The sequence below is a fragment of the Streptomyces sp. NPDC001750 genome, from assembly GCF_042892615.1.
Lineage (GTDB): Bacteria > Actinomycetota > Actinomycetes > Streptomycetales > Streptomycetaceae > Streptomyces.
This window is the reverse complement of the sequence record NZ_JBIAUE010000003.1, coordinates 1-57,671: the sequence shown is the minus strand read 5'-3', so window position 1 is coordinate 57,671 and position 57,671 is coordinate 1. Positions and strand designations below refer to the sequence as shown.

Genomic DNA, 57,671 nt, shown 5'->3' with positions numbered 1-57,671 from the left:
TTCTCCAGCCTCGGCACGTACACCGCCCTCACCATCGCCATCGGCTCGCTGCTCTGCATCGCGGTCGCCTTCTGCTACTCGGAGCTGGGCACCCTGATCCCGAGCGCGGGAGGCGAGTACGCGATGGTGTCGACCATGGCGGGGCGGCTGGCCGGCTGGCTCGTCTTCGTGCTGTCCCTGCTGGTCGTGATGATCGTGCCTCCCGTCATCGCCATGGGAACGGCCGACTACCTCGCCCCCGTCGTGCACATCCCGGCCCCCGTCGCGGGCGCCGGTGTCATGCTGCTCGCCACCCTCGCCGGTCTGCTGGACCTGCGGGCCAACGCCTGGATCACCGGGATCTTCCTCGTCCTCGAGGTGATCGCCGCGGCCGTCGTCGCCGTACTCGGATTCGCGCACTCCGAGCGCGGGGCGTCCGCCCTCGTGCACGGCCAGGTCGCCTCGTCGGACGGCACGACCTCCACGGTCACCGCGATGATGGTGGTCTCGGGGCTCGCGATCGCACTCTTCATCACGCAGGGCTTCTCCACCGCCGTCTACCTCTCCGAGGAACTGGAGAACCCCCGCCGCAACGTGGCCCGCACCGTGCTCGCCACCCTCGCCATCTCCTCGGCGGTCATCCTCGTCCCCGTCATCGCCATCACGCTCGGCGCCCCGGACCTCGCGGCGCTCACCTCGGGCGACCTCAACACGATGGTCGCCGCCTGGTCCAACTCGGCCGTCGGCACGTTCGTCAGCCTCTGCGTGGCCCTCGCCATCATCAACGCGGGCATCGTGATGGTCATCCAGAACTCACGGGTCCTGTTCGCGTCCGCCCGGGACAAGGCATGGCCCCAGCCGGTCAACAACGCGCTGTCCCGGCTCGGCCGGTTCGGCTCCCCGTGGGTGGCGACCCTGCTCGTCGGCGTCCCCGGCGCGGCACTCTGCTTCGTCAACCTGGACACGCTGTACGGCGTCACCGGCGTCTCCGTCACGGGCATGTACCTGCTGGTCGCCGTGGCCGCCCTGCTCTGCCGCCGCGGCGCGCACCGCGATGTCCAGGCCTGGCGCATGCCGCTGTGGCCGGCGATCCCTGTGCTGCTCATCGTCGTGCTCGCGTACATCCTGACCCGGCAGGAGACCGAGTACCTGCTGTGGACCGGCGGGATCGTCGCGGTCGCCACCCTCTACTGGGCCTTGTACCTGCGGCCCCGCGCGCAGACCCGCTGGCTGGTCAGCATCCCGGAGGACGCCCACGTCTGACCGGCCCGCCGCCCGACGGCCGGACATCCCCGAGCGGCCCGGCCGGAGGGCGCGGACGGCCCGCACCTGCGCGCGACGGGAAGCGGCCGCCGGCCCGGACGGATGTCCCGGCGGCGGCCGCGTCGTGTCCGGAAGCGGTGGACGTCCCCGGGTGCCGCGCACCATGATGGGCGGCCGGACACGGGCCGCGGACCGGGCTTCCCGGTGCCCGGCTCGTGCCTGGACCCGCCGCCCATGAGCCGTCCATGAAAGGTCGCACAGTGCCGGTCGTCCTCGTGCTGCTGCTGGCCGGCACCTGGCTGCTCTCCGGCGCCCTGGTCGCCGGGACCGACCCGCTGGTCGTCGCCGTGGGACGCACCGCGGTGTGCTGCGCGGCGCTCACCGCCGTCGCTGCGTCCCGTCCGGCAGGCAGGGACGCCCTGCGCCGGGCCGCAGCGGCTCCGGGCACCATATGGCTGCTGGGCCTGCTCGGATTCGCCGGATACGCGGCCGGCACCCTGCTCGCCATCCCGCGCATCGGCACCTCGCTCACCAACCTCGTCGTCGCGTTGATGCCCTGCGCCTCGGTGGCGGTGGGCACGGTGTTCTTCGGCGAACGGCCCGGGGCGCGCGGCGCGGTCGGGGCGCTCCTGGCGTGTGCGGCAGCGGCCGGGTACGCGGCACTCGGCGCGGACGCGGGGGACCTGGACGGGCCGGGCCTGCTGCTGGTGGGCGCCGCGACCACGGCCTTCGCGGTGTACGGCTTCCTGTACCGGCGACGGCTGCCGGGACTGCCGCCGCTCGCCGTGCTTCCGGTACTGCTCGCCGCCGCCACGTGTCTGCTGCTGCCGATGTCCCTGCCCGCGCTGATCGGCCGCCCACCGACGATCACGGCGACCGTCGGCATCGTGCTGCTGGGCGCGGCCGTCTACGCCCCCGCCTACGTCGTGCAGCACCGGCTCATCCTGCGGCGCGGGCCCGTCTTCACGGCCGCGGTCCAATTGGCCGTGCCGTTCACCGTGCGCCTGGGCGACTGGGCCCTGCGCACCGCGCCCGCGCCGTCGGCCGCCGAACTGCTGCTCCTCGCCGTGTGCTGCGCGGGCATCGCCCTCGTCACCGTCCGGCCGGCCGGACGGGCAGCCGCGGCCGAACGACCACCCGGCCGCCTTTCCGGCACCTGACGTACGGGTCCGCCTCCGTCGGGCGCGTACCCCGGCTCCGGGGCCGGAGCGGCGCCCGGCGCACCGGCCCGCGCGTGACGAGGTGCGGGCCGGTGCGTGTGTGCGGCCGCGCTCGGGCTCAGAAGCTCACGTCCGAGCAGGCGTAGAAGGCGTTGCCGGTGTCGGCGATCGTCCAGACACCGAGGATGAGGTGCTTGCCCGACTTCTGCGGCAGAACCCCGGAGTGGCTCACCGTGGAGCCCGGCAGACGGCCGCCGAAGGGCACCGTCAGGAAGGGCTGCGGGTCCAGGTCGGCCCGGGTGAGGGGCTTGGTGGGGTCGTAGCCGTCCTTGGTGATGTAGTAACGGAAGTCGGTCGTGGCGTGTCGGGCCGTGATCCGCCAGCGGAAGGTGTACTCCTGCCCGCCGGTGACCTCGGTCGCCGGCCAGTTGCCGCCGCGCGGGTCGTCGAGCTCGGAGAAGCGGCCGATGCCGCCGGCGCAGATCGTGCCGTCGACCGGACCCCGGGCGGGGAAGCCCTTCGGTCCCTCGACGCTCGGCGGCTCCCACTGGATCTGGCCGCAGTTGCGCACGGTGCCGTTGCCGCAGAGCTGCTGACGGCTGATGGGGGCGTCGGTGTATCCGTGGCTCTGGGCGGTGCCGGTGGTGGTGACGAGAGAGGCTCCGGCGACACCGAGCCCGAGCAGTAACGAGGTGATCCTTCTGCGCATGCTTCGCTCCTGAGGAGGTGGGGGGCGCTGCGAGACGGGCAGGGGAGACAGATCTCCTCCACCGAGGCCGCGACCGGGACATGACCACGAGGGTTACCCAGTGCCGCTCCCGGCAACGTTTGCCCCGTCGCACCGTCCGGCACGCACTCCCCCAAGGCCTCAAGGGCCAGGGGGACCCCCTTCGGCGTTGGCCGAAAGCCCACGTAGCCCTTCCCCGAGCTCTCGACTTCGTTCGAGCAGGGGAGACCCCGTCCGAGGGCTTTCGGCCGCCTTGCGATCAATGGGGTCTCCCCTGCTCGAACAAGGCTGAGAGCTTGGGGAAGCACCGGACGACGCTCCTTCCGGGCAAACCTTTCCGGCCACAGCATTAGGTCTAGACCAAGTTCGAGACTAGCCGGAGAGATTGGTCATGTCCATACCAGACGCCCCGTCGTGGTGGAGCGGCGGGCCGCACCCGAATGCGGCGCCAGGGCGCGGTGGGTGAGGCTCCGACGGATCCCCGGAGATCCGGCCTCGTCCGCACCCGGAGGAGGCCCCCGCCGTCCTTCCCGCCCTGATACCCCTGGCCGACGACCCCGACCCGGTCGTCGCCGCCACCGCCCTGGTCGCCGTCGGCCTGCTGGCCACGCCCGGGACGGGGAGCGTGGTGCCCCTGCTGGAGGCTGTGCTCGACGACCCCAGGGAGCTGGTGCGCTGGGGCGCCGCCACGGCTCTGGTCCGGCTGAACGGGCCGGCGGCGGGACACCGGGCGGCCGAGGAGCTGCGGTCCCGGCTTGCGGGGCTCGCGGAACGGGGCGAGGAGATCCCGTTCTTCGACGGCGACGTACGGGGATACGCGGCGCTGTCGCTGTGTCTGCTCGACGACGCGTACACGGAGGACACGTTCACCGCGCTGCTGGCCGCGTTGCCGGAGGTGTCCGGTACCGAGGCGCTGCCCGTCGCCCAGGCCGCACTGCGACTGGCGTTTCCCGAACGCGCCCTGTCCGAGGAGACCCCGTTCGCCGCCCTCGACGACCGTCGGCGACGTCTGGTCCGCGTGCTCGCGGAGTCGCCCGGGACCTGGCTGCTGGGCGGCAGACGCTTCGGCAACTTCAGTATGCTCGTGCGGAGTTACGGTCTGCCGGGCGACGTGGAAGCGATGACCGCGTACATGGCCGGCACCCCGTAGTCCCGCGGGGCACGGTGACGTACACGTGAAGCACGCGACGCGCGCGGTGCTCGACGACCGGCGGGGCGGTGCGGCGCCCCGCACGGACCGTCTCGTCCGGCCCTCTCCCGAGCGGTCCCGCCACCCGTCGCACGGGCCCGGCGGGGCCTGGCAGACTCCGCGTCGTGAGACCTGATCTGACTCAACTTCGGGACATGATCGACGGGGCGCCGGAATCCGTCCGCGGGCGGGCCGTCGCCACACCGGAGGCGCTGATCCGGCGGGCCGAGGCGCGCGTCGGCCCGCTACCGCCGTCGTACCGGTGGTGGCTGGCGCGGTTCGGCCACGGCCGCGCCGGGCGCGCGGAGATCGCGACCGTGCCACCGGACGACTGCGCCGACGACATGTACGAGTCCATCACCGCCGACTGGCGGCTGGACGACACCCGGCTGTGCTTCGCCGTCGAGCCCGACTGCGGCGACAGCTACTGCTTCGCCCTCGACCGGAACAGCGAGGCGGGGGACGGGGAGCGTCCGGTGGTGTGCCGCGACGGAACGGACGGCGAGGAGTACCCCGTCGCGGAGTCCTTCGCCGGTTTCCTCACCGTCCAGGAAGCGCTCGCACGAGGACTGCGGGACGGCCCCAACCCCGCGGTCGCCCGCCTGTGGCGGTCGACGCCGGGTGTCCTGCTCGACAACGGCGTCCAGATCTACGGACCGCACAGCTTCACGGAACGCAACGAGACCTTCGAGGTCGCCCGGTACGCGCCCCACTGGGTACTGATCGGCGACGACAGCGGGGGCCAAGGGCTGTTCACGCGCCGTCACGGCCGGGACCGCACCCGTGTGTTCCGCCTGGATCTCGGGGCGATCGACGAGCACATCGAGACGAACGGCGACCTGATGACGGACGACCTGCTCGGCTGGCTTCGGGCGGGCGGCCCGTCGGCCTGACGGGACGGCCGATGCGACCACGCGCGGCGACCGGCCCCCGCGACCGGCGCTCGCGCGGTCGGCACATCACCGCCCGGTGACCACGGGGGAGCCCGACCGGTCGGCTCGACACCGTGAAGGTAGCCTCTCCCGATGCGCATTGGGATCGTCGGAACCGAGAACAGCCACGTCGACCACATCGTCGACCACCTCAACGTCCGCCGCGCGGGCGGCGACGCCCGGGTCGTGGCCCTCAGCGGCGGACGCAGCCCACGCAACGAGGCACTCGCGGCCACCGGCGGGACGACGAGGATCGTCGACGCCCCCTCCGACCTGCTCGGCCTGGTGGACGCCGTCGTCGTCGCGGACCGCGACGGCGCGCACCATCGCGACCACGCGATCCCCTTCCTCGCCGAGGGACTGCCGGTCTTCGTCGACAAGCCGCTGGCCCGCACCGTCGAGGACGCCCAGGCCATGATCGACACCGCGCTCACCCACGACGCGCCGCTCACCTCGTCCTCGGCCCTCCGCTGGATACCCGACGCCGAGGCATTGGCGGCCCGGTCCGCGCGCGGCGGCCGACCGCACCTGGTCGTCGTGTCCGGCCCCGCCGACCCCGAAGGCGAACACGGAGGGATCTTCTTCTACGGAATCCATCCGGTGGATCTCGCGCTCAGGCTCGCCCCCGGTGAGATCTCCGACGTGCGCACGGACACCACTGACACCACCGTCACCGCCACGTTCACGGCGGGTGGTACCCGTGTCGTCGTGAACCTCGTCAAGCCCACCGGCACCCACCAGATCCCCTTCCACGGAATGACGTTCACTCAGGACACCATGGCCGAGCAGACCCTCGTCCTCGACGCGCACTACTGCGTGCCGGGCCTCGAGGCGTTTCTCGGAATGGTCCGCACGGGCAGGCCCCCGATCGCCTACGCGGACCTGCTGCGCCCCGTCCAGGTCCTGGAATCCGTGGCCACCGCCCTGGGCACGCGGCGGGACGCGCCCCGGTGAGGTGACGCATGTCGGGGCGTCACCTCCCACCACGCCCCGGCCACCCCGCCGCGGCTGTCGCACGGTCGGGCGAACGAGCTGCCGCCCGCCTCGACGTGCGTCAGCGAAGCCGTGATGCGTACGGGCTCTCGCACGCCACCCCCTCGGCGCCGCCGCGCTCGCCCGCTGCGCGTCGTCGGTCATGTCCACGAACGCTCGCGGCAGACGCGCGGCGAGTTCGTCGAGCAGCCTCCGCCTGCCGCTCTCGTAGTCCCGTCAGGGTCCGCGCGCGGGCGTGCTGCCGACGACGACGTCCCCCGTCTCGTCCGCGCTCACCGTGCCGGCGTGGAGGTCGGCGAGGGCGATCAGCCCTTCGAGGCCGTGGGTGTCGACCGCTCCGTCGGCATGGAGGTTGCCGAGGACGACACTCCGTTGATCGTCGACGCCCGAAGGCCCGGCGAAAGGGCGAGAGGGTTCACCGACTCCGGCCGACGGCAGGGGCATCGGAACGGGTCGACACCACAGAACGTCCGTACGCCGCCGCGGGTGTCCCCCGGCGACGCGAACCGGGAACGACCGACGCTCAGCATCCGACGTTAATGAGCCATCCCGGAACGCGTTGGTGCCCGGCGCGTCGCCCCGCCTGTGCCAGCGGTCGAGGTGTTGCCCGGAAGGTGCCGACACCGCCTGTCGCGTGGTGGATTCCGGTGACGAACCGCGCGTCCGCCCCGGTTTGCACGGACGAGAGCCCGGTAGGCGCACGGATTTTGCGTTCCGGCGCGGCCTGTTCCGGGATATCTGTCGCTGATCTGTCATGGACAGCGATGCGCATGAGGTATTGGAAAATATGAAAGCCAATAAGTAATCGATATGATTAGCAGTTCATTTGAGGTGGGGTGGATTGTTCCCATTCCGCCCGGCTGGTCCGTCTGGTTCATTGAAAAGCAGACAGTTGACGGGGTGTCCGGTGTCCGGGCATCCCGCCGATACGCGGCTGGAATCCGACGGTTGGCGGCGTCGGGAGGGGAAAAGAAAAGGAGCGGGTTCGCTCGGTGACCCCGCCCGGCGGTGCGGGGGGCGTGAAGCGGTCCGTACAGGTCCCCGTACGTCAATGACTCATGCGCGAATATCGGCGTCCTTTCGCCGGTCTCGCGTGCCCGCAGGAAAGTCGTCAGTCCTCTGTTCGCGGTCTGCGCATTTTCTGTGCCGTAATTCATGAAGGTGCTGCGGATGGAAAATTGCGAACCCGTGCCGGGTGGTGGTCCGGAACCGGGCGCCGGCCCGGCGGAGGGGAAAGGTTCCCCCGCGTCCCGGGCGCGTGGCCTGCTCAGGGTGTCGGCGTACCCGGTCCTGCTGCTCGCCGCGATATCGGTGGCGACCGCGGCACTGCGGTTCGACTGGGAACCGGGCAGCGTGAGCCCGCTCTTCCTGCTCGGCACCATCGCCTACCTCGCCATCCTCGAAAGGTTGATTCCCCATCAGCGTTCCTGGCATCCGAGCCCCAGTGAATGGCGCTGGTACGGCGTCTATTTCCTGCTCACGACGGCGGCCAGCGGAATGGCCCAGTACATGGTCACCGCGACCGTCTCCGTGCTGACACCCGAAGAACCCGTGCTCGAACTCTGGGAAGAAATCCCGGCGGCACTTCTTACGGGCTCACTGGCGAGTTATCTCGTGCACCGGATCGGTCACACCAACCCGATATTGTGGCGATTCCACGGCGTGCACCACGTACCGGACAAGGTCAACGTCGCCAACAACGGCGTCAACCACGTCATGGACATCGTGCTCGCCCAGGGGTTCGTCCAGCTGGCTCTGGCACTGATCGGGTTCTCGCGCGAATCCGTGCTCGTCGTGGGAATTTTCGCGGCCGCCCAGGGATATTTCGTCCACGCCAACATCGACGTGCGCATCGGTCGGCTCAACCATGTGCTCGCCAGCCCCGAACAGCACCGTCTGCACCACAGCACCGACCTGTCCGAGGCGGGCCACTACGGCTCGGACCTGTCGATCTGGGACCACCTCTTCGACAGTTACACCTGGCGGCCCGGCCGGGAACCGGTCGCGATCGGACTCGTCGACCCCGCGTCGTTCCCGCCGACAGGTGAGATCACCTCCACCCTTCTCCACCCCTGGCGTCGCGCGAAGAGAGCCGGGCCCGGTCCCGCCTGACCGTTCCCGATCGTCCGGACGACCCGGACAGCCCTCCCGATTCCTGCCGTGACCCGGCGCCACGACTTGAGGAGTACGAACCTTGCCCGACGTGAACAGTGCCTCTGTGAGCGACAAAGTAGCGATCATCGGCATGGGCTGCCGACTGCCCGGCGGTGCGTCCGACCACCGCACGTACTGGCAGAACCTCATGGAGGGCAAGGACTGCATCACACCGACGCCGGCCGACCGCTACGACGTCACGACGCTGGGCAGCCGGCACAAGGACAAGCCGGGGCGCCTCGTCGGCGGCCGGGGCGGATACATCGACGGGCTCGACGAGTTCGACCCCGGGTTCTTCGGCATCAGCCCGCGCGAGGCCGACCACATGGATCCGCAGCAGCGCAAGCTGCTGGAGGTGGCCTGGGAGGCACTGGAGGACGGCGGTCAGCGGCCCGCGGAGCTCGCCGGGAGCAACACCGCCGTGTTCGTCGGCGCGTTCACGCTCGACTACAAGATCCTCCAGTTCTCCGACCTGGGCTTCGGTTCACTGGCCGCCCACACCGCCACCGGCACCATGATGACGATGGTCTCGAACCGTCTCTCGTACTGCTTCGACTTCCGTGGACCCAGCCTGTCGATCGACACCGCCTGCAGTTCCTCCCTGGTCGCGGTGCACCTCGCCTGCCGGAGCCTGCACCACCGCGAGACCGACCTCGCGCTGGCCGGCGGCGTACTGCTGCACATGGCGCCGCAGTACACCATCGCCGAGACGAAGGGCGGCTTCCTGTCGCCCGACGGCCGCTCGCGCACGTTCGACGCCGCCGCCGACGGCTACGTACGCGCGGAGGGCGTGGGCATGGTCGCCCTCAAGCGCCTCGACGACGCCCTGCGGGACGGCGACCCGATCCACGCGGTGATCCTCGGCACGGGCGTCAACCAGGACGGCCGCACCAACGGCATCACCGTGCCCAGCGCGGACGCCCAGGTCCGGCTCATCCGCAGCGTCTGCGCCGGAGCCGGGATCACGCCCGGCGCGCTGCAGTACGTGGAGGCGCACGGCACCTCGACCCCGGTCGGCGACCCGATCGAGGCGAACGCGCTGAGCCGGGCGCTCGCCGAGGGCCGCAGTCCGGGCAACCCGTGCTACGTGGGGTCGGTCAAGACCAACATCGGGCACACCGAATCGGCGGCGGGCGTCGCCGGACTCATCAAGACCGTGCTCTGCCTCAAGCACCGCCGGATCCCGCCCCACATCAATCTGGACCGGATCAATCCGGCCGTCGACGCCGCGTCCGCCCCGTACCGGATCCCGACCGAGCCGACCGCCTGGCCCGCGCACGAGGGGCCCGCCCGGGCCGGTGTGAACTCCTTCGGATTCGGCGGCACCAACGCGCACGTCGTTCTGGAAGAGGCACCCGAACGGGAGACCTCGCGCACCGCGCACGAGGAGCGGTCCTGGAACGTCCTCCCGCTCAGCGCCAGGACCCCGGAATCCCTGCCGGACGTGGCGGAGGGCATCCGCCGCGAACTGGCCGGCGCACATGGGCCGACGGCACCGCTGCCCGACCTCGCCTACACGCTCGCCCGCCGTCGCCAGCACCTCGAATCCCGGCTGGGCGTCGTGTACTCCTCACCGACCGAACTGGACGAGGGGCTCGCGGCCTTCCTCCGCGGCGAACCCCACCCCCGGGTCGTCCAGGGCCGAAGGCTCGACCCGGAACAGCGCGGCCTGGTCTGGGTCTTCACCGGAATGGGACCCCAGTGGTGGGGCATGGGACGCCAACTGCTGGAGGGCGACGCGGTGTTCCGGGACGCCGTCACCCGCTGCGACCGGGCGATCCGCGAGCTCGCGGGCTGGTCCCTGATCCACGAGATGACGGCCGACGAGGCCGATTCGCGCATGGCCGAGACCTGGCTGGCACAACCGGCCAACTTCGCCCTCCAGGTCGGACTCGCGGCGATGTGGCGCCGTCACGGAGTGCGGCCCGACGCCCTGGTCGGTCACAGCACCGGCGAGATCGCCGCCTTCTACGAGGCGGGCGTCTACACACTGGACGACGCCGTGAGGATCGTGGTGCACCGCAGCCGGCTCCAGCAGATGCTGACCGGCACCGGCACCATGCTCGCGGTGAGCCTGCCCGAGCAGGAGGCACAGACCCGGGCGGCCGCGTACGGGGACCGGGTGTCCGTGGCCGCGGTGAACAGCCCCTCGGCCGTCACTCTGGCCGGCGAGCGCGACGCCCTCGCCGAACTGGCCGAGGAGCTGCGGGCGGAGCAGGTCTTCGCCAAGTTCCTGACCGTGGAGGTGCCTTACCACAGCGCGGGCATGGAGGCCATCAAGGACGAGCTGCTCGCCTCGCTGGACGGACTCGACCCGCGGCCGGCGACCGTACCGCTGTATCTGACCGGCCAGGAGGGCACGGCACACGGCCCCGAACTGGACGCGGGGTACTGGTGGAAGAACGTCCGCGACCGCGTGCGGTTCCGGTCGGCGGTGGACCGGCTGGCCGACGACGGATACGGCCTGTTCCTGGAGATCGGCCCGCACCCGGTGCTCGGCCACTCCATCCGCGAATGCCTCGACGGCCGGGGAACCACCGCACGCACCCTGCCCTCCATCCGCCGCCAGGAGAACGAGCCGGAACGCTTCGCTGCCTCGCTGGCGCACCTGCACACCCTCGGTGTCCCCATCGCCTGGGACACCCTGCACCCGGCGGGCACTCCCGTGACCCTGCCCCGCTACCCCTGGAAGCGCGACCGGTACTGGACGGAGCCCGGACCCGTCGCACAGGTCCGCCTCGGCCGCACCGACCACCCACTGCTCGGCCGCCGCACCACACACACCGAACCGACCTGGCACACCGCACTCGACACCGAGCGGCTGCCCTACCTCGACGACCACCGCATCCAGTCCACCGTGGTCTTCCCGGCGGCCGGGTATCTGGAGATGGCCATCCAGGCGGTCCGTGCCCTGACCGGCGGCACCCACGCCGTGCTCACGGACATCGAACTCCGCAAGGCACTCTTCCTGCCCGAGGGCGAGGACCGCGCCGTGCGCCTGACGCTCTCGTCGCGGAACGCCTCGTTCACGATCGCCTCGGCGGGAGAGGACGAGAACGACCGCGCGGTGCACGCGAGCGGAGTCGTGCGCTCCGGCCAGCCACGTCCGTCCGGCCCCCCGGCCGACATCGAAGCCGTCCGCGCCCGCATGCGGCGCCGGCTGGACGGCGAGGGCTGCTACGCGGAACTGGCGGCCCTCGGGTACCACTACGGTCCCGCGTTCCGTGCCGTCGAGGAGGTCCGGATCGGCCACGGCGAGGTGCTCGCCCGGCTCCGCCCGCCCGCGGTGATCGGTGACGACGCGGCCGGCCACCACATCCACCCCGTACTGCTCGACGGCTGCTTCCAGTCGCTGCTGACGACGCGGCTCCTCGACGACGGCACCGACCGCCAGGGCTCCGGCATCCGCCTGCCGCTGTCGATCGACGAGGTGTGCCTCGCCCCGGTCGGGGACCGGCCGGTCTGGGTGCACGCCACGGTGACCCGTGAGGACGCGGACGAACTCGTCGGGAACATCGCCGTCTACACGGACGACGGCGAACCGCTCGGGAGCATCCGGGGATTCCGCGCCGCCGACGTGGAGAAGGCGTCGACGGCGGTCGGCCTCGGAACGATCGACTCCTGGCTCGCCGAGACCGTGTGGACCGAACTGCCACCCCTCGGCGAGAGCGAGAACACGGACGAGAACCGGAAGCCGAACGCGGACGAGGCGCGTACCGGAGCCGACCGAGCCACCGGGGGCGGCTGGCTGGTATTCGCCGACGGCCGCGGCGTCGGCGACGCCCTGAGCGCCCTGCTCGCCGCGCGCGGCGAGCGGTGCCACCTCGTACGACCGGGGGAGACGTACCGGAGATCGGACGACGGCCGGGAGTTCACGATCGCCCCCGGCTCCGTCGTGGACCTGGAACGGCTCCTCACCGACCTGGCCGGGGCCGGACCCGGCGAGAGCGGCCTTGGGACGGAAACGCGCGGAAAGGACGGAAGACACGCGGCGGACGGACGCGACGGCGCGGCGCCGCTTCCCACCACCGTCGTGCACCTGTGGAACCTCGACCTGCCGCGCCTCGCGGAGGCGACCCGACGCGACCTCGCACGCCACCGCGACACCGGCGCGTACTCGCTGATCACGCTCGCCCGGACACTGCTGCGCCGCGGAGCGAGCGGACAGCTGCACATCGCGACCCGCGGCGCACAGCACGTCGAGCCCGGCGAGACGGTCGAACCGCTGGGAGCACCCGCGTGGGGCGTCGGCCGGGTACTGCGGCACCAGGAACTGCTCAGCCACCCCGGCAAGCTGATCGACCTGGACCCCCGACGCGGGGCGGGAGAGGGCGCCCCGGACGAGGCCGCCGCGCTCCTGCGGGAGATCCTCACCGAGGACGAGGAGGAGATCGCGCTGCGCGGTACGCGCCGCCTCACCAGCAGGGCCCGGCGCGCCGAGGGACTGACCCGCCCCCTGCCGCTGCGCCTGCGCGCCGACGCCGACTACGTGGTCACCGGCGCCTTCGGAGCGCTCGGCCGACTGCTCTGCCGGACCCTGGTACGGCGCGGAGCGCGCGGCCTCGTCCTCATCGGACGCACCACGCTGCCGGACCGCACCGCCTGGCGCGATCTCGCCCCCGACACCGCCGAGGGCCGCGCCGCCGCCTTCGTCAAGGAACTGGAGGCGCTCGGCGCCCGCGTCGTCCTGGCACCGCTCGACATCACCGACGAGGAGGCGTTCACGGCCTGGCTCGACGCCCACCGGCGCACCGACCCGCTGCCGGTCCGCGGGGTGTTCCACCTGGCCGGGCAGGTCCGCGACACCCTCGTCGCGGACATGGACCATCGCACGTTCACCGACGCCCACGACCCCAAAGCCGTCGGTGCGTACCTCCTGCACCGGCACCTGCGCGACGAACCACTGGAACACTTCGTCCTGTTCGCCTCGATCGCCTCCCTGCTGACCACCGCTGGCCAGACCAACTACGCCGCGGGAAACGCCTTCCTGGACGCACTGGCCCACCACCGCAGGTCACTCGGCCTGCCCGCCCTGAGCGTGGACTGGGGACCGTGGGCCACCGGCATGATCGAGGAGCTGGGCCTCGTCGGCCACTACCTCCACAGCCGGGGGATGAGTTCCCTCGCACCGGACGTCGGCATGGCCGTGCTGGAACGCGTCATCGGCCAGGACCGGGCGCAGTTGCTCGTCGCGACCGTCGTCGACTGGCCGGTGTTCCTGGCCTGGTACGCCTCACCGCCCGCGCTGGTGGGCGAACTGGCCGCGACCGCGCGCGCGGCCACGGCCGACGCGGGGGAGGGCGACGGCCTCCTGGACACCTTCCGCGACGCGGACGCGGCCGAGCGCCTGGCCCTGGTGACCCGGCGGTTCACCGCCGTCGCCGCCTCCGTGCTCCGGGTGGGCCCCGAGCAGATCGATCCACAGGCAGGTCTCAACGCGCTCGGCCTCGACTCGCTCCTGGCGATGGAGCTCCGCGCCCGGCTCGGCGCCGAACTCGGGGTGGCCCCGCCCGTGGTGGCGCTGCTCAGCGGCACGACGGTCGGAGAACTGGTCGCACAGCTCCACGACAGCCTCACCGAGGCGGTGGCTCTGGAGGCCGGAGGCGGCGACAAGGCGGCGGTGGAGGTGTTCGAGGACGAGTTCCGCCACCCGCTGACGCAGAACCAGAAGGCGCTCTGGTTCCTCCGTCAGCTCAACCCCGAGGGCTACGCGTACAACATCGGCGGCGCGGTCGAGGTCAGGGTCGTCCTCGACCCCGACCTGATGTTCGAGGCCGTCCGCCACCTCGTCGCACGCCACCCCGCGCTGCGGACCAATTTCCTCACGGTGGACGGGCTGCCGATGCAGCAGGTCTCGCCCGACCCGAGCCCGGACCTCGCGCTGTTCGACGTCCAGGACCAGGCGTGGGAGGACATCCACCGCACGATCGTGGCCGAGTACCGCAAACCGTACGACCTCGCGCACGACCCGCTGTTCCGCTTCCGCCTCTTCAAGCGCGGCCCCGACCGCTGGGTGATCATGAAGGCGGTCCATCACATCATCTCCGACGCGATCTCGACGTTCACCTTCATCGAGGAACTCCTCGCGGTGTACGAAGGCCTGCGCCAGGGCCGCGCACCCTCACTGCCCCCCGTCACCGCACGCTACCTGGACTTCCTCAACGCGCAGAACCGGTTCCTGGCCGGACCCGCGGCGCAGCGCATGCTCGACTACTGGCGGTCGCACCTGCCGGACGAGGTACCCGTCCTGGAACTGCCCACCGACCGGCCCCGCCCCGCCGTCCAGACCCACAACGGCGCCTCGGAGTTCTTCGTCCTGGACACGGCACTCACCGCCCGTGTGCACGCCCTGGCCCGCCGGCACGACGTGACCCCCTTCATGGTGCTGCTCGGCGCCTACTACGTGCTGCTCCAGCGCTACTCCGGACAGGACCACGTCATCGTGGGCAGTCCGGTCACCGGCCGGACCGAGCAGGAGTTCGCCTCCGTCTACGGCTACTTCGTCAACCCCCTGCCGCTGCACGGTGACCTCTCCGGCGAGCCGTCGGTCGCCGAACTCCTGCAACAGGTCCGCACGACCGTACTGGGCGGCCTGGACAACCAGGAGTACCCGTTCGTCCTGCTGGTCGACCAACTGGGCCTGCAGCACGACCCCAGCCGGTCGGCCGTGTTCCAGGCCATGTTCATCCTGCTCACGCACAAGGTAGCCACCGAGAAATACGGCTACCGGCTCGAGTACATCGAACTACCCGAGGAAGAAGGGCAGTTCGAGGTCACCCTGTCCGTCTACGAGGACGAGGCGGACCACCGATTCCACTGCGTCCTCAAGTACAACACCGACCTGTTCGAGGCGGAGACCATGCGGCGGATGGCGTCGCACTACACGAGGATCCTCGACAGCATGACCCGGGCGGCGGCCGAGCACCCCGTCACCCGGCTGGAGATGCTCGGCGCCAGGGAACGCGAACGCCTGGTCGGCGAGTGGAGCGGCGCCGGACGCCTCACCGCGTCCCCGGAACCGGAGAAGCCCGGCCCCGGCGGGGTCCGGCCGGTGCACGAACTGGTCGTCGAGGCCGCCGCCCGGTGCCCCGACACGGTCGCCGTCACCGTACCGGCGCCCCGCGGCCCGGCCCTCCGGCTGACGTACGCGGAGCTGGACCACCGCTCCGACCACCTGGCGTCACGGCTGCGGGCACAGGGAGCCGGGGGCGGTTCGACCGTGGCCCTGTGCCTGGACAAGTCGCCCGACCTCGTCGTGGCGCTCCTGGCGGTGCTCAAGGCCGGCGGTGCCTACCTCCCGGTCCCGCCCGACCACCCCGCTGACCGCGTCGCCCGCACCCTGCGGACGGCCGGTGCCACCCTCGCCCTGGTCGAGGACGACGCCGCCCGCGACCGGTTCACCGGACTGCCGGCCCGGACGCTGACCCTGCGCGAACTGTACGAGGCACCGCCCGCGCCGCAGGACCGGCAGGCGCCCGAGTCCGGCTCCGGACAGCCGCCGGCTCCCGACACGCCCGCACCCGCCGCGGCACCGCCGGTGGACCTCGACGCGCCCGCCTACATCATCCACACCTCCGGCTCGACCGGACTCCCCAAGGCCGTCCAGGTCAGCCACCGCAACCTGGCCTCCGCGTACCGCGCGTGGCTGGACGAGTACCGGCTCGACCGGGACGTGCGCGTGCACCTCCAGACGGCGGCCCCCTCCTTCGACGTCTTCACCGGCGACCTGGTGCGCGCGCTGTGCTCGGGCGGCACCCTCGTACTCGTCGACCGGGACCTCCTCTTCGACACCGAACGCCTCCACCGCACCATGCGCGAGGAACACGTCGACTGCGCCGAGTTCGTCCCCGCCGTCGTGCGCGGACTCATGGACCACTGCGAACGAGAGGGCCACAGGCTGGACTTCATGCGCCTGCTCGTCGTCGGCTCCGACGCCTGGAAGGTGGGGGAGTACCGGCGGCTGCGCGATCTCTGCGGCCCGCACACCCGCGTGCTCAACTCCTACGGGCTCACCGAGGCCACCATCGACAGCGCCTGCTTCGAGGGACCCGCCGACGACCTCGAACCCGGCCGGACCGTGCCCATCGGACGCCCCCTGGGCAACAGCACGCTCCACGTCCTCGACCGGCACGGCGAACCGGTCCCGCCCGGCGTCCCGGGCGAACTGTGGATCGGCGGCGAAGGCGTCGCCCTGGGCTACGCCGGCGATCCGCGGCAGACGGCGGAACGCTTCGTGACCCGGACGTTCGGCCGGGGACCCGAGGCCCGACCCGTGCGCCTCTACCGCACCGGGGACGCCGCGCACTGGGACACGCACGGCGTCGTCCACCTGCTCGGACGCGTCGACGGCCAGATCAAACTCCGCGGCCACCGCATCGAGATCGGCGAGATCGAGACCCACCTCGCCGGGTGGCCGCAACTGGCCCGCACGGTCGTCACCGTCCGCCCCGACGCCCGGGGCGAGGACGCGCTCTGCGCGTACTGCGTGCCGGTGCCGGGAGCGGAACTCGACCGGCGCGCGCTGCGCCGTCACCTCGCCGACCTGCTGCCGGCCCACATGATCCCCGCGCACTTCGTCACCCTGGCGCAGCTGCCGCTGACCCCCAACGGAAAGATCGACCTCGCCGGCCTGCCCGAGCCCCGGCCCGAGACCGCCGAGGAGCCCGAGGAGACGCCCGGCACACCGTTCGAGGTCAGCATGGCCCGGCACTGGAAGGAACTGCTCGGGCTTGAACGGGTCGGCGCCACGTACGAGTTCTTCGAGGCGGGCGGCAGCTCCATCAAACTGATCGAACTGATCCACCGCCTGCGGCAGGAGTTCGGCGTGGGCATCCCCGTCAGCCTGCTGTACCGGGTCACCACCCTGCAGGGCATGGCCGCGACCGTGGAACGCCTCGCCACCGGCGGCCTCGCGGACGACCTGCCCTGCCTGGACTTCAACACCGACCGGGAACAGACCCTGTTCTGCTTCCCCCCGGCCGGCGGCCACGGTCTCGTCTACCGGACCTTCGCCGCCGGGCTCACCGAGCACCGCCTCGTCGCCTTCAACTACGTCCCCGGCGAGGACAAGACGGCCCGCTACGCCGACCTCGTCGAGTCCATGCAGCCCGAGGGCGGCATCCGGCTGCTCGGCTACTCCCTCGGCGGCAACCTCGCGTTCGAGGTGGCCAAGGAACTCGAAGGCCGCGGACGCGACATCGCCCACGTGATCGTCCTGGACTCCCACCGCATCACCGAGCCCTACGTCCCCGGCCCCGAACACTTCGAGATCTTCGAGGCGGAACTGGCCGAACACCTGCTCAAGCACACGGGATCGGAGATCGTCGCCCGAGAGACCCTCGAACACGCCGCGGAATACCTGGCCTTCTGCGGCCGTCACCCCAACCTCGGCACGGTGTCCGCGACCGTCAGCGTCGTCACGGACGAGGAGAAGACCGCCCTCTACTCCGCCGACGCGCGCGGCACCTGGCACGGCAGCTCCGCCACCGCGACCGCCGTGCTCCGCGGTTCCGGGATCCACGCCGACATGCTCGACCCCAAGCACGCGGCCCACAACGCCGACCTCGTGCGCGGCATCCTCCAGGAGGGCGGCGGCCATGACCGATGACACGGACGAGACGTGGGGCCGCGACGGACGCACGGCGGACGGCGCGCCCCGGGTCATCGTCATCGGCGCGGGAATCGCCGGACTGTCCACCGGGTGCTATGCGCAGATGAACGGCATGCGGTCGCGCATCTTCGAGAAGCACGTACTGCCCGGGGGCTGCTGCACCGCCTGGTCGCGCGACGGCTACATCTTCGACTACTGCATCGAATGGCTGATCGGCACGGCCGCCGGCAACGAGGCCCACCAGATCTGGCGCGAGCTCGGAGCGCTCGACGGCAAGACCGTTACCAACTTCGAGATGTTCAACCGGGTCGTCGACGAGACCGGCCGGTCGGTGGTCTTCTACAACGATCCGGACCGGCTGGAGGAGCACCTGCTCGAACTGTCGCCCGCCGACGCCCGCCTCATCCGCTCGTTCTGCCGCGACCTGCGGCGGTTCACCGGCATCGAGCTGTACCCGTTCCTGACCGCGCCCGCCCTGCGCACCCTGCGCGAGAGAGCCGCGACGCTGCGCACCGTGCTGCCCGCGTTCCGGCTGTTCTGGCGCACCGCCTCCACCCCGATGCACGAATTCGCCGACCGATTCCAGGACCCGTTGCTGCGCCGGGCGTTCCGCAACATCTTCTTCCAGGACCCCGAGGGCTTCCCCCTCCTCCCGTACCTGTTCAACATGGCCAGCGCCCATCACCGCAACGCGGGCTTCCCACAAGGGGGTTCGCTGGGCCTGGCCCGGTCGATCGAGGAGCGTTACACGGCGCTGGGCGGCCGGATCGGCTACCGGGCACGGGCCGAGAGGATCCTGGTCGAGGACGGGCGCGCCGTCGGCGTCGAACTGCGCAACGGCAGGCGGTACTACGCCGACCACGTCGTCTCCGCCTGCGACGGCCACACCACCATCCACGGCCTCCTCCAGGGCCGGTACACCGGACCCCGCGTCGACAAGCTCTACAACGACCTGCTGCACCGCCGCGGCGCCCTCTTCCCCGCCGTCGTCTCCGCCTTCGTCGGGATCCGCGGCGACCTGGGAAACGACCGGGCACACAGCACCACCTACCTGCTCACCCCCGAGGACGCCGCACGCCTGCCCGGAGCGCTCCAGAGCAGTCTGGTGGTCCAGCTGCGCTCCGACTACTCGGACGGATTCGCCCCGCCCGGCCGCTCGGTGATCCACTGCACCTACTTCAGCGACTTCGCCCACTGGAAGGAACTGCGCGCCGCCGACCGCAAGGCGTACCGTGCGCAGAAGCACGAAGTGGCCGAATTCGTCAGGGGCTTCCTGGAACGCCGCATGCCCGGCACGGCCGAACGTATCGAACTCGTCGACATCGCCACCCCGGCGACGACCCGCCGCTACACCGGCAACCACGACGGCTCGATCCTCGCCTGGAAGGCGTTCTCCGAGGCCGACGACGTCGCGACCAAGCTCGTCGGCAAGGACCGCATGCGCCTGCCCGGACTGAGTGGCTTCTCCATGGCCGGGCAGTGGGTGGGCCTGGGCGGCCTCATCCGCGCCGCGTCGACCGGCCGCTTCGTCGTCCAGTACCTCTGCGACGAACTGGGACGCCCCTTCACGGCGCACGAGAGCCGGGGCGACGAACCCTGGCATCCCGGGAAGCTGGGCCGGCTGCCCCAGCTCGACCGATGGTCCACCCGCGGGGACACCCGCACATGAGTACCGAGGAGACCATGCGCGTGTCGCGTTCCCGACGAGAATCGATGATCATCATCGGAGCCGGGCTCGGCGGCCTGTCCACCGGCTGCTACGCCCGGATGAACGGCTACCGCACCCACATCCTGGAGATGCACGAACTGCCGGGCGGCTGCTGCACGGCCTGGGACCGCGGCGACTTCACCCTGGATCCCTGCGTCAGCTGGCTCCTCGGCAGCGGACCGGGCAACGAGATGCATCAGATCTGGCTGGAACTGGGCGCGTTGCAGGGCAAGGAGATACGGCATTTCGACGTCTTCAACGTGGTACGAGGCCGGTGCGGCCGGGCCGTGTACTTCTACTCGGATCCCGACCGCCTGCAGGCCCACCTCACGGACCTCTCGCCCGTCGACGCACCCCTGATCCGCGGCTTCTGCAAGCAGCTGCGCGCCTTTCGCAAGTGTCTCGCCGTCTACCCGTTCCTCAAGCCGGTCGGGCTGATGTCGACGCCGGAGCGCTGGCGCATGCTGGCCGGCTTCATTCCCCACTTCAACGCCGTGCGCAAATCCATGGGCATCCTCATGAGCGACTTCTCGGCAAGGTTCAAGGACCCCCTGCTGCGCGAGGCGTTCAACTTCATCCTGTACGAGAAGCACCCGGCCTTCCCGGTGCTGCCGTTCCACTTCCAGCTCGCCTCGCACGCCAATCTCTCCGCGGGCGTCCCCGAGGGCGGATCGCTCGGTCTCGCCGAGTCCATCGAGCGCCGCTACCGCGCGCTCGGTGGTGAAGTCACCTACAACACCAAGGTCGAGGAGGTCATGGTCGAGGACGACCGGGCGGTGGGGGTGCGGCTGAGCGACGGCGAGGAATTGCGCGCCGACATCGTCGTCTCGGCCTGCGACGGCCGCACCACGATGATGGACCTGCTCGGCGGGCGCTACCTCGACGACGCGTACCGCCGGCTCTACACCCGCACCATCCTCGAACCCGGCATGGTCTTTCCCGGGTACTTCATCCTCTTCCTCGGCCTGCGCCGGGACTTCCCCGACGCCGATCCCTGCACGACCCACCTGCTCGACGACGAGGTTGCCTCCGAGCTCACCGGGATCCGCCACCCGAGCATCAACGTCCAGTTCCGCAGCAGGCACTTCCCGGAACTCTCCCCGCAGGGGACGAGCATCGCCTACGTCACCTACTTCTGCGACATCGCACCCTGGCGGGCTCTGGACGAAGGACCGGAGCAGGTGACCCGCAGCCGCGGCGGCCTGAGGCTCCACACCCTGCCGGTCCGTCACGGACGCGGCTACTACGCCGCCAAGCGCCGGGCCCGCGAGGCGCTGATCACGTTCCTGGAGCGGCACCACCCCGGGATCAGGGACGCGATCGCCGTCCGTGACGTGTCGAGCCCGCTCACCCAGGTCCGCTACACCGGCAACTACGACGGCACGGTGCTCGGCTGGCAGCCGTTCGTGGAGAGCGGGGAGACGCTGGAGACGCTCATCAAGAAGCACGGCCCCGGCCTTCCGGGACTGCGCAACTTCTACCAGTCCGGTGTCTGGGCGACGACGGGCGGCCTGATCCGGGCGGCCGCGGCGGGCAGACACGTCATGCAGTTCATCTGCCGGGACGACGGGCGGAGGTTCACCGCCTCCGTCGACGAGAGCGGGCCGCCGCCGACTCATCGCGTCATCCCGGTGGGACCCCGGCCGGACGCCCCGTCCGGCACGACGGGCCGTTCATCCCTCGTCGAGAGGAAGGGAATGCGATGAGGACCAGGAAGTGGGTCGTGCAGGAGCACATCGAGGGCGTGCCGGACGTCGACCGGGTGTACGGGATGGTCGAGGAGGACCTCGACACCGACCTCGCCCCCGACGAGATGCTGCTGAGGACGCGGTACGTGTCGGTGGACCCCTACCTCCAGGGCATCGCGCTGGACACCCCGATCGGCGCTCACATGGGGGCCGACTCGATCATGGAGGTGCTGGACGCGGGTCCGCTGGCGGCCCACCGCCCCGGCGACCTGGTGCAGGGATTCGGCGGCTGGCGCACCCACCTCGTCAGCGACGGCAGGGCGACGCCCTGGCAGACCGGCACGTTCCCGATGGTCTTCCCCGCCTTCCGGCGCCTGGACCCGCACTGGTACGACGACGCGCTCCCGCTGACCACCGCGCTGAGCGTCATGGGCGGCCCCGGCATGACGGCCTGGGGCACCCTGACCAAGTTCATGTCGGTGCGTCCCGGCGACACCGTCGTGGTCAGCGGCGCCTCCGGCTCGGTGGGTTCGCTGGTCGGGCAGCTGGCCAAGCTCGCGGGCGCCCGCGTGGTGGGCACGACGTCGACGGCGGAGAAGGCGGACTACCTGGACGAGCTGGGGTTCGACGCGGTCATCGTCTACCGCCACGGGGACAGCTGGGAGGCGGTCCGGGAGGCCCTCGGCTGGGTGGCGCCCGACGGGATCGACAAGTACTTCGACAACCTCGGGGGCACGGTCACGGACGCCGTGTTCTCCATGCTCAACGTGGACAGCCAGGTGGCCGTGTGCTGGCAGTGGGCCACCCAGGTCGGCCGGGAGGCGACCGGCCCGAGGCTGCTGCCGTACATCATGTTCCCGCGCACCTGCGTGCGCGGGATCTTCTCGCTGGAGTGGTTCACGGAGCAGAACTGGCGCGCGCTCCATCACGAGCTCGGCGGCAGGGTCCGGCGGGGCGAGGTCCGCTTCGGCCACACCGTCCACCGCGGCTTCGAGAGCATTCCGGACGCCTACCGGAGCCTCTACGAGGACACGGGGGGCCACCGCGGCAAGGTGCTGGTGGAACTCTGACCCCCGGTCGTCCGCACCCGGGCCGGGCATCCGTCGCCGCGCCCCGCCGGGCGCCCGTGACCCGTATCCGCACCCGGGCCGGCCGTCCGCCGCGCCCGCGCCCGGGCTGCGGGGCCGGACCGGGCCCGGCCCCGCGGACCCGCCCGGTCTCCGAGTCCGCGTGCACCCGCGCCCCCGTCCGCCTGCCCGTACCCGTGTCCGTGAGCCACCGACCCGCACCCGTGGAGGACCCGTGCCCCGCCCCGACGACAACGACGCGATCAACGGCCCGCCGACACTCCCGCTGCACCGAATGGAATTCGACCCGCCCGGTCCGCCCCGGCCCGTCGTACTGCCGGACGGCACCCGGGCCTGGCAGGTGACCCGCTACGACGACGTGCGCAAGGTCCTCACCGATCCCCGGTTCGGACGCGCACGGCTCGGCATATCCGACGCCGCACCCCTGGCGGGGCAGGCGGGCCTCGTCGCCAGCACGGACCTGATGTTCAATCAGGACGGCGAGGACCACGTGCGCCTGCGCCGCACCCTGCGCGGCGCGTTCACCCCGAGGGCCGTCGCCCGCTGGCGGCCCTGGATCGCCTCGATCGTGGAACAGCGACTGGACACGCTCGCGGACGGCGGGCCTCCGGCGGACCTGGTCGCCGGTTTCACCCTGCCCCTCCCGGTCGAGGTGGTCAGCCGGCTCATGGGTCTCGGCGCCGCCGCGCGGGAACGGCTGAGCCACTGGAGCCGGTACGCGTTCTCCGACGGCTCCCACGCGGAGGAGGACATGGAACCGGTGCTGACAGAGTTCGCCGGGTTCGGAGCGGCACTCCTGGCGGAGCGGCGCAAGGACCCCGGCGAGGACCTGACCAGCATGCTCGTCCGCGCGGCGGACGACGAGGGCGGCATCCCCGAGGGACAACTGGTCGACCTCGTGTGCGGACTGGTGGTGGGCGGTCACGACAGCACCATGACGATGCTCAGCAACTCCCTGCTCTACCTGCTCGGTGAACGCCCGGAGTGCTGGCCCCGCATCGGGGCGGACGAGAACGCCGCGGGAGCGGTCGCCGAGCGGTTGCTGCACCTCGTTCCGCTCGGCGACGACCGGGGGACCGCACGGCACGCAGCCAAGGACACCGAGGTCGGCGGCGTCGTCATCCCGGAGGGAGCGGTGGTGCTGGCCGACTGCGGCGCGGCCAATCGTGACCCCGACGTGTTCCCGGCCCGGCAACTGGACGATCTGTTCAGCCCGTTGGAAGCCCCCACCCTGGCGTTCGGTGCCGGTCCGCACTACTGCCTCGGCGCATGGCTGGCCCGGCTCGAACTCCAGCTGTCCCTGCACCGGCTGGCCGCACGTTTCCCCGGCCTCCGCCTCGCGCGTCCGGACGACGGTGTGGAGTGGCGTCGCGGCAGCACCTCCCGCAGCCCTCAACGCATCGCCGTCACCTGGTAGCCGGCCGTTCCGGGCGACGAGGCGTGCCCGTTCGGCGTGCACGCGCGCTCAGCCCAGGTGCACCGGCAGCGTCTCGACGCCGTACACGATCGACAGCTTGCGGAAGGACAGCTCCTGGGGCGACACGGCGAGCCGCATCCGAGGGAACCGCCGGGTCAGGGCCGGGTAGGCGGTGCGCAGTTCCATGCGGGCCAGTTCGGCGCCGACGCAGCGGTGGAATCCGTGACCGAAGGCGAGGTGCGCGGTGGGACTGCGGCGCGGGTCGAAACGTCCGTCGTCCCCGACGTACGAGGCGTCGCGGTTGGCGCCGCTGAGCGAGCAGAGCACCATGTCGCCCTCGGGGATGACCACCCCGGCTATCTCTATGTCCCGCCGGGCGAACCGCGGGAACGCTATCTGCACCGCGGAGGTGTACCGCAGCACCTCCTCGACGAACGGGGAGGCCGCCGCGTCGTCCGTCCGTATTCGCTCGAACACGTCCTCGTTCCGCAGCAGCACGAGCGAACCCAGGGCGATCGTGCTGGCGGTCGTCTCGAATCCACCGGTGAGCACACCGTCGGCGAGGCCGGCGAGTTCCTCGTCGTCGATGTCGTCGCCGTGCTCCTTGACGATCATGCCGAGCAGCCCGTCGCCGGGCTTCCGGCGCTGCTTCGCGACCACGTCCCTGAAGTACGCCAAGGACTCCGACATGGCGCCGAAGGGCGCGGTCGTCCCGGCGAAGAGATCGAACCGGTCCATGGCCAGCTGCTGGAAGTCGTGGCGGTCCTCGTAGGGCACCCCGAGCAGTTCGCAGATGGTGAGGGAGGGGATCGGCAGCGCGAATTCCTTGACCAGGTCGACCGGGCCGCTTCGGGCCTGCATCGCGTCGAGACGTTCCGCGGTGATGGCCTCGATCCGGGGCGCGAGCCTGCGCAGCCGTCGCATCGTGAACTCGGGGGTCAGGATCCGGCGCAGCCGCGTGTGCACCGGGGGATCACTGAATCCGAGTCCGCCCGGGCTCTGTTCCGCCGCGACTCCGGCATTCGTGGCCAGGTGGGCGAAATCGGTGCTGAAGCCGTCGGGCGAACCGAGAACGGCTTTCGACTCCTCGTATCCGCTGACCACCCAGGCGTCCATCCCGAACGGCAACGAGACCTTGTGCACGGGTGAGTTCGCGCGGAGCGAGGCCAGCCTGTCCACCGGGTCCAGACCGTCCCTGCGCAACAGCGCCAGCAGATCGTCGGGCAGGAGGCGGATCGTGGAGGAGCCGATGCCGTACTTCTGGATCCTGGACAGGTAGGTGCGCCCAAGCCGGGCGGTGATACGAGAACGGAACCTCGTCCTCAACGTGTTCTCCATGGGTCGTCGTGCGGTCCGCACCGCCGGGGTGCGGAGATGAGAGAAGGGATGCAGCGGGCTCGGAAACGGACATGGGCAGGCGCTGCGACGCCTCGTCCCCCGGATGACGTGCCGTCACCCGGGGGACGAGCCGGAGGAGCGCTGATGGCACACGGTAGCGTGAGTGGGCCCGACGGTTGTTCGACAGTGTTCGATACCGGTCGGATGTGCCGGAGGCGACGCCGACCCGACGTGTGCGTGGTGGCACCCTCCCGTGCCGTGCGTGATGACGGCGCGGGCCGCGTCCGAATCCCGATCGACGGGTCCGGTGCGGAGAATTATCCTGGTCGCCGTGGTCGAGACCGAGCGCCTGTCACCGCGGCCTCTCCGGCTCTCCGACACCGACGCCTTCGTCGAACCCCACGCCGACCCGAGAGCAACCACGGAAACGATCCGTCCGTGAGAGTCGCCGGGCCGCTCGGCTCCACGCCGCGCCGAGAGGACACCGTCAAGGTCACGCCGTCACGGTGTACGCGGTGGACCGACCGGACGCCCCCGCGTCCCCGCCCCGGATCGGGGACGGCAGAGACCGTTCGTGCGGCGTAGTCCCGCTGCGCCTCGGGCAGTCCGTCCACCGGGGAGATCGCGTCGACCGGACAGGCGTCGGCGCAGGCACCGCAGTCGGTGCAGAGCAGCTCCGTGCTGCCGAACGCCCGCGTCGGAGGGATGCGGGTGACAGGGCACGCGCCGACGCGGGTGGCGTCGCCGCAGCAGTTCTGGGTGATCGCGTGAGTCATCTCGGCGGCTCGGCGCGCCGCACCACCGTCCCCACCGCATCGTGCTCGAACTCGGCCCGGCGTTCAAGATCCTCGCGTCCGGCGAGGCGGCCTGCGCCTGGATCCTCAGTCCCAGAGGGTGTGGTACGTGACGCGGTGCGCCTGCGCCGGTACGCCGTCGGTGTAGACGAGCCGCAGCCGGGCGAACCGCTGGATCCCCGGATCCTTCTGCCAGCTCGTCGGGCGGTCGAGCCGCACCTCGACGGGGTACGTGTGGAACGTGCCCGCGGCGCAGTAGGGCCGGCAGTCGTTCACCGCGTCGAGCCCCGTGCCCACGGCAGAGGACGGTCCCCAGTGGGTCCAACGCAGTGAGACGAGGCGGTTGTTGCCGTCCCCGCAGGCGAGCAGGAAGTCGCCGGGACGGACGCGCGCCTGCGAGAAGCAGTCGACGGCCACCGCGCGGGCCGTGGGGGACTGGGAGGAGGACCGTACGGGTGACGCGGCGGGCGCGGCCGTCGGTACCGCCGCCACCGCGAGCGCCGAGGCCGCGTACAGCGCGAGCTTGCTCCTGAGTCCGTGTCCGCGCATGCCGTCTCCCCAACTGCTCCTCGGGCTCCGCGGGCGGCCCCGGCCGGTCCGCTCGCGGAACCCGCGCCGTGTGCCGTACGGGCGCGCCGCGTCCTGGTACGGGTGTGCCGGAAGCGGTCACCGGCGCCGCCTCCCGCCGATCCCCGGCACCGCTCTCGGCCGGTCCGTCGCGGGAGCCCCGGCAACCGTCTCCTCAGTCGACGGTACGACCGGGCGCGTGCGCGCACCACCTGTGCCTGCCGCGGCACCGCGGCGCGGCCACTGCCGAACGGCGGCCGGACCGGTGCCCGTGGGGCGGGGCCGGACGCTTCCACGGCGCCCCACGCCGGGCGGCGCGCCGTCTCCGCGTCCCGTGCGCGGTGCGCAGCAGCGCTGCCGGATGCCCGCGATCGACGATCCGCACCGAAACCCCGCCGGGCGGGAACTCCAGCAGCAGGGCCGTGACGAACAGCTCCTCGTCCCCGGCCGAACGGCCTGAATCGCGGGCGACGCTGAGCTCCAGGTGTTCCGCCAGACGGACCGGATCCGGCCACTCGTGGGCCCAGGTGCGCCTCGGCCCGGAGCCGTTTCCGGACAGCCAGGCGCCGACGAGGCCGATCACGGCGGTGGAGGTGTAGAGCGCCACGTGGTGCGGTTCCCCGATGTGCCCCGGCGCCGGGAGGCCGGCCAGATCTCCGGCGTCAGGGACAGGACGGCGATCCCGGCGGTGTGCCGGGGCCCGCGCGTGGTCGCCGCCACCGGAGGGACGCCGATCAGCAGGAAGCTCAGCGGCTCACGGCTCACGGCTCACGGCTCACGGCTGCGGGCCGCGAGGTCCGCGGCCACGTCCAGGGCGATCAGCGGCAGCGGAAGCCACCAGGCCCATGTACGTCCGCCGAGGCGGGAGCACCACCGCCACAGCGGTCCGACCGCTTCGCCGTCCGCTTCACCCACATGTGACATAGAGGGACTTTATGCGGATACCCGCTTTCTCCGGAGCTGCCGTCGGCCGCTTCCGCTGTCGCCGCCGACCGCCTTGTCCCGGGGTGGGGAGCATGGCCGCACGGGCGTCGGGGACGCCCGGTTCCGCGCCGGGCACGGGCGCGGGACCCCCTCCCTGCCACCCGAACGGCACCCCGTGAAGGGCCGAAACGCGGTCGGGTTAGCATATGAGCGCCGCCTAGCTCGAAAGATAAATCTGTGACTGTCAACGAGGACTCGTTCACTAACTGGAAGAACCGTGAGGAAATCGCGGAGTCGATGATCCCGATCATCGGGAAGCTGCAGCGGGAGCGGGACGTCACCGTCCTGGTCCACAGCCGCTCCCTGGTGAACAAGTCGGTGGTCAGCATCCTCAAGACCCACCGATTCGCGCGCCAGATCGCGGGCGAGGAACTCTCGGTCACCGAGACGCTGCCGTTCCTGCAGGCACTGACCACCCTCGATCTCGGCCCGTCCCAGATCGACATCGGCATGCTCGCCGCGACGTACAGGAACGACGGCCGCGGCCTCTCCGTGGCGGAGTTCACCGCCGAGGCCGTCGCCGGCGCCACGGGCGAGAACAAGATCGACCGTCGTGAGCCGCGCGACGTCGTTCTGTACGGCTTCGGCCGCATCGGCCGTCTCGTAGCCCGCCTGCTCATCGAGAAGACGGGCTCCGGCAACGGCCTGCGGCTGCGCGCCATCGTCGTCCGCCGGGGTGGTGACCAGGACATCATCAAGCGTGCCTCGTTGCTGCGCCGCGACTCGATCCACGGCCAGTTCCACGGCACCATCACCGTCGACGAGGCGAACAGCACGATCGTCGCCAACGGCAACGCCATCAAGGTGATCTACGCCAACGACCCGTCGGAGGTCGACTACACGGCGTACGGCATCGACGGCGCCATTCTCATCGACAACACCGGCAGGTGGCGCGACCGCGAGGGCCTGTCCCAGCACCTGCGGCCCGGTATCGCCAAGGTCGTCCTGACCGCTCCCGGCAAGGGCGACGTCCCCAACATCGTCCATGGCGTCAACCACGACACCATCAAGCAGGACGAGCAGATCCTGTCCTGCGCGTCCTGCACCACCAACGCGATCGTCCCGCCGCTGAAGGCGATGGAGGACGAGTACGGCGTGCTGCGCGGCCACGTGGAGACCGTCCACTCGTTCACCAACGACCAGAACCTGCTGGACAACTACCACAAGGCGGACCGGCGTGGCCGTTCGGCGCCGCTCAACATGGTCATCACCGAGACCGGCGCGGCCTCGGCGGTCGCCAAGGCGCTGCCCGACCTGAAGGCGCCGATCACCGGCAGTTCGATCCGCGTCCCGGTCCCGGACGTCTCGATCGCGATCCTCAGCCTGCGACTCGGCCGCGAGACCACCCGCGAAGAGGTCCTCGACTATCTTCGCAATGTGTCGCTGACCTCCCCGCTCAAGCGCCAGATCGACTTCATCACGGCGCCCGACGCGGTCTCCAGCGACTTCATCGGCTCGCGCCACGCCTCGATCGTCGACGCGGGCGCCACCAAGGTCGACGGCGACAACGCGATCCTCTACCTGTGGTACGACAACGAGTTCGGCTACTCCTGCCAGGTCATCCGGGTCGTCCAGCACGTCTCCGGGGTGGAGTACCCGACCTACCCCGCCCCGGCGGTCTGATTCCCGGCCCGTCCCGCACCGCCCCCGTCCGTCCGGCGTCCCGGCCGGCGAGGGCGGTGCGTGGCCGGGACCCCGGGGCGGGTGCCGGAAGGCGCGGAACCCGGTACCGGGCCTCCCACGAGCCCCCGCCCGTCGTCCGACGGGCGGGGGCTCCGTCGTGACGACGCGCGCCGGGACACCGGCGGCCGGGGCGGACCGGACGGCACGGCCTGTCGGCAACTCGGCCCGTACCGCGCGGAACCCCGACCACGTTTCGACCGTCGTCGAAGACGGAACAAGTCGTTGATCCGGGGAAGCCGCCCCGCCGCCGTCCTGAAGGAGCGCACCCATGCCGATCCCGCTCGGTCTCGGTCTCCCGCAGATGAAGCAGTACGACATCGGCCGCGATGTCGCCACCGTCGCACGTGCCGCGGAGCAGACCGGATACGAGAGTCTGTGGGTCTTCGAACGCATCCTGTTCCCCGAGCCCGCGACCCAGGGGCTCTACGGCGTCCCCGGACTGCCGTGGCCCGACCAGTACCGCGGTGTCGCCGACCCGCTGGTCACGCTCACGCTGGCAGCCGCGGCCACGGAACGGCCCCGGCTCGGCACCAGCGTCCTGGTCGCGCCCCTGCACGTACCCTTCCAACTGGCCCGCTCCCTCGCCTCGTTGGACGTGGCGAGCGGCGGCCGGGTGATCGCGGGAATCGGCACGGGATGGTCACTGGACGAGTACGCGGCGGCGTCCGTCGCCCCCTTCGAGAGGCGCGGAGCGGTCCTGGACGAACTCCTCGACGTGTGCGCGGCCGTCTGGGGCCCGGACCCCGTGGTGTACGAGGGTGAACTGACCACGATCGCCCCGTCCGCGGTCGGTCCCAAGCCGGTGAGTCCCATTCCGGTGTACCTGCCCGCGAACAGTCCGCGCGCCACCCGCCGTCTCGTGGACCGGGCGGACGGCTGGATGCCCGTGGCGGCGGGCCCCGCCCAACTGGCCGAGCAGTGGCGGCGGGTGCGGGACACGGCCGCCGAACGCGGCAGGGAACGCCCGCTCGACGTCTGCGTCCGCGTCAACGCGCGCCACACCGCCGAGCCGGTCCGGAGCGAGGGACGGCAACCCTTCCACGGCAGCGTGGCGCAGATCGTCGAGGACCTCGCGGCGCACGCCGGACCGTACGTGACCACGTTCGTCCTGGAACTCCAGGGCACACCGCGCGACGCCGCGGAACTCGTCGACGTTGCGGCCGAGGTCTACGAGGCGGCGCGAGCGGCGGGCATCTGAAGTCCCTGCCCGGGACCGGGTGGCGGACGAGCGTACGAGCAGCGGCACCCGCCGAAGGGTGCCGGGGGAGAGCACCCCTCCGCCTCGCCCGGCGCCTCCCCGCTCGCCCGGGCCGGGCATGTACGCGACCGCGACCCGGTTTTGCCCCCGGCGGGACACCGGCTGGCGACCGGGCTCGTCCGCATGGAGCAGCGGCTCGGAGGAACCACGCGGAGGTTCACGCTCCGCTCTGTGGTTTTTCAGGACGGGAACGGCAATCTCTCGAAGGAGGGCCGGACGTCCCCGGACCATCCACCGAGAAAGGCATGGAGACACCATGAGTGAATCGATCGCGGATGTACGGATCCCGGACAGTGCCTTGGCGAGGGAGGCCACCGAACTGGTCCGCGAGGCGGCCTCTCAGCTCTTGTTCGATCACTCACGGAGGGTCTTCCTCTGGGGCGCGCTGCGGGGGCGCGAGGAGGGGCTGCGGTACGACCCGGAGTTGCTGTACGTGGGCGCGATGTTCCACGACCTGGGCCTGACGGAGCGCTACCGCCGCACCGACCAGCGGTTCGAGATCGACGGCGCCGACGAGGCACGCAGGTTCCTGCACGCCCACGGCATCACCGACGAGGAGGCCGACCGGGTCTGGACGGCCATCGCCCTGCACACCACACCGGAGATCCCCCTCCACATGGCCCCCGAGATCGCCCTGGTCACCCGGGGAGTGGAACTCGACGTGCTGGGCATCGGCTACCACGCGGTCTCCGACGGACAGCGTGCGGCCGTCGTCGCCGCCCACCCCCGCCCCGACTTCAAGAAGCAGATCCTGGCCGCGTTCACCGAGGGCATCAAGGACCGCCCCGAAACGGCGTTCGGCAACGTCAAGGCAGACGTCCTCGCCCGCTTCGTGCCCGGATTCGAACGGGGAGACTTCGTCGACGTCATCCTGGACTCCGACTGGCCGGAATGACCCTCGGGCCCACGGCTTCGACACCGCCGATACACCGCTCGTTGCGCCGGGTGGCAGCGCGCCACCCGGCGGCCGTCCGCTCGCCGCCCGCGCGGAAGGGACGGCCGCGCGGAGACCGCGCGCCCGTTGACGGTCCGGCGTCCGACCGGCCCGTCCGGACCGCCCACCACGTGCGGGTGAATTCGCTCGTGGTCCACGACCACCTGAACAGCACGGCCATCACCATGGCCGAGGATCTGCACAGGTTCCCGCAAGGGTCCGGAGGACGGACTCCGGCCCGAGCGCGTCAGCCGCGGTCGCACGAGACCGCGCGAACCGACCACCATCCCCTGCCCCGATACGGGCGCGGGGGCATCCGCGCACGTGGATGCCTGCTGTGGGCCCGCCCCTCGGACCCACGGCGAGCCCCACCCAGCACCCAGCCGAGTCGATGCCGCAGCCCATCGCTCCGGATCGGCGGGCAGGAGGATCATGCCCATCACTGACGAACGCGTCCCTCTGCACCGTCTGACGTTCGCCCCGCCCGGTCCGCCCCGGCGTACCGACCTGCCCGACGGCCGCCCCGCCTGGCTGTTCACCCGTTACGCCGACGTCCATCAGGTCATCAACGACAGCAGGTTCAGGCGGACCCTGCTCCGCACGCCGGAGGACAGCGCCTCCGCCCTCGTGGACTCGCCCGATGCCATGGGCAAGCTGGACGACGTCCAGCACCTCCGCCTGCGGCGCACCGTCCAGCGCGCGTTCGGCCCGCGCGCCGTCGCGCGCATGACGCCCTGGGTGGCCGACGTGGTCGACGAACTGGCCGACGCGCTCGCCGACCACGGCTCCCCGATGGACCTGGTCGCCCACTACACCCGCCCGCTGCCCATCGCGGTCATGAGCAGGCTGACGGGCGTGCACGACGTCAGCGACACGCGCCTCCTGCGCTGGACCGAGCACGCCTTCGCCACCGATGCGAAGGATCCTGCGGAAGTCGCCGAGGTCACAAGGGAGTTCACCGAATTCACCACGGGCCTGCTGGCCGACCGGCGGCGCACCCCCGGCCCGGACCTGATCAGCTCGCTCGTCCAGGCGGCCGACGGGGAGGGCGGCGTCCCCGAACCGCAACTCGTCAACCTGGTCAGCACCCTCGTGGTGGGCGGCTACGACACCGCGATGACCATGCTGGGCAACTCCCTCCTCTACCTGCTCCACGAGCGTCCCGAGGTCTGGGCCCGACTCGCCGCGTCCGACGAGGACGCGGCCGGCCGGCTGACCGAGCGCCTGCTGCACCTGATCCCGCTCGGCGATCCCGCCGCCCACTCCAACCCCCTCCAGGCCATGGAGGACGTCGAGGTCGGCGGTGTCACCGTGCGGACCGGCGAGATCGCCACAGTCGACCGTGGTGCGGCGGGCCGGGATCCGGCAGCGTTCTCCGACGCCCCGTTCGGCGATCTGTTCGCACCACTGGAACACCCGACCCTCGCCTTCGGCGGAGGACGGCACTACTGCCTGGGCACCTGGCTCGCCCGCGCCGAACTGCGCCTGGGACTGCACGGACTGGCCGTCCGCTTCCCGCACCTGCGCCTCTCCACGCCCGTGGACACGGTCGCATGGCGCCACGGCACCATCACCCGCAGCCCGCTGCACCTCCCGGCCGCCTGGTGACCCGCCGAGGAGGCTGAACCACCGCGGACCGCCGCGGGCGGTCCTGCCGTCGGCCCGGGCGGCAGCGGTGCCTTCGGCCCGGAACATCCGAGCTCAGGCATGAGTCCGTCCGGAACGGCGGCTCCGGACCCCCGCCCCGGTCCACTCGGCCGGGCGACGCCGGAAGGTCGTGCCGGAGCCCACCCCGATTCCCTGGAGCAGGTGTTCCCGGCCGGTCACCGGCACCGGACGTACGCCGTGAGCGCCGGGAGCGCCGACGGCGCAGAACCTCAACGGCGCCCGTAGTAGAGCGCATTGTGCGCGGTGTCCGGGAGGTACAGCACGTCGTTCCCGTCCGAGTCCCGCCGCACCGCGAGCCGGTCCGCGCTCACACCCGGCGCGGCGGACTGCGCGGTCCACGTGCCGCCCGACTCGGTCGCGGCGAAGACGCGGTCGGTGCCGGAGCCGGTCACGTAGTAGACCCGCTTGGTGTCCGTCTCGTCCCAGGTGATGCCGAGGGCAGCGGCGGTCTGGCCGCCGGCGTACACGGTCTGGTGGGCCCAGCCGCCGCCGCTCGGATACGCGTAGTACACGCGGAAGTTGCCGCTGCTGTCGGCAGAGCGGTAGCGGTAGGCGACCTTCGGGGTGGAGCCGTCGAGGGTGAGTTTGGCGCTCTGCACCGCCGGACCCGTGTAGGCGTTGTCGATGCTCCACTCCTCACCCGCGGTGAGCTCCTGGATCACGTCGGACGTGCCGGGGGCGACCGGCGTGGTGACGGCAGCGCCCGCGCTGTTCGCGAAGGCGCCGGTCGCCGGGTCGTAGCGCAGGTAGGAGAGCTGGTGCCGGAACCCGGTCGCCGGGGCCTTGGCCCACTCGTACAGGAGGTGCACGCGGCCGGCCGCGTCCACCATCAGGTCGTCGGGGTACACGGAGCGGTTCAGCGCGCCGGCGAAGGTGGCGACCACGCTCCAGCGCGCGGTGGCGTTGTCCCAGCGGTACAGCTTGCCGGGACGCTGGTCGGCGCCGGCGCCGACGCGGGCGGCCAGGTAGAGATCGCCGTTGGGCGCGGTGGTCACGATCGGGTAGGTGATGCCCTGGCCCTGGTCGGGCAGTTCGGCCGCGTGGTCCGTGACGTCCCCGCCGGGGGCCTCCGTGCGGAAGTAGCGCCAGGCGTTGGCGTGCATGGAGGCGAACACGTGCAGACGGCCGCTGCCGTCGCGCGCGACGGACGGCTGGTTGTGGCCGTTGTCGTCGGGGAACTCGGCCTGCTGCCCGCTCTGGTCGAGCAGCGGCAGACGGCTCCAGACGCCGTCCGGGTCGCGCCGCGCGATGGCCGGGCGGTGCGTGGCGGCCGTCGAGCCGGGCTCGTTGAAGGCGAAGTACGTGTACTGGCCGCGGCCCTTGTACGTGGCGACCGGCGTCCACCAGGCGGCCTGGTTCGACGAGTCCATCGCGTACGGGACCTTCTCGATCACCGTTGCCGCGGCTGCCCCGGGGGCCGTGGTGCCGGCCTGGGCGGCCGGGACGGGCATGAGCAGGGCGGCCAGGGCCGCGGCCGAGGCGGTGTACGCGCGTGCCGTGGGACGTCGCAAGGTGAACTCCTTCGCGGGCGTGATGGGAGGCGGACGGGAGCGGCCCCGCGGGCCGGTCCACCCCTCCGCTGCGCCGGAAACCTACAGCAGATCCCAGATGATGAATAGAGATTGCACAATGCGGATTCGAGATACGCCTTAGGGAAGGCGTATGCGGCACGGCGAAGGGCCCGGTGAAGGTCGTTCGACCTCCACCGGGCCCCGGATCCCCGCGCGTCCGTTCAGCGCTTGATCAGGGCGGCGACCTCCTCGCCCGCCTTCCTCATCGCGTCCTTCGGCTTCGACCTGCCGACCAGGACGGCCTGGACCTGCTTGGCCACGGCCTCCTCGATCTGGGCGTTCTGCGCGAACTGCCAGAACGGGCTGCCGGTCGCCGTCTTGGTGATCTTCTCGGTCCACTCGGTGGTGAAGGTGTCCTTCGCGACCTCCGGGGCGGACAGGCCCGCGGTGGTGGACGGCGGCAGGGAGCGGGCCGCGAAGTACTCGGAGGTGGTGGCGCGGTCGGAGGTGGTGTGCAGGGCGAACTGTGTCGCGGCGTCCTGCCCCTTGCCCTTGACGATCGCGATCACGCCGCCCCACAGCAGCGCCTGCGGCGTGTCACCGGAGCGCAGCACCGGACGCTGCATCGGCTGCATCGCGTCGGCCAGCGTCTTGTCCTTGGACTGGGCCGAGGTCACGCCCTTGCCGATGATGGCGTCGTCGTAGAAGGCGGCCTTGCCCTGCCCGAACAGGGCGCGCGCGTCGAAGCGGTCCACGTCCGCGGCGATCAGCTTCGCGTCGTGCAGCTTCTTGTACCAGGTGACCGCGTCGACGGACGCGTCGTCGCCGATGGTCACCTTGTCGCCCTCAAGGAGCGTGCAGCCGAAGGTCTGCATCCACGGGAAGATGTCCTTGAGCTGGGCGACCTTGGTGGCCGCGGCGTAGGGCACGACACCGCCGCCGAGCCCCTTGAGCTCCCGCAGCGCGTCCTCGAACTCCTCGACGGTGGTGGGGTGCTTCCTGATGCCGGCCTTCTCCAGAAGCTTGGCGTTGGCGATCACACCGATCGAACCGGTGTTCCACGGCAGGCCGTACTGCTTGCCGTCGTACATGCCGCTGTTCAGCGCCACGTTCGTGTAGCCGCCCTTCAGGGCCACGGAACCGAGATCGGCGAGCCTGCCCATCTGCGCCACCGCGGCGAGCCAGGCGATGTCGAGGTGCACCGCGCCGGTCGTCTCCCCGCCGCCGAGCTTGAGGGTGAGCTGGCTCAGGTATTCGTTGTACGGGTACGAGACCGCGCGGATCTTGGAGTTCTCGGCCTTCTCCCACGCCGCGATGATCTTCTCGATCGCGGGCTTGGCGGCCTCCTCGTTGAGCGACCAGGAGGTGAAGTCGAAGTTCTTCGACTTCGTGTCCCCTCCGTTGGAGGAGGTGCCGGCGCCGGACGGTGCGCAGGCGCCCAGCACGCCTGCGCCGGCCACACCGAGCGCGCCGATGCCGAACATGCGCAGCGCGCCGCGCCGGCTGATGCCAGAGGTGGTCATGGTGTCTCCATGGGGGAGTGGGTGGAAGGGGGAGTGCGTGGGGAGAGTGCGGGCTCAGCTCTTGACCGAGCCGGCGGTCATGCCGCCGACGAGGTAGCGCTGCAGGAACATGAAGGCGACGACCACCGGGACGGAAACGATGAGCGAGGCCGCCATCAACTCGGGCCAGGCGGTCTGGAACTCGCCGATGTAGGTGGAGACGAGGCCGGGCGGCAGGGTCTGCTTCTCCTTGTCGGCCAGCGTCACCGCGAAGATGAAGTCGTTCCAGCCGCGGACGAAGGCGAACAGACCGGCGGCGATCATGCCGGGCGCGGCCAGCGGTGCCACGACGGAGTGCAGCGTCCGCCACCGGGACGCGCCGTCGATGGACGCCGCCTCCAGCAGGGCGTCCGGGATGGTGTCGAAGATGCCCTTCAGCATCCAGACGCACAGCGGCATCGTGAACGTGGTGAAGGACAGCACCAGGGCGGTGTACGTGTTGAGCAGGCCGAAGCTGGAGAACACGGCGTACAGCGTCACCAGCAGGAGCGCCTGGGGGAACATCTGGGAGGCCAGCACCAGGTGCATCAGCGAACGCCGTCCGCGGTAGCGGAACTTGGAGAACGAGTAACCCATGTACGTGGCGACGACCACGCTCAGCACGGCGGTGATCGAGGCGACGATCAGGGAGTTGACCAGGTACTTGATGAGCTGGTCGTTCTCGGCGAGGGCCGTGAAGTTGCTGAAGGTGATGTCGGTGGGTACGAGCTTCGGCGGGAACTGGAAGGTCTGCTCGGGGCTGCTCAGGGCGGTGGCCAGCAGCCAGTAGACCGGCAGCATGCCGAAGGCGCCGATCACCAGGACCGCGGTCCAGGCGGCGATCCGCGAGCGCAGCAGGTCCTTGCGTATCCTGCGCCGCGTGGTGCGCCGGGCGGACGTGGCGGACCGCCTCGGCCGGCCGGTGCCGGACAGCGGGGTGGAGGTCGTGGAGGTCATCGGGCGTCGCCCTTCCGCTCGGTGATCCTGAGGTAGACGACGACCAGGATGAGCAGGAGCAGCATCCACAGACCGCCCAGCGCGGTCGCCCGGCCGATGTCGAAGCCCTTGAAGGCGGTCTGGTACACGGCGGTCGCGAAGGTTTCGGTGGCGCCGGCCGGGCCGCCGCCGGTGAGCACGTAGATGGTGTCGAAGTGCTGGAAGTTCCAGATGAACTCCAGCAGCAGCACGATCGAGGCGACACCGCGGACCTGCGGCCAGGTGACGGCGAAGAAGCGCCGGATCGAGCCCGCCCCGTCCATCGAGGCCGCCTCGTGCAGTTCCTTGGGCACGGTCTGCAGACCGGCCAGGAGCATCACCATCATCCAGGGGAAGCTCGCCCAGGTCTTGGTGACGATGACGGCGAGCATGGCGGTGCCGGGCTGGCCGAGCCAGGAGACGGACTCCTCGATGATCCCGGCCTTCATGAGGATGCCGTTCAGCACGCCATAGTTCGCGTTGAAGATCCACATCCACAGGAAGGAGACCACCACACCCGGGATCACCCACGGGAACAGGAACAGGCCGCGCAGGAAGCCGCTGCCCTTCAGGCCCGAGTTCAGCGCGAGCGCGAGCGCGAAGCCGATCACGAACGGGACGATGGTCGCGCCGACGGTGAAGACCAGCGTCTGCTCGAGGATCGTGAGGAAGTCGCCGTCCAGCCAGTGGGTGAAGTTGTCCAGGCCGACGAACTCCCGGCCCGGCAGCCGCAGGTCCTGCTTGAAGAAGCCGGTGAACAGCGCCGACACCAGCGGGTAGATGATGATCGTCGCGAACAGGGCGAGCCCCGGTGCCGTCAGCAGCAGTGCGAACGCGCCGTTGGAGAGCCGTCCGCCGGTCCGCTCACGGGGTGGAGCGGCCTTGTGCGGAGGTGCGGCCGTACTCATGGGTGTGTCCTCTCAAACGGTGCGGGAGCGGTGATGCAGGGCGCGCCACGGGAGGCCGTGCGTCGACAGGCGGACACGACGCGGCCGGGCGTGAGCGGTGAGCGGCCTCGTCCCCCGCTTCGATCGAGGCCCCGTGTGAATGCCATGCATGCTCCGTTGAACGCAAGTTGCAGCATGCGGGATCGTTCTCCATATCGTGCGACGGCGTCAACCCTTTTGGTCGGTGAATCGCCAGTTCTGTGCGGGACCAGCGGTCTCGCCGGACCTGCGGCGAGCTCGGTCGTCAGTCCCTGACGGCGGTGTCATCGGCTGAGCCGGAAACCTACAGCACATTCCCACTGGCTGAACAGTGGTTGCACAATGTGCATGTGATGTACGTTCAAGGTCGCTCCGCTGCGGCGGAGAGTATCCGAGCTTCACACCAAGGAGGCCGCACCGTGCGGGAAGAAGAGGTCCAATACGACATCGCCGTCATCGGCGGCGGCCTGGCGGGGACCTGCGCGGCCATTGCCGCGGCCCGGCTCGGCCGGCGCGTCGCCCTGGTCAACAACCGGCCCGTCCTGGGCGGCAACGCCAGCAGCGAGATCCGCGTCTGGGTCTGCGGCGCCACCGCCCACGGCGTACACCGCTGGGCCCGCGAGACCGGCATCATGGGCGAGCTGTACACCGAGAACCAGTACCGCAACCCCGAGGGGAACCCGTACTACTGGGACCAGGTGGTCCTCGACGCCGTGCGGGCCGAACCGGGCATCGACCTGTACCTCAACACGGACGTACGGGAGGTCGACGCGAGCGGCCCGGACGACGCACGCGAGGTGCGCTCCTGCACCGGCTGGATGATGGGCTCCGAGCGCCGCATCACCTTCCACGCCCGGCAGTTCCTCGACTGCACCGGCGACGGCCTGCTCGGCCACCTCGCCGGTGCCCGCTACCGCATCGGCCGCGAGGCCCACGCGGAGTTCGGCGAGCCCTGGGCGCCCGAGGAGGGGGACGAGGCACTGCTCGGGTCGACGATCCTGTTCCACACCAAGGACCTGGGCCGGCCGGTGAAGTTCGTGCCGCCCGCCTCCGCCCGCGACCTCACCACCACACCCATCCTGCGCAACCGGGTGCTGCGCACCGGCGACAACGGCTGCGACTACTGGTGGATCGAGTGGGGCGGCGAGCTCGACACCGTCCACGACAACGAGCGCATCCGCGACGAACTCCAGGGCGTGATCATGGGCATCTGGGACCACATCAAGAATTCCGGCGAGTTCCCGGACGCCGAGAACCTGACGCTGGAGTGGGTCGGCAGCCTCCCCGGCAAGCGCGAGTACCGCCGCTTCATCGGCGACCACGTGCTGACCCAGCAGGACATCCTCGACCAGCGGCAGTTCGACGACCGCGTCGCCTTCGGCGGCTGGTCCGTCGACCTCCACCCGGTGCAGGGCATGTACGCCGACGAGCCCGGCGCCCGCCAGCGCTACGCGGACGGAATCTTCCACATCCCGCTGCGCTCCCTGTACTCGGTGAACGTCACGAACCTCCTGTTCGCCGGGCGCAACATCTCCGCCACCCACGTCGCCTTCGGCGCCACCCGCGTCATGGCCACCTGCGCCACGCTCGGCGAGGCCGCGGGCACGGCCGCCGCGCTGTGCGTCGCCGAGGGCATCGGCCCGCGCGAACTCGCCGCCGAGCGACCCGAACTGGTGCGCCGTACCCTGCTCCGGCAGGACGCCTCGGTCATCGGCCTCGCCGACGACGACCCCGACAACCTGGCGCGCACGGCCCGCGTCAGCGCCTCCTCGCACCTGAGCCGCCTGGCCGCCGAGCCCACGACCACCGCGCCCGGCGAGCCGTACCCGCTGACCCGCGACCTCGCGCTGCTGCTGCCGGCGGACCCCGCGCTCGACACGGTCGACCTGCTCGTCCACGGCGCTCCGGGCGAGCGGCCGAGCGAACTCGCCGTGGAACTGTGGAGCACCGGCCGCCCCGAGAATGCGGTCCCCGTCGACCACCTGCTCACCACCACGGTGACCGTGCCGGCCGACGGCCCCCACTGGGTCACGGCCCGCCTCGACCACCGCCCGGACGCCCCGGAGAACGTCGTCCTGATCGTGCGCGCCTGCCCGGGCGCAGCGCTGGTCCTCGTACCCGAGCGCACCGACGGCGTCCTCGCCCTGCGCAGCAGGGCCGACGGGGACGCGGCCGTCGACCACGACATCCCGGAGGAGGAAGGCCAGCTGGTCCTGGAGTGGCAGGCCCGTGGCCTGCGCCGCCGGACCTTCGGCTTCCGCGCGGCCCCGGACACCGCCGCGTTCCTGCCCGAGCGGGCCGTCGGCGGATTCCAGCGCGCCTACGGGGGCCCGCAGATGTGGTCGTCCGGACCGCTGCCCGACCCGGACCGGGCCGCGGAATGGCTGCGCCTCGACTGGGACGACGAGCAGCAAGTCGCCGAGGCGCGTGTGGTGTTCGACGACGACGTCGACGAGTACCTCAACAACCTGCACCGCCACCGCACCCCGTTCGAGGTCATGCCGGAACTGGTCCGCGACTACCGCATACAGAGCCGTGAGCCCGACGGCACCTGGCGCACGCTGCTGACGGTGACGGGCAACCGCCGCCGCCACCGCGTGCACGCCCTGAACGGCGCGGACGGCGGGCCCGTGCGCACCGACGCGCTGCGGCTCGTGGTGGACGCGACGCACGGGGCACGGCACGCGCATGTGATCGCGTTCAAGGCGTACGGCGCATAGCCGCGCGGCGAAGGGGCCCGGGGAAGGTCGAACGACCTTCCCCGGGCCCCTTCGCCGTGTGCGTCAGAGAGCGCCGAGTGCTTGGCTGATGGCGTCGGCGGCCTCGATGACCTCGCGGGTGAGGGCGAGGCGCTGCCCTTCGGCTTCGGCGTGGTTGCCGAGAAGGGAGGCGGGGCCCCACAGGGAGATGGCGGCGACGACGTCCCCCGAGGCGTCGCGGACGGGCGCGGCGAGGGAGGCGCGGCCCAGGGCGCGTTCTTCGGCTTCGATGGCGTAGCCGGTGCGGCGGACGGTGTCGATCTCCGAGTCGAGGAGGTCGTGGCTGGTGGTCGTGTAGTCGGTGTGTGCCGCGAGCGGTTCGGGAAGCAGCCTGCGGCGTTCCTTGGGCGCGAGACCGGTGAGGAGGCATTTGCCGATGCTGGTGGCGTGCAGCGGGGCGGTGTGTCCGGCCTGCGTGTAGGACTTGGGGGCGCGCGTCCCCTCGAAATTGCACAGGAACATCAGCTCGGTGCCGCGGCGGACGGCGACATTGGCTCCGAGTCCGGTGCGCGTGGCGAGGTCCTGGAGGACCATGCGGGCGGCGCGGTGGACGGGGTGTCGGTTGGTGGCGGTGGCGGCGAGCGGGAGGATGCCGAGGCTGAGGCGGTAGAGGTTGCTGACCGGGTCGCGTTCGACCATGTCGAGGCGCTCGAGGGTGGACAGCAGGCGCGAGGTGGTGGAGGAGCCCAGTCCGGTGAGTTCGGCGACGTCGGAGACGCGCAGTTCGGCGCGGCCCGAGTCGAGTGCGCGCAACACCGAGACCGCTCGTTCGACGCTCTGGTTCGTCCCGGTGTCGGTCGCCCGAGTAGTCATGACCCTCCTCATTCTGCAAACCGCTTGCACAATCTGCATCAGCATATCGTGTCGGTCTGAGGGCTGTTCGTGAAATCCGCTGGCTCGCGGCCGGAACGGACACGGGCCGATCGCCGGGTTGTACGGGGCTCAGGGACGCACGTCGTCTGCGTGAAGGGAAGCGCGGAGCAGGAGGAACACCTTCGACGATGCCGCCGGTACGCACCGCCGCCGGGTGTCAGGACGACGGCGGTGCTCGCGGCTCGTTCTCAGGCGGGTTCGGGTTCCAGGTCCGCGGGCTGTGCCTGTGGCTCCCGCGCCGGTGCGGTCCTCGACGGCCACCGCTTGGTGGTGCGTAGGTAATGAAGGACCACGCCGGACATCAACAGAAGGAGCAGAGGGCCGAACAGCCACGGATGCGCGGCCATCTGCTGCGGCAGGTAGCGGTACGACACCAGCAGCACGGCGAAGACCGTCGTGCCATGGGCCACCAGCCACGTGCACGACCGGTCCCAGCCCAGTGCCGCGCCGCGCATGCCGGCCTCGATGGTGAGGGCGAACACCACACCGGCGACGAGGTCCACGCCGTAGTGGTAGCCGAAGCCCAGCGTCGCGGTGAGGGTGGCGACGAACCAGAACATGCCCGCGTATCGCATGAACCGTGAGCCCTCGCGGGAGTGGACGAGGAGCGTGGTGGCCCACGCGGTGTGCAGGCTCGGCATGCAGTTGCGCGGCGTGATCTCGTCGAACGGTATCGGATGCGGGGCGCCGATCACCGGCAGCGAGTCGGGCCACACGTCGGCGGCCGCCCACGCTCCGCCCTCCGCACCGTAGGCGTAGACCGGCCCGACGACCGGGAAGATCATGTAGATGGCCGGTCCGAGCAGGCCGATGACCAGGAAGGTGCGCACCAGGTGGTGGGCCGGGAACCGCCGCCGATCCGCCACGTGACGCAGCTGGTACAGCCCGACGAGCGCGGCTGCCAGCGGGAGTTGGCCGTAGACCAGGCCGAGAACATGGCCGCTGACCGGGTCGGTGGCCTCGACGATCCGGCCGACCAGCCACGAGGGATCACCCAGCGCGTGATCGGCGGTGACGACATACGGGTCGAGCACGGTCGGGCGGGTCTGCGACGTGATCAGCAGCCAGGTGTCGCCCGCCCGGTGACCCATCACCAGCAACAGGCCGAGACCCGCACCCTTGAGCAGCAGCGCGCGTTCGGCGCCGGTGCGGCGCGTGAGGGCGAGGACCACACAGCCCACGACCACCCACAGGGCGCCGTTGCCGAAATGCAGGTCGGCGCCGACCGCCCACCGCACCAGCACGAAGAGGACGTCGATGCCGATCGCGGCCGCCGCCGCGACGAGCCGTTGCCGCCAGGTGAGCACCACCATGGTCAACGCCAGACCGGCATACAGCAGAGGGCCCGAATGGGGGGCGAATATCAGCTCCCGTGTCTCGACGGCGATCGGCCCCGGCTCGCCGTAGCCGCGCGCTGCGAATTCCAGCGCGATGAGGAATGCGAGGGTGGTCGCGCCGGCCGCAGCCCACAACATCGTTCGTGGCTGACGCCATGCGGTGTGACCGTGCGAGGGTATTCGTGGTGGTGTGGTCTGCAATGGCCTGACTCATCGGTGGAGTGGAGGAAAGGGACAAGTACTGCGCCGATGAACGCGAATTTCCGGTGAAGAACAGGTGATCACGGTGATCGTCGCGAGTTCGAACATGCTAACGGCACGTGGGCATGTCACAGGCGGTTCGGCGCAGATCGGGCGGCGGAGGTCATCGTTCCGTACACCGGACCTCCCCGAGGGAGGGCCCGGACCGGCAGGCCGGGTCCGTAGCGGCAGGAGGCCGGCGCCCGTGCGTTCCGGTAGGCGTCCATCGACGCCGGCCACGCCCCGGTGAACTGGCCGGCTGCGCTGAGCGGTCGCCGTGCGCGCACCGCGCCGGGCCGCGGTTCAGCCACCGCCGCGGTGCGGCCGGGCCAGGTACACGGACGGGGCACGGCCCAGCAGGCTCCGGAAGGCCGCCGTGAACGCGGCGGGATTCTCGTAACCGAGCGACGCCGCGACCCGGGTCACCGGCGTGCCCTCGGCGAGCGCGCGCACCGACCACAGGATGCACGCGCGCTGCCGCCACTGGGCGAAGCTCAGGTCCGTACCGCGCCGGAACAGCCGGCCGAGGGTGCGTTCACTGACGTTCAGGGCTGCCGCCCAACGGGCCGGCGGATCGTGGATGTCCGGTGTGCGCAGGAACGCGTCGCACAGCCGCCGCAACTCCGGGTCGGCGGGCAGCGGCACGTCGAGAGGGAGCGGCGTCAGGCTCCGCAGCTCGTGCAGGATCAGCTCGACGACCGTCGCGTCCCGGCCGTGCTCGGGGTAGCGGGGCGCCATGTCGACCGCGTCGAGGACCAGCGCCCGCAGCAGCGCGGAGACGTCCACCACCCGGCACCGCTCGGGGAACCACGGAACGGCACCCGGTTCGATGTACAGGCTGCGGGTGCTGACCCCCGTCATGGCGACCTGGTGCCTGATCCCGGGCGGGATCAGGACCGCGCGGTCCGTGGGCACGGTCCAGGCCCCGTCCGCCGTCTCGACCTGCATCACGCCGGTCGCCGCGTACAGGAACTGGGCGCGGCGGTGCGCGTGGAAGGGGAGCAGGTGGTCGGGCGGGTAGTCGGTGCCGATGGCCAGCACCGCACGGTCCAGGTCGTCCACCTCGTCGACGGGTACGTTGCGCACGCCCCGATCCTATGCCGGGCTGTCGTCTGCGCGTAAGAAGTCGGCGAACGATCGATTGTCCGCCGTAGACGCGGACGCCTAGCGTCTCCACCGTGTCGACCTCGCTCCTTCCCTGTCTCCCGCTCCTTCTGTTCGGCTGTCTGACCGGCGTCACGACGGTGCTGTTCGGTTTCGGCGGCGGCTTCGTCACCGTCCCCGTCGTGTACGCGTTCCTGACCACCGCGGCGCACGACGACCCGGGCGACGCCATGCACGTGGCCGTCGCGACCTCGACGGCCGTCATGGTCGTGAACGCGGTGACCGCCACGCTGGCGCAGCACCGGGCCGGCCGGCTGCGGCAGGAGTACGTCTGGCCCCTTGCCGGTTTCGTGCTGCTGGGCGCGGCACTCGGCTCGCTCGTCGCCACCCGGCTCAGCGGTGGCCTGCTGCACGTGCTGTTCGCCGTGTACCTGGTGGTCACGATCGCGGACAGCCTCCTGCGCAAGGGGTTCCTCGCCGTGGCCGACGGCGACGGGCCGCGCCCGCTCGGCCGGTTCACCACGACGTTCGGCGGCGTGGGCATCGGCGCGGTCGCGGCGAGCCTGGGCGTCGGTGGCAGTGTCATGACGGTCCCGCTGCTGCGCCGCCGCGGACTGCCCATGGCCACCGCCACCGCGCTGGCGAACCCGCTCAGCGCCCCCGTCGCCCTCGCGGGCACCCTCGTCTACGCGCTCGCGCCCACCGCCCAGGCACACGCCGGCCGCGTCGGCCACGTCGATCTCGTGGCCTGCGCCGCGCTGCTCTGCGGATCCCTGCCCGCCATCGCCCTGCTCAGGCGGATCGGCGGGCGCGTCCCCGACCGCCTGCACTCCGTCGCCTACGTGGCCCTGCTCGTCCTCGTCCTGACCGTCATGCTCGCCACCGGGCCGTGACCGCAGTGCCGTCGCGCTCACGAAGGAAGCGGCACCGGTCGATCCCCCGAGCGCGCTTCCCCGTCCGCGCCCCACCCCTTGTCCGCGCGGCCGGCAGGCGCTGCCCCGCAATACCTGGCCCGAACGCTTCCTCCTCGCGTATGCATGAAGGGTCGGATCCCCTGCGCCGGAAGAGGCTCCCTTGCGCGGCCACGAGAACGTCAGGACGACCGGAACGGATGGCACCCGCAGGGCGGTCCTGGGCCCCGGAACCGCATCACACACCTCGCAGCCGCGGCTTCTGCCCTGCAGGCCACCATGGGGAACGCCGCCGTGGTCCAGATGCTCCGTCAGGCCGGGCATCGCTGGGCCGAGGAGCCGCACCGGCATTCCGCCCCATGCGGCCATGACCGAGCCGAGCGGCCCGCCGCGCAACGCTCGGCCGTCCGTCATGTGCTGCGCGCCCCGGGCCACCGAATCGACGACAGGATGCGCGAGGAAATGGAAGCCCGCTTCGGCGCGGACTTCTCCGACGTCCGTGTCCACGACGATTCCGCGGCGCGCGCCTCGGCCGCGGACATCGGCGCCCGTGCCTACACCTCGGGCAGTCATGTCGTCATCGGCGACGGTGGCGATGACAAGCGCACCCTGGCCCACGAACTCACCCATGTCGTCCAGCAGCGCCACGGGTCCGTCGCGGGCAGCGACAACGGCAGCGGCTTACGGCTCTCCGACCCGGCCGACCGTTTCGAACGAGAAGCCGAGGCCAACGCCGGGCGCGTCATGCGCGAGGCGATACCCGCGACCGCGGACACCGGCGACGAGCCGCGGCGGCGAAGCGGCGACGCGGCTCCGGCCGAGATCCAGCGCATGGAAGCGCCGGACGACCCCGCCGTCCACCCGGTTCCGGCCGCCCCCGCGGGCCCCACCGTGCAGCAGGTCGACTTCGAGGGCGCCATCGCCCTGGCAGGGGACAACTCGACCCGGCGGTGGCGGCCACCACCGCTCCTGTCGCCACCGCGGTGCCGAATGTGCTGACCCTGGGCATCGGAGTGCGCCCCTTTCGTTCCGGGTGTGAGCCATCGGTGAATACCGTGCGGCCTGCCGCGCACGCCCGAACCGAGACGGCGGCCGCCGTTGTGCGCTGGACTCCAGAACCCATCAGGTCCGGCCAGTGGGAGGCGATTCGGCGGTTCACCGTCCTGCCGCCTGGACGGTCCCGCACGGATCCCGACGGGACGGGCGGCGGCGAAGCCGGCGGATGGCACCGGCGGAACGGGCGGCGCCCGGGATCAAGGAGTACGCGGACCGAGTGGCCGGCCGACAGTGAACTGGGGAGCGGGAATGTCATCGCGTGGCACTGCGGATGCCGGTCGCGGGGTCGCTCGGAGGCTGGGATCGCTCATGGATCTCTCCTGCGCGGGGAGCCGACAGCATCTGCCGCAGGACGTCTGGGTCCGGGGTGCCATGCCGCACGGGCCCGGCGTACCCGGGCCGGTGACGCGGCGACCGTTCACCCGGCGAGGACGGCGTCGGCGCCCTCGTCAGTCGTCGGGCGTGGTGTTGATGGCGCCACATGCCCAGCAGTTCCATTCACCGGGCAACTCGTAGTGCGTTGTCGTCCAGAACCCCTTGGGGTGGCCCTGGATGACGTTGGTCTCCCAGCAGCTCCAGCACTCGCACTCGAAGTCCTCCATGACCTCGGAATGGGGCCCCCGAAGCGCGGCCAGGACTCGGTTGCCGAACTTGGCCGGTAGGTGTCGCCGCAGGCCCGTCCGAGCCCCGTTCCTGGGCCCGCCGTTCCCGTCCACTCCTGCCGTTCGCCGTTCCACACGTCCTCGGAATCGGCTTAATTCTGCTCCTGCCGTTCGTGCTGCGCAGCGCCGTACGGGAGCGATAACCGCGAAAGCTGACACTCGAGTTCGAATCTGCAAAATAAAATCCATAGAGTGTCGAACTGGACATTCGGGGTCTCGTTCCGGCCAGGGGTCGCGAAGATGGTGGCCATGTACAGCGGCTTTACGGGATCGTCGTTCTGCAAGCCCGAGACGAAACGACGCAATGGCTTTGCTGCGGGGACGTTGAAATGCTTGTTCAGCGCAACGGCACCCAGGTGGTTGCGGAGTGACCTCCCGGTTCGACATGCGAATTAAGGAGAACTCGTGATCTCGAAAAAGAAGAAGGCTGCACGCTCTGCGGCCGTGGCATTCGCCGCAGCTGCTATGTTCACCATGACCGTGCCGAGTGGCAACGCCTTCGCCATCGATCATGTCGCCTGCCGTGGTGGCGAAGATTTCCTGAAGATCTGGTCGCACAACGGCGGAAGTCAGAGTGTGGACTGCTATGCGAACCGCGGGAAGACCGACTTCGGTGGCTGGTGGATCGACAAGATCTCCACTGGGAACAACGACTTGATCTACTACGACGCCAACGGCGATTCGGTGAAGATCGAGCGCTGGCACGAGATTTCCTTCCCGAATCGCCCGCCGAAGGTAACTGCCATCGAAATCCTGTAACGAATTAACGGGCTGGTCATGGGGGATGGCCTACCTTTCAAATCCCTTGCATTCCGCGACAATTGGGGGAATGCAAGGGCTTGAGAGGGATCGACAGGCGGATCCGGCGGTCGCGGCGGTGGGCGCGAGCGGTGGCCGCGGCCAGGACCCCGGCCATTGTCGCTACATCGTCCGCTGGAATCCCGCCGCCCCGCCACCTCTGCCGGACACCGGCCGCCGTGTTCGGCCGGGACCGGCAGCCGACCGCCGTGTCCGGCCAAGCGGTTTCTCTCGCCGAAGCCGGGGGAGTGGGGACATCCTGTGCCTATCGCCGTGCCACGACCGCGCTGCTGTCGTCGCATGGTTCGAAGAGGTCCGGCGTCCGGCTCCTTCTCCGACATCACGGATCGGCCGGATTCCTGCAGCGCGCCAGGAAGGGGGGCCTCGGGGTCGCCCTGTTCCGCGCGCCCGCCAGGGATTACGGGACAGCCCTCAGTGCGGAGCACGACGAGAAGCGCGGCAATCGATCGACGAGCCGCGCCCTCATGATGTCGAGCAGAGTACCGCCCGCCTTGCCGTGCGACGCGGCTGGAGGGGGTGAAGTGCGAGCGGGACGCACGGGAGGCGACGTGGGCCCGGAAGGGCGGGAGACGCCGTAACGCGGGACGGAACGCGGGTCGGTGCTGTGCCCGGCATCTGCCCGAAAGCTGCCGGGCAGGCATGCAGCCGACTACAGCTTCTCCGGTGGCCCCTCCGGGGCGTACGCCGCACGGTCCCTCGCCGTGAGCTTCGACCCGCCCTGCGACTCCGACGGGACGGAGAAGTTCGTGGTCACGGGCGGGCGGCGGTGGTGCTCGCCGAACGGCTCGGCATCCCCCTCGTGTGCACCACCGGGGTCGACGCGCACCGCGACCCGGGGTACAGCGGGGGCGGTCGCCGTCGTCTGTCCCGGCCGCGATGAGTGCTGGCCCGGGAGCAGGGTCAGCGCACCGCCCGGGGCCCGCGACGTCGGCACCGGTGTGGCCTCCCCGGGCGCCAACACCTGCTTTCGCCAGGTGCGACGCAACGGAGGTCCGCATTTTTTGGTCACGTGACCTATATTTGGTCCCATGACTGATGAACTCTTCTTCGACGCCGACGGTCCTGTGCTCCTGGTCGGCGGATACGGAACGGTCGGCGCGGAGCTGGCACGGATGGCGGCCCCGTCATGGCCGCTGATGCTGACCGGACGGACCGTGCGGCGCGGAAAGCAACTGGCGGACGAGACGGGCGCGGAGCTGCGCGCCTGGGACCTGACGGACCCGACGCCGTTCCGCGCGGGGGTCAGCGCGGTTGCCGGCGTCGTCAACGATCCGGACGACCGGGTGCTGCGCGCCGCGATCCACGGCGGGGTGCCGTTCGTGGACGTCACCCGCTGGACCACGCGGGTGCAACGCGCGGCCACTGTCGCGGCACTGGCGCGTCCGACCGCACCGGTACTGCTGTCCTCCGCATGGATGGGCGGCGTGACCAGCCTCGTCGCAGCCTGTCTCGGTGACCGGCTCGGCGGTGCGGACACGGTCGACGTGGCGGTTCGCTGGGACCTGGCCGACCGGGCGGGCGCGGACTCGGTGGAGTTCATGGACCGGCTCGGACTGGACTACGAGGTGGTGCGGGACGGACAGCGGCGCACGGTCATGCCGCTGAGCGACGTCCGCCGCGTCCGTATCGGGGAGTCGCCGACCCGGGTCGCCAGGATCGACACCCCCGAGCAGTTCACTCTCCCCCTCACTCTCGGGGCCACGACCGCCACAACCCGGATCGGATTCAGTTCGCCCGCGTCCACGGTGGCCCTGCTGGCTGCCAAGCGGCTCGGGTTCTTCCGCTGGGGCCGCGGCGATCGCTTCACCGGGGCGCGCCGCGGACTGCTGTACGCACCGGGCGAAGGCGGTACGGCCCAGCTCCGCGTCGATGTCGTTCACGAGCGCGACACCCTCTCCGCGACGGTGACCGATCAGGCCGGGCAGGCGCATCTGACCGCACTGGGCGCCCTGATGGGGTTGCGCCGGGTACGCGGCGAGGACGGTGCGCCCGCACCGAGCGGCGTGGTCTTCCCCGAACAGCTCCCGAATCCGCAGAGCGTGCCGGCGGACCTCGCCGCGCAGGGCGTCGACCTGGTGGTGCGCAAGGCCGCGCGAGACGCACGGGCGGAGGGCCGGGCGGCATGAGCGGACGATCCCCGGAACAGGGTAAATGGACGCCCACCACGGCCAAGGGGGCCCAGCGGCGTGCCGCGCTCCTGGACGCCGCCGAGAAGATCCTCTTCGAATCCGGGTACGGCGAGCTGACCATGCGGGCAGTGGCGGCCACGGCACAGACGCGTCTGGGGCATGTGCAGTACTACTTCCCCTCCCGCACAGAGCTGATCGCCGCCGTCCTCCGCCGCACCCTGGACCGTTCCCTCGACAGGCTGGCCCCGTTGTTCGCCGACGCGGCCGAGCACACTCCACCGGACGTGGAGGGGCTGATTCGTCAGCTCCTGGCCGAGCACGATGATCCACGACTCGTCCGGGTCTACGCCGAGTTGTGGGCACTGGCGGGGCGCGACGAAGCCGTCGCGGCGGTCACACGTACCTTCTACGGCGAATACCAGGATCACGTGGCCGGTTTTCTGCGCGCCCGTAATCCCACTCTCCCCGTCACCGTCTGCCAGGCTCGGGCAAGGGTCTTCACCGTACTGATCGAAGGAGCATCCCTCTTCCGCTCCGGCATCGCAGCCCACCGCACCGAGGAAGCCGACGCGGAACTCATCAACGCGGCCAGCGCTCTGCTCGACTGACGGGGTTCCCGGAAAGGGGGGTGTCGGCGTCGGACGGCCCGACTGCCGTCGGCCGGCTGAGACGATTCCAGCCGCCGACGAATGCCCGTCCGCCTCACCATGCCCGCGCCAGGCTGCCCGCTGCCGCTGACTGCCTCTCACATCGACCACCGCACCCGCTGACAGCCCGTCCGTCCGGAGCTGTCCCGGCACGACGGTCGTGCGGGAACCGTGCACCCGGGCGCGCTCCGTCCGGGGGCACGTCGGGCTCAGTCCTTGGCCGCGCCATGGTCCTCGGACTGCTGCCGGGCGCGGCTGAACTCGCCGGCGCCGACCCGGGCGGCGAGGGTGTCGTCGGGGCCGGACAACAGGGAGCCGTAGCCGGTGGCGGCCCACAGGCTGCGTTCGGCGGGCACCTCGAAGTAGGGGACGGTACGGCCCTGGTCCCGGACCGCCAGCACCTGCGGCGAGCGGCGGGCGCGCAGGGCCCGGCCGCAGTCCTCGCAGACCGCGATGTCGGCCTGCTCCCGACGGCCGAGCGGGCGCCAGGTCGTCCGGCGGACGGCAGTGCCGTGCCGGGGGTCGAAGAAGCACAGCGGGAGCGTGGGGGCCAGGGCGAGGGCGGAGCGCCCTTCGGCGGTCAGAGCCAGCACTCCGACCAGGTCGGGGAGGCCCTGTGCGGCGTCCAGCACCCGGCCGGCCGCGTCGTAGGCATCGAGGGCCCGGCTCAGGCCGGGGGTGGCGGCGCTGTCGGCAAGCTCCACGGCCTCGCCGAGGGCGAGTATCTCGGCGGCGGCCTGGCGGCGCAGCCCGGCCTCGTCGGCGGCCTGCTCGGCGGCGAAGACGGCGTCGGGGAAGGTGAAGGCGGTGTGCCGGGGTGAGCGGCGGCGCACCAGGAAGGCGGCGCCGACGACGGCGAGGGCCAGCACCGCGATGACCGCGAGGAGGAGCCCCGAACCGCCGCCGGAGGCGTCCTCCTTGACCTCGGGCCGCGCCGAGTACTCCTTGTCGATCCTGGCGGTCTCGGCCTCGTAGACCTCGGTACCGTTGCCGGCCTCGATCAGTTCCACGGCCTTGCCGACCCGGGCGGCCAGTCCGGCGTCGTCGAGTTCATCGAGGAAGCCGACGGCGGAGGCGGCGTCGCGGGTCTGATGGGCGTCGGTGGGCCACTCGGTGCCGGTGAGCCACTTCCCGTACGCGTCGTTGGTGATCAGGATCAGATGCTGCCGATCGAGCCGTTCCTTGAGCACCGCGGCGAGGGCGCGGGGATCGCCGTCGAAGGCGTCCCCCTTTTTCAGCGGCACCAGCACCACGTTGATCGGCAGGCCGGTCGCGGAGATCTGGTCGACCAGGGCCTGCTGCTGGGTGGGGTTGACGGCGGCCGCGTAGGACGGATCGACGTAGACGGGGTTGGTGGCCAGCGCCTCGGCGATGGCCGTGGCGGTCGCCCCGGTCCCCGCGGTCTCCGCGCGGGCGGGGGCGCCGGTGCCGAGCAGCGCCGTGCAGGCTAGCAACAGGGCAGTAAGCAGTGAGGCGGCGAGTCCGCGAGAGGCGCCGGTCGGACGGTCACTGGTCAATCGATCACTGGACACTGGCGGACTCCCTGGCCCTGAGTATGAGTGCTTCGAGCCCTTCACGGGCGGCCGGCAGGACCTCCCCGGCCTCGTCCCAGGCGGTCCGGGCGCGGCCGTCCGCCCCGGGCAGGCGCAACAGCCGCTCGGTGGCCATCCGTTCGCGGGCGGACCGGTCGGCGGTGCCGCGGTGGGCGCCGCCGCTGTGGAAGGTGTCCCGGCAGGCGGGGCACAGTCGCGCGGACCTGGGACCGGTGCCGAGGTCGGCAAGCCACCCCGGGACCTTGCCGCCGGTGGCCTCGCCGTGCAGCGGGTTGAGCCGGCAGACGGTGGAGTGGAGATGCCCCCGGAGCGCGGCGAGTCCGGCCTGGGCGAGCACCACGACAGCGGCCAGGTCGCCCGCCTCGGTGGCCTCGTCCGAACGCTCGTCGCCGGTGTCGGCCAGCAGTCCGGCGGCGTCCAGACAGTCCCAGGCGCGGGTGCGGCCGGGCGCGTCCTGATCGGCTGCGGCCAGTCGCCCGGTGAGCTCGCGGACGTCGGCCGCGGCCCAGGCGCGCAGCTGCCGGACGGACGGCAGCGCGGTGGTGTGTCGGGGCCCGGCGTGCTGCGGCGGCGAGGGGTCGGCCGTGCGGGTGCGACGGGAGCACAGCACGGCCCGCGCGATGGCGATCGCCAGCCAGGCGATCAGCAGCAGCGCTCCCAGCAGCATTGTGCCGAGCATGAGCCCGGGCCCGAAGTCGCTGCTGAACAGGCCGGGCAGTCGGTTGTCGCGCAGCGGGGGCAGTTCGGCGTCGCGGGCCGTTGAGTTGTAGCCCTTCTCCGGCCGGGCGGCGGCGACGGCGTCCAAGGTCTGGTCGAGGCGCGGCACCACCTGCAGGTCGCCGTTGTCGCGGTGCTCCGGGTAGCGGACGGTGGACGGCAGGCGCATGAAGCGGCGCGAGGCGTCCTGGCCGGTGCCGAAGGTGTCCAGGTCGATCCGGCCGGACAGCGGATCGACCAGCACGTAGACGCCGTCCTGGCCGGTGCGCTGGTGGACCCGGGCGAGCAGGACGCGGCTGTCGCCGCCGCTCTCGTCTTCGCTGTCGGTCGGCGTGACCAGCACGTGCACCGGGCCCTTGGGCGCGAGTTCGGCGATCCGCTGCCGGATCACGGGCAGGTCGGCGGCGGTGAGCACGTCCGCAGTGGACGGGTCCTGGTAGATCGGTCCGGCGGTGAGCCCGTCGGCGACCTCCTCCACCCGGGCGTCCAGGTCGCCCTGGGTGACGTCGAGGTACGGGCTGTCGACGGTCTGCGGGAAGACGGTGGGCGCGGCCAGCACCACGGCGACAGCGGCGGCCACCGTCGCCACCGCGGTCACCGGCAGCACGCCGCGTCGGCGGGCGGCGGGCCAGGTGGCGCGGGCCGGGTTCGTCGGCTTCGCCGTGGCCTTGCCCGAGCCGTTGTTCGAGCCCTTGCCGTAGCTCTTGTCCGAGCTGCTGTTCGGGCCCTTGTCCAGGCCGACGGGCGGGGAGTTGCCCGGGGCGACCGCCGGGGCCTGCGAGCCGACGGCCATCTTCTTCCCGGTCGGCTGCGGCCGGTCGGCGCTGCGGCGGGAGAGCCGGATGCCGAGGGCCAGCACCAGGCCGGGGATCACCACCACGGCCAGGCCGAGCAGCAGGTTCTGGTTCTGCCGGTCGGTGGAGCTGATGTACAGGTCGGGCCTGCCGTCCTCGTGGTAGCGGTCGTGCAACTGGTCGGCCTTGGCGGCGGCCCGGTCGTGGCCGGAGGCGATCGCATCGACGAAGGACTCGAACGCGGCGAGCGGGCCGGCCCTGTACGGGGTGCCGTACAGCGCGACGCGGCGGGCCTCCTCGACCGGGACGTCGACACCGAACGCGGAGGCGGTCACGCTGCCGTGGTCGCCGATCAGCACGTACAGGCCGTTTTCGCCGAGCCGGTCGTGCACCAGGGCGAGCAGTGCGGCGTCGCCCGCGGGCAGCGCCAGCACGTAGGTGCGCACGCCGGTGCGCTCGGCGAGGGCGGCGATGTCCGGGGCGAGCGAGCGCGGGAGTCTGCGCGGACGGTCGGCCGAGACGTAGACCGGGTTCTTGCGCAGTTCCTGGGCGAGGCGCTCGGATTGGGTTGCGCCGCCGGCGAGTTGACCGGACGACGCGGCCGCCGTGGGCGTTGCCGTGGCACTCGGTGTGGTGCTCGGGTCTGCAGCAACGGCCGCTCCGGTGCTGCCCAGCAGCACGAGGGCCGCGAGCGCCGTGCCCACCAGGGCCCCGAACGTCCCGGCCCGTCGCCGTATCCCTGTCAGCGTCCGCATGGGCGCCCTCCCGGTGGTTCGGCCGGTCACTCTACCCGCGTCTGGTCGCGACGAGTACGGACGTCTCTTGGACCGGGACGGCGTCGGCGGGCGGTGGTCGGGGGCGATTCCTATGCCCGTCCCGCACACCACAACGCTGGCACAAAACCCCGACGAACAGTCCGAAAAGCGGCAACGAGTATCAGCGCAATGAGCACATGCGATACGAGGGGAGAGCCAAGCCCAAGGCTGTGAAGGCACTGATCCTGCTGGCCATCTTCGCCGCCTCACCAGCGTTGCTGACAGCAGGAGCACCGATCCGCCGCCGCTGCCTCCGCTGCGTCTACCGCGATGAAGCCCCGCAAATCCTGCGACGAGCAGCGGGGCTGGGGCTGTGTCCACTGCTTCGTCGCCACCCGCCCGTTCCTCGGATGGCTCTGCCGATCGGCGAGCGCCGCGACCAACAGACCCGTAGCCCCGACGGGCGTCTTGATCAGGACGTCAGGGTGACCCAGCGGCCGGCGCCGCCTGTCTCGACGCATTCCTGATACGGATTCAGCGGACCCGGCCTTTCGCGACAGCGCCAGGAGGACCCTGCGACGTGGACGGTCGTGGCCTCTGCGCCGCCGCTGTCCCAGCTCCGCGTGTAGGCGCTCGCGACCTGGAGTGCTGTGGCGCAGTCCCTGGCGTGGGCCGTCCCCACCGAGAGCCCCGTTGTGCCGTCGGTGCCGCAGGTGACGCCGACTGCCCCGCTCGTGTTCTCGCCGACGGCCCTCGCCGCGGGTGCCGTCAGAGCCAGTAGGGCGATGCCGACCGCTCCTGCGGCCGCAGTTCTCATCGATGCGTTCATCCTTTTGCCTCCTTTGTGAGATCCATGTCGACCGGCGACCGGTCCTCCGCCTCCGCCGCGTCCAGCACGGCGATGGCGGCATCCGTCAGCACGGCGAGCCGGCCGAGCAGGGAGCCGGAGTCGTTGTCGTCCACGTACGGACAACGACACCCTGGCCGACCGGACACCCTTCGGCAGCATCGCCGACGACCGCACCGCCGATCCGCGTATGTGCCAGGCAGCACGCAAGGGCGCTGTTACAAGACAGCGACAATGGCCCAGTGAACGTGCGCCTCCGCTGTGCCGTCGTTTCTAGTGACTACGCCAATCGGCATGTAGGTGCCCTTTGGCGCGAAAGGCTGTTCTCATCATCGAAAGGGGCAGATCTGTGATGGTCTCGAAACGGCGCTCCCTGCGCATTGCCGTCGTCGGTGTCCTCGGCGCGGCTTCCCTTGCCCTCGCGGGCACCGCAACGGCAGCCACTCCGGCCACGGACACCGCAACCCCGGTCGTCGCACAGAAGGCCGTGCCCGCCAAGGCCGACATCACGGCAAAGCCGTCGGTGTCCTCCGTCCGTGCCTGGCAGTTGTTCCGTGTCACGGGTGGGACCACCGGTCTCAAGGCGGGCAGCAAGGTGACCCTTCAGCAGAAGCAGCACGGCAAGTGGGTCAGCCTGCCCGCATCCATGAGCATCTCGCGGGACGGCTCCTACTCACTCGGCGTCAAGCTCGGGCTGAAGGGCAAGAACGACCTGCGCATCATCAGCGGCACCACGGCCTCGCCGGTCTTCAACGTGACGGTCCGCTGAGACGCACCGCCACCGCAACAGAGGCTTGTCGGCACCGGGGTGGTCTCACCTGCCCCGGTGCACGCGCCGGACATCGACGCCAACGCCGTCGGCAGCCACGCGAACGTGCCCACGGCGGCTGTCATCCGGCGTTCGCCGCGAGGCAAGATGTTCGAGCGCCAGATGCTTGGCCGTGCAAGGTTCCAACTCCTCTGCAAACTGGTTCTGTTGGCGTATCGGGGAGTGTTCGCTGCACGGAAGTTGTGCCAGAAGCTGAGAGCGAGGGGCGTTTTGACAGCGGCTTGGGAGGCAGCCGAGTGTCAGCGCCGGTGCGAGTATCCGCGAGTTGCGGCAGCGTCGGGGCGGGAGGGCGTTCGCAATAGTAGGCCCAGTCGCGCTTCGAGCTTCTCTCGAACTGCTCGTCTCCCGATGGCCGGCAGGAAGCGTCCGGTGCCAGCGCTGTAGGCAGCGTAGTCGTCTCCGTGGACGGAGGCGAGGTAGGGCTCCTCGACCACTTGGACCTGCAGCTGCGCTGCCGCGAGCAGGGCCACGAGGGCGGAGCCTGCGATCAGGTTGGGCACCATCAGCCCGAGCCCGAGTGCGGTGATGGCCATCGCGCTGAAGCCGGGGTTGCGGACATGGGCGAACAGTCCGGAGGTGACCAGTGCGGTGCGCTCACCGGCGTCCACCCCGTCCCGCCACGAGGCGCCCATGGCCGACTGGGCGACCGTGGTGAGCGCCATCCCGGCCAGTGTGAGGGCCAGGCCCGACCCGTGCAGCGCCGCGCCGCCCTTCCACGTGGGAAGCCCCGTGAGCGCCGCCACCGGGGCGGCGGCTCCGCCCAGCAGAGCGGCGACGAACAGCACACCGGCCCACCAGGAAGCTTCGCCGGTGCAGTGGCGCTGGAGAACTGCGCGGACAGGAACGGCATGATCGCCAGGGACAGGGCCGCGATGGCGATGCCGGGGATCGACCGATCGGCCTCGCCGGTCCCGGTCAGGGCGCGGACGGCGTCGATGGCGACGTACGTGGCGAGCGCGAAGAAGGAGACGGCGATGATCCGCAGTGCCGTCTTCTCCCGGGCCTCGCGCACCGCGTGCTCGCGGGCGGAGAACTGCCAGGCGACCGCAGCGGCGGAGGAGACCTCGATGACCGAGTCGAGGCCGAAGCCGACCAGGGCGGTGGAGGAGGCGATCGCGCCGGCGGTGATGGCGACGATCGCCTCGATGACGTTGTAGGTAATGGTCGCGGCGACCAGCAGCCGTATCCGGCGCGTGAGCGCATCACGCCGGGTCGGGGACGGCCCGAGGGATATGGCCGTCATCATCAGCAGCCCTTCTTGTCGGCGTCCGGGCACGTCCGGTCGGTCTCGACGGCAACCACGGCGGTGCGCAGGTCGTCGAGCGCGTGGCCGAGACGTTCGTCGGCGAGCTCGTAGCGGGTGCGGCGCCCGTCACGCCTGTTCATCACTCTCGTCATCCAGGGCGTCCACAACACGACGCACCGGCTCCGCCGGTCCCACTGGAGAGGCCGCCACCAAGGGCTGACTCTGTCGGGGATCTTGGTGTCGTCTGCTCAGTCTCTGGCGGATCGCCAAGACCTCGGCCGGGGGATCTCGTGCTGGTCCAGGAAG

42 protein-coding genes and 3 pseudogenes (1 of these 45 running past the window's edge) are annotated in these 57,671 nt (G+C 71.1%); 22 read left to right on the top strand and 23 right to left on the bottom strand.

The window, feature by feature from the left end; genetic code table 11:
• On the top strand, nt 1-1,242 hold the 3' portion of the coding sequence (locus ACFYY6_RS06435) for an APC family permease (protein ID WP_351632199.1). The gene continues 156 nt to the left of window position 1, outside the view; only the last 1,242 of its 1,398 coding nucleotides appear in the window; its start codon lies off the left edge, out of view; the stop codon is at nt 1,240-1,242.
• A gap of 245 nt (nt 1,243-1,487) precedes the next feature.
• On the top strand, nt 1,488-2,402 hold the full coding sequence (locus tag ACFYY6_RS06430; protein ID WP_389191901.1) for a DMT family transporter: 915 nt from the start codon (nt 1,488-1,490) through the stop codon (nt 2,400-2,402).
• A gap of 118 nt (nt 2,403-2,520) precedes the next feature.
• Here the strand turns inward: ACFYY6_RS06430 and ACFYY6_RS06425 are convergent, their stop codons facing one another.
• Nucleotides 2,521-3,111 carry a lytic polysaccharide monooxygenase gene (locus ACFYY6_RS06425; protein WP_389191898.1) on the bottom strand — a complete coding sequence of 197 codons (591 nt, stop codon included), beginning with the start codon at nt 3,109-3,111 and terminating at the stop codon, nt 2,521-2,523.
• Nucleotides 3,112-3,616: 505 nt separating this feature from the next.
• Between ACFYY6_RS06425 and ACFYY6_RS06420 the strand changes: the two genes are divergently transcribed.
• From ACFYY6_RS06420 to ACFYY6_RS06410, 3 genes are all read left to right on the top strand, one after another.
• Entirely contained in the window at nt 3,617-4,279 is a 663-nt protein-coding gene (locus tag ACFYY6_RS06420) for a HEAT repeat domain-containing protein (protein WP_389192215.1), read from the top strand.
• A 164-nt stretch (nt 4,280-4,443) separates the two neighbouring features.
• Nucleotides 4,444-5,211, top strand: coding sequence for an SMI1/KNR4 family protein (locus tag ACFYY6_RS06415; RefSeq protein WP_351522057.1), 768 nt, complete (start codon nt 4,444-4,446; stop codon nt 5,209-5,211).
• Between the two features lie 132 nt (nt 5,212-5,343).
• Complete coding sequence (locus ACFYY6_RS06410) at nt 5,344-6,204, top strand: Gfo/Idh/MocA family oxidoreductase (protein WP_351522059.1); 861 nt, start codon at nt 5,344-5,346, stop codon at nt 6,202-6,204.
• A 255-nt stretch (nt 6,205-6,459) separates the two neighbouring features.
• Here the strand turns inward: ACFYY6_RS06410 and ACFYY6_RS06405 are convergent, their stop codons facing one another.
• Nucleotides 6,460-6,687: a hypothetical protein gene (locus tag ACFYY6_RS06405; protein ID WP_389191895.1), complete on the bottom strand. Its 228-nt coding sequence runs from the start codon at nt 6,685-6,687 to the stop codon at nt 6,460-6,462.
• A 726-nt stretch (nt 6,688-7,413) separates the two neighbouring features.
• On the opposite strand from ACFYY6_RS06405, the gene ACFYY6_RS06400 reads away from it, so the two are divergent.
• The 6 genes from ACFYY6_RS06400 to ACFYY6_RS06375 all read left to right on the top strand — a co-directional run bounded on the left by ACFYY6_RS06400 (nt 7,414) and on the right by ACFYY6_RS06375 (nt 23,908).
• Nucleotides 7,414-8,355 (top strand): sterol desaturase family protein, encoded by a 942-nt coding sequence (locus tag ACFYY6_RS06400; RefSeq protein WP_389191892.1) that lies wholly within the window; start codon nt 7,414-7,416, stop codon nt 8,353-8,355.
• Nucleotides 8,356-8,437: 82 nt separating this feature from the next.
• Nucleotides 8,438-18,004: an amino acid adenylation domain-containing protein gene (locus tag ACFYY6_RS06395; RefSeq protein WP_389191889.1), complete on the top strand. Its 9,567-nt coding sequence runs from the start codon at nt 8,438-8,440 to the stop codon at nt 18,002-18,004.
• Complete coding sequence (locus tag ACFYY6_RS06390) at nt 17,994-19,676, top strand: phytoene desaturase family protein (RefSeq protein WP_389191886.1); 1,683 nt, start codon at nt 17,994-17,996, stop codon at nt 19,674-19,676. Before ACFYY6_RS06395 ends, ACFYY6_RS06390 begins: the two co-directional genes overlap by 11 nt.
• On the top strand, nt 19,673-21,421 hold the full coding sequence (locus tag ACFYY6_RS06385; RefSeq protein ID WP_389191883.1) for a phytoene desaturase family protein: 1,749 nt from the start codon (nt 19,673-19,675) through the stop codon (nt 21,419-21,421). Before ACFYY6_RS06390 ends, ACFYY6_RS06385 begins: the two co-directional genes overlap by 4 nt.
• Nucleotides 21,418-22,473: an NADP-dependent oxidoreductase gene (locus ACFYY6_RS06380; protein WP_351522068.1), complete on the top strand. Its 1,056-nt coding sequence runs from the start codon at nt 21,418-21,420 to the stop codon at nt 22,471-22,473. Before ACFYY6_RS06385 ends, ACFYY6_RS06380 begins: the two co-directional genes overlap by 4 nt.
• 292 nt (nt 22,474-22,765) lie before the next feature.
• Entirely contained in the window at nt 22,766-23,908 is a 1,143-nt protein-coding gene (locus ACFYY6_RS06375) for a cytochrome P450 (RefSeq protein ID WP_351522096.1), read from the top strand.
• Nucleotides 23,909-23,956: 48 nt separating this feature from the next.
• On the opposite strand, the gene ACFYY6_RS06370 is transcribed toward ACFYY6_RS06375, so the two are convergent.
• The 5 genes and pseudogenes from ACFYY6_RS06370 to ACFYY6_RS06350 form a co-directional block, all read right to left on the bottom strand.
• Nucleotides 23,957-25,246, bottom strand: coding sequence for a cytochrome P450 (locus ACFYY6_RS06370; RefSeq protein ID WP_389191881.1), 1,290 nt, complete (start codon nt 25,244-25,246; stop codon nt 23,957-23,959).
• Nucleotides 25,247-25,821: 575 nt separating this feature from the next.
• A pseudogene (locus tag ACFYY6_RS06365) lies at nt 25,822-26,022 on the bottom strand (4Fe-4S binding protein); the annotation flags it as partial.
• 105 nt (nt 26,023-26,127) lie between these two features.
• Entirely contained in the window at nt 26,128-26,589 is a 462-nt protein-coding gene (locus ACFYY6_RS06360) for a hypothetical protein (RefSeq protein ID WP_351634478.1), read from the bottom strand.
• A 193-nt stretch (nt 26,590-26,782) separates the two neighbouring features.
• Nucleotides 26,783-27,214 (bottom strand): SpoIIE family protein phosphatase, encoded by a 432-nt coding sequence (locus ACFYY6_RS06355; protein WP_389191878.1) that lies wholly within the window; start codon nt 27,212-27,214, stop codon nt 26,783-26,785.
• A 161-nt stretch (nt 27,215-27,375) separates the two neighbouring features.
• Entirely contained in the window at nt 27,376-27,531 is a 156-nt protein-coding gene (locus ACFYY6_RS06350) for a hypothetical protein (protein ID WP_351522076.1), read from the bottom strand.
• 237 nt (nt 27,532-27,768) lie between these two features.
• Here ACFYY6_RS06350 and ACFYY6_RS06345 point away from each other — a divergent pair, with 237 nt between their 5' ends.
• From ACFYY6_RS06345 to ACFYY6_RS06330, 4 genes are all read left to right on the top strand, one after another.
• Entirely contained in the window at nt 27,769-29,214 is a 1,446-nt protein-coding gene (locus ACFYY6_RS06345) for a glyceraldehyde-3-phosphate dehydrogenase (protein WP_351522078.1), read from the top strand.
• Nucleotides 29,215-29,542: 328 nt separating this feature from the next.
• Nucleotides 29,543-30,472, top strand: a complete 930-nt coding sequence (locus ACFYY6_RS06340; RefSeq protein WP_351522080.1) for an LLM class F420-dependent oxidoreductase — start codon at nt 29,543-29,545, stop codon at nt 30,470-30,472.
• A gap of 316 nt (nt 30,473-30,788) precedes the next feature.
• Complete coding sequence (locus ACFYY6_RS06335; RefSeq protein ID WP_351522082.1) at nt 30,789-31,427, top strand: HD domain-containing protein; 639 nt, start codon at nt 30,789-30,791, stop codon at nt 31,425-31,427.
• A gap of 471 nt (nt 31,428-31,898) precedes the next feature.
• Entirely contained in the window at nt 31,899-33,074 is a 1,176-nt protein-coding gene (locus ACFYY6_RS06330) for a cytochrome P450 (protein WP_388651319.1), read from the top strand.
• A 269-nt stretch (nt 33,075-33,343) separates the two neighbouring features.
• Here ACFYY6_RS06330 and ACFYY6_RS06325 read toward each other — a convergent pair whose 3' ends face one another.
• The 4 genes from ACFYY6_RS06325 to ACFYY6_RS06310 all read right to left on the bottom strand — a co-directional run bounded on the left by ACFYY6_RS06325 (nt 33,344) and on the right by ACFYY6_RS06310 (nt 38,069).
• Nucleotides 33,344-34,645, bottom strand: coding sequence for a BNR-4 repeat-containing protein (locus ACFYY6_RS06325; protein ID WP_388651318.1), 1,302 nt, complete (start codon nt 34,643-34,645; stop codon nt 33,344-33,346).
• Between the two features lie 221 nt (nt 34,646-34,866).
• Entirely contained in the window at nt 34,867-36,168 is a 1,302-nt protein-coding gene (locus tag ACFYY6_RS06320; RefSeq protein ID WP_351522088.1) for an extracellular solute-binding protein, read from the bottom strand.
• A gap of 54 nt (nt 36,169-36,222) precedes the next feature.
• Nucleotides 36,223-37,143 carry a carbohydrate ABC transporter permease gene (locus ACFYY6_RS06315; RefSeq protein ID WP_386608508.1) on the bottom strand — a complete coding sequence of 307 codons (921 nt, stop codon included), beginning with the start codon at nt 37,141-37,143 and terminating at the stop codon, nt 36,223-36,225.
• Nucleotides 37,140-38,069 carry a carbohydrate ABC transporter permease gene (locus tag ACFYY6_RS06310; RefSeq protein WP_073784282.1) on the bottom strand — a complete coding sequence of 310 codons (930 nt, stop codon included), beginning with the start codon at nt 38,067-38,069 and terminating at the stop codon, nt 37,140-37,142. The genes ACFYY6_RS06315 and ACFYY6_RS06310 overlap by 4 nt, the downstream gene beginning before the upstream one ends.
• 437 nt (nt 38,070-38,506) lie before the next feature.
• Here ACFYY6_RS06310 and ACFYY6_RS06305 point away from each other — a divergent pair, with 437 nt between their 5' ends.
• Nucleotides 38,507-40,807: an FAD-dependent oxidoreductase gene (locus ACFYY6_RS06305; RefSeq protein ID WP_389191875.1), complete on the top strand. Its 2,301-nt coding sequence runs from the start codon at nt 38,507-38,509 to the stop codon at nt 40,805-40,807.
• Nucleotides 40,808-40,870: 63 nt separating this feature from the next.
• Here the strand turns inward: ACFYY6_RS06305 and ACFYY6_RS06300 are convergent, their stop codons facing one another.
• The 3 genes from ACFYY6_RS06300 to ACFYY6_RS06290 all read right to left on the bottom strand — a co-directional run bounded on the left by ACFYY6_RS06300 (nt 40,871) and on the right by ACFYY6_RS06290 (nt 44,382).
• A complete protein-coding gene (locus tag ACFYY6_RS06300) occupies nt 40,871-41,659 on the bottom strand; it encodes an IclR family transcriptional regulator (RefSeq protein ID WP_386608510.1) in 789 nt (262 codons plus the stop codon).
• Nucleotides 41,660-41,907: 248 nt separating this feature from the next.
• Nucleotides 41,908-43,194, bottom strand: a complete 1,287-nt coding sequence (locus tag ACFYY6_RS06295) for a phosphatase PAP2 family protein (RefSeq protein WP_351524760.1) — start codon at nt 43,192-43,194, stop codon at nt 41,908-41,910.
• 405 nt (nt 43,195-43,599) lie between these two features.
• Nucleotides 43,600-44,382: a helix-turn-helix transcriptional regulator gene (locus ACFYY6_RS06290; protein ID WP_351524761.1), complete on the bottom strand. Its 783-nt coding sequence runs from the start codon at nt 44,380-44,382 to the stop codon at nt 43,600-43,602.
• Between the two features lie 92 nt (nt 44,383-44,474).
• Here ACFYY6_RS06290 and ACFYY6_RS06285 point away from each other — a divergent pair, with 92 nt between their 5' ends.
• Together ACFYY6_RS06285 and ACFYY6_RS06280 are read left to right on the top strand one after the other, a co-directional pair.
• Nucleotides 44,475-45,293, top strand: a complete 819-nt coding sequence (locus ACFYY6_RS06285) for a sulfite exporter TauE/SafE family protein (RefSeq protein WP_351634453.1) — start codon at nt 44,475-44,477, stop codon at nt 45,291-45,293.
• A gap of 321 nt (nt 45,294-45,614) precedes the next feature.
• Entirely contained in the window at nt 45,615-46,310 is a 696-nt protein-coding gene (locus ACFYY6_RS06280; protein ID WP_389192211.1) for a DUF4157 domain-containing protein, read from the top strand.
• Between the two features lie 506 nt (nt 46,311-46,816).
• Here the strand turns inward: ACFYY6_RS06280 and ACFYY6_RS06275 are convergent.
• Nucleotides 46,817-46,969 carry a hypothetical protein gene (locus tag ACFYY6_RS06275; RefSeq protein WP_351634450.1) on the bottom strand — a complete coding sequence of 51 codons (153 nt, stop codon included), beginning with the start codon at nt 46,967-46,969 and terminating at the stop codon, nt 46,817-46,819.
• Nucleotides 46,970-47,434: 465 nt separating this feature from the next.
• On the opposite strand from ACFYY6_RS06275, the gene ACFYY6_RS06270 reads away from it, so the two are divergent.
• Nucleotides 47,435-47,788, top strand: a complete 354-nt coding sequence (locus ACFYY6_RS06270) for a beta/gamma crystallin domain-containing protein (RefSeq protein WP_351524764.1) — start codon at nt 47,435-47,437, stop codon at nt 47,786-47,788.
• A gap of 709 nt (nt 47,789-48,497) precedes the next feature.
• On the opposite strand, the gene ACFYY6_RS06265 is transcribed toward ACFYY6_RS06270, so the two are convergent.
• A complete protein-coding gene (locus ACFYY6_RS06265) occupies nt 48,498-48,782 on the bottom strand; it encodes a hypothetical protein (protein ID WP_351524765.1) in 285 nt (94 codons plus the stop codon).
• Between the two features lie 94 nt (nt 48,783-48,876).
• On the opposite strand from ACFYY6_RS06265, the gene ACFYY6_RS06260 reads away from it, so the two are divergent.
• Entirely contained in the window at nt 48,877-49,974 is a 1,098-nt protein-coding gene (locus ACFYY6_RS06260; protein WP_351524766.1) for a saccharopine dehydrogenase, read from the top strand.
• Nucleotides 49,971-50,585, top strand: a complete 615-nt coding sequence (locus tag ACFYY6_RS06255) for a TetR family transcriptional regulator (protein ID WP_351524767.1) — start codon at nt 49,971-49,973, stop codon at nt 50,583-50,585. The genes ACFYY6_RS06260 and ACFYY6_RS06255 overlap by 4 nt, the downstream gene beginning before the upstream one ends.
• Nucleotides 50,586-50,833: 248 nt before the next feature.
• Here ACFYY6_RS06255 and ACFYY6_RS06250 read toward each other — a convergent pair whose 3' ends face one another.
• The 4 genes from ACFYY6_RS06250 to ACFYY6_RS06235 all read right to left on the bottom strand — a co-directional run bounded on the left by ACFYY6_RS06250 (nt 50,834) and on the right by ACFYY6_RS06235 (nt 55,406).
• Nucleotides 50,834-52,141, bottom strand: a complete 1,308-nt coding sequence (locus tag ACFYY6_RS06250) for a hypothetical protein (protein WP_389191870.1) — start codon at nt 52,139-52,141, stop codon at nt 50,834-50,836.
• A gap of 4 nt (nt 52,142-52,145) precedes the next feature.
• Nucleotides 52,146-54,443 (bottom strand): hypothetical protein, encoded by a 2,298-nt coding sequence (locus ACFYY6_RS06245; protein ID WP_389191867.1) that lies wholly within the window; start codon nt 54,441-54,443, stop codon nt 52,146-52,148.
• 472 nt (nt 54,444-54,915) lie between these two features.
• Nucleotides 54,916-55,272 carry a hypothetical protein gene (locus ACFYY6_RS06240; RefSeq protein ID WP_389191864.1) on the bottom strand — a complete coding sequence of 119 codons (357 nt, stop codon included), beginning with the start codon at nt 55,270-55,272 and terminating at the stop codon, nt 54,916-54,918.
• Nucleotides 55,269-55,406, bottom strand: a complete 138-nt coding sequence (locus ACFYY6_RS06235) for a hypothetical protein (protein WP_351524771.1) — start codon at nt 55,404-55,406, stop codon at nt 55,269-55,271. The genes ACFYY6_RS06240 and ACFYY6_RS06235 overlap by 4 nt, the downstream gene beginning before the upstream one ends.
• Nucleotides 55,407-55,642: 236 nt before the next feature.
• On the opposite strand from ACFYY6_RS06235, the gene ACFYY6_RS06230 reads away from it, so the two are divergent.
• Nucleotides 55,643-56,059: a hypothetical protein gene (locus ACFYY6_RS06230; protein WP_389191861.1), complete on the top strand. Its 417-nt coding sequence runs from the start codon at nt 55,643-55,645 to the stop codon at nt 56,057-56,059.
• A 299-nt stretch (nt 56,060-56,358) separates the two neighbouring features.
• Here ACFYY6_RS06230 and ACFYY6_RS06225 read toward each other — a convergent pair whose 3' ends face one another.
• From ACFYY6_RS06225 to ACFYY6_RS06215, 3 genes and pseudogenes are all read right to left on the bottom strand, one after another.
• Nucleotides 56,359-56,904 carry an isoprenylcysteine carboxylmethyltransferase family protein gene (locus ACFYY6_RS06225; RefSeq protein ID WP_351634431.1) on the bottom strand — a complete coding sequence of 182 codons (546 nt, stop codon included), beginning with the start codon at nt 56,902-56,904 and terminating at the stop codon, nt 56,359-56,361.
• Between the two features lie 47 nt (nt 56,905-56,951).
• A pseudogene (locus ACFYY6_RS06220) lies at nt 56,952-57,362 on the bottom strand (cation transporter); the annotation flags it as partial.
• A gap of 2 nt (nt 57,363-57,364) precedes the next feature.
• Nucleotides 57,365-57,493 (bottom strand): annotated as a pseudogene (locus tag ACFYY6_RS06215) (transcriptional regulator); the annotation flags it as partial.
• Nucleotides 57,494-57,671: the final 178 nt, after the last annotated feature.

What these genes read in the sequence shown, in the direction of transcription:
- ACFYY6_RS06430 (WP_389191901.1), top strand. Translation starts at nt 1,488, where the DNA reads ATGAAAGGTCGCACAGTGCCGGTCGTCCTCGTGCTGCTGCTGGCCGGC.
- ACFYY6_RS06425 (WP_389191898.1), bottom strand. Translation starts at nt 3,111, where the DNA reads ATGCGCAGAAGGATCACCTCGTTACTGCTCGGGCTCGGTGTCGCCGGA.
- ACFYY6_RS06410 (WP_351522059.1), top strand. Translation starts at nt 5,344, where the DNA reads ATGCGCATTGGGATCGTCGGAACCGAGAACAGCCACGTCGACCACATC.
- ACFYY6_RS06405 (WP_389191895.1), bottom strand. Translation starts at nt 6,687, where the DNA reads ATGCCCCTGCCGTCGGCCGGAGTCGGTGAACCCTCTCGCCCTTTCGCC.
- ACFYY6_RS06400 (WP_389191892.1), top strand. Translation starts at nt 7,414, where the DNA reads ATGGAAAATTGCGAACCCGTGCCGGGTGGTGGTCCGGAACCGGGCGCC.
- ACFYY6_RS06390 (WP_389191886.1), top strand. Translation starts at nt 17,994, where the DNA reads ATGACCGATGACACGGACGAGACGTGGGGCCGCGACGGACGCACGGCG.
- ACFYY6_RS06385 (WP_389191883.1), top strand. Translation starts at nt 19,673, where the DNA reads ATGAGTACCGAGGAGACCATGCGCGTGTCGCGTTCCCGACGAGAATCG.
- ACFYY6_RS06380 (WP_351522068.1), top strand. Translation starts at nt 21,418, where the DNA reads ATGAGGACCAGGAAGTGGGTCGTGCAGGAGCACATCGAGGGCGTGCCG.
- ACFYY6_RS06375 (WP_351522096.1), top strand. Translation starts at nt 22,766, where the DNA reads ATGGAATTCGACCCGCCCGGTCCGCCCCGGCCCGTCGTACTGCCGGAC.
- ACFYY6_RS06370 (WP_389191881.1), bottom strand. Translation starts at nt 25,246, where the DNA reads ATGGAGAACACGTTGAGGACGAGGTTCCGTTCTCGTATCACCGCCCGG.
- ACFYY6_RS06360 (WP_351634478.1), bottom strand. Translation starts at nt 26,589, where the DNA reads ATGCGCGGACACGGACTCAGGAGCAAGCTCGCGCTGTACGCGGCCTCG.
- ACFYY6_RS06350 (WP_351522076.1), bottom strand. Translation starts at nt 27,531, where the DNA reads ATGTCACATGTGGGTGAAGCGGACGGCGAAGCGGTCGGACCGCTGTGG.
- ACFYY6_RS06340 (WP_351522080.1), top strand. Translation starts at nt 29,543, where the DNA reads ATGCCGATCCCGCTCGGTCTCGGTCTCCCGCAGATGAAGCAGTACGAC.
- ACFYY6_RS06335 (WP_351522082.1), top strand. Translation starts at nt 30,789, where the DNA reads ATGAGTGAATCGATCGCGGATGTACGGATCCCGGACAGTGCCTTGGCG.
- ACFYY6_RS06330 (WP_388651319.1), top strand. Translation starts at nt 31,899, where the DNA reads ATGCCCATCACTGACGAACGCGTCCCTCTGCACCGTCTGACGTTCGCC.
- ACFYY6_RS06320 (WP_351522088.1), bottom strand. Translation starts at nt 36,168, where the DNA reads ATGACCACCTCTGGCATCAGCCGGCGCGGCGCGCTGCGCATGTTCGGC.
- ACFYY6_RS06315 (WP_386608508.1), bottom strand. Translation starts at nt 37,143, where the DNA reads ATGACCTCCACGACCTCCACCCCGCTGTCCGGCACCGGCCGGCCGAGG.
- ACFYY6_RS06310 (WP_073784282.1), bottom strand. Translation starts at nt 38,069, where the DNA reads ATGAGTACGGCCGCACCTCCGCACAAGGCCGCTCCACCCCGTGAGCGG.
- ACFYY6_RS06300 (WP_386608510.1), bottom strand. Translation starts at nt 41,659, where the DNA reads ATGACTACTCGGGCGACCGACACCGGGACGAACCAGAGCGTCGAACGA.
- ACFYY6_RS06295 (WP_351524760.1), bottom strand. Translation starts at nt 43,194, where the DNA reads ATGTTGTGGGCTGCGGCCGGCGCGACCACCCTCGCATTCCTCATCGCG.
- ACFYY6_RS06280 (WP_389192211.1), top strand. Translation starts at nt 45,615, where the DNA reads ATGCTCCGTCAGGCCGGGCATCGCTGGGCCGAGGAGCCGCACCGGCAT.
- ACFYY6_RS06275 (WP_351634450.1), bottom strand. Translation starts at nt 46,969, where the DNA reads ATGGAGGACTTCGAGTGCGAGTGCTGGAGCTGCTGGGAGACCAACGTC.
- ACFYY6_RS06260 (WP_351524766.1), top strand. Translation starts at nt 48,877, where the DNA reads ATGACTGATGAACTCTTCTTCGACGCCGACGGTCCTGTGCTCCTGGTC.
- ACFYY6_RS06255 (WP_351524767.1), top strand. Translation starts at nt 49,971, where the DNA reads ATGAGCGGACGATCCCCGGAACAGGGTAAATGGACGCCCACCACGGCC.
- ACFYY6_RS06245 (WP_389191867.1), bottom strand. Translation starts at nt 54,443, where the DNA reads ATGCGGACGCTGACAGGGATACGGCGACGGGCCGGGACGTTCGGGGCC.
- ACFYY6_RS06240 (WP_389191864.1), bottom strand. Translation starts at nt 55,272, where the DNA reads ATGAACGCATCGATGAGAACTGCGGCCGCAGGAGCGGTCGGCATCGCC.
- ACFYY6_RS06230 (WP_389191861.1), top strand. Translation starts at nt 55,643, where the DNA reads ATGGTCTCGAAACGGCGCTCCCTGCGCATTGCCGTCGTCGGTGTCCTC.